At 73.5% G+C, this 55,950-nt stretch carries 52 protein-coding genes (2 of these 52 cut by a window edge); 23 read left to right on the plus strand and 29 right to left on the minus strand.

The features are described from left to right. Window positions 1-183, plus strand: the 3' end of a protein-coding gene (locus K8U61_RS02120; protein ID WP_224121311.1) for a 5-oxoprolinase subunit C family protein. It extends 663 nt beyond the left edge of the window; only the last 183 of its 846 coding nucleotides appear in the window; the start codon falls outside the window, past its left edge; it ends in the stop codon at window positions 181-183. Here the strand turns inward: K8U61_RS02120 and K8U61_RS02125 are convergent. Continuing rightward, window positions 137-1,459, minus strand: coding sequence for a DNA polymerase IV (locus K8U61_RS02125; RefSeq protein WP_224121312.1), 1,323 nt, complete (start codon window positions 1,457-1,459; stop codon window positions 137-139). The two genes, K8U61_RS02120 and K8U61_RS02125, sit on opposite strands and share 47 nt — an antisense overlap. Window positions 1,460-1,585: 126 nt before the next feature. Between K8U61_RS02125 and K8U61_RS02130 the strand changes: the two genes are divergently transcribed. From K8U61_RS02130 to K8U61_RS02140, 3 genes are read left to right on the plus strand one after another with little or no spacing between them, the layout of a single operon-like run. Continuing rightward, complete coding sequence (locus tag K8U61_RS02130) at window positions 1,586-2,560, plus strand: DUF4192 domain-containing protein (RefSeq protein WP_224121313.1); 975 nt, start codon at window positions 1,586-1,588, stop codon at window positions 2,558-2,560. Window positions 2,561-2,569: 9 nt separating this feature from the next. After that, window positions 2,570-3,718 carry a carboxylate-amine ligase gene (locus K8U61_RS02135; protein ID WP_224121314.1) on the plus strand — a complete coding sequence of 383 codons (1,149 nt, stop codon included), beginning with the start codon at window positions 2,570-2,572 and terminating at the stop codon, window positions 3,716-3,718. Beyond that, entirely contained in the window at window positions 3,711-5,174 is a 1,464-nt protein-coding gene (locus tag K8U61_RS02140; protein WP_224121315.1) for a glutamate-cysteine ligase family protein, read from the plus strand. Before K8U61_RS02135 ends, K8U61_RS02140 begins: the two co-directional genes overlap by 8 nt. A gap of 3 nt (window positions 5,175-5,177) precedes the next feature. On the opposite strand, the gene K8U61_RS02145 is transcribed toward K8U61_RS02140, so the two are convergent. Then, window positions 5,178-5,627: a hypothetical protein gene (locus K8U61_RS02145; protein ID WP_224121316.1), complete on the minus strand. Its 450-nt coding sequence runs from the start codon at window positions 5,625-5,627 to the stop codon at window positions 5,178-5,180. 112 nt (window positions 5,628-5,739) lie between these two features. On the opposite strand from K8U61_RS02145, the gene K8U61_RS02150 reads away from it, so the two are divergent. Next, complete coding sequence (locus K8U61_RS02150; protein WP_224121317.1) at window positions 5,740-6,141, plus strand: universal stress protein; 402 nt, start codon at window positions 5,740-5,742, stop codon at window positions 6,139-6,141. Between the two features lie 55 nt (window positions 6,142-6,196). Beyond that, the gene (locus K8U61_RS02155; protein ID WP_224121318.1) at window positions 6,197-7,831 is read left to right on the plus strand and encodes an MFS transporter; all 1,635 of its coding nucleotides are present in this window, start codon (window positions 6,197-6,199) and stop codon (window positions 7,829-7,831) included. Here K8U61_RS02155 and K8U61_RS02160 read toward each other — a convergent pair. The 5 genes from K8U61_RS02160 to K8U61_RS02180 all read right to left on the minus strand — a co-directional run bounded on the left by K8U61_RS02160 (window position 7,782) and on the right by K8U61_RS02180 (window position 12,555). Further along, window positions 7,782-8,720, minus strand: coding sequence for a universal stress protein (locus K8U61_RS02160; RefSeq protein ID WP_224121319.1), 939 nt, complete (start codon window positions 8,718-8,720; stop codon window positions 7,782-7,784). The two genes, K8U61_RS02155 and K8U61_RS02160, sit on opposite strands and share 50 nt — an antisense overlap. A gap of 11 nt (window positions 8,721-8,731) precedes the next feature. Continuing rightward, entirely contained in the window at window positions 8,732-9,625 is an 894-nt protein-coding gene (locus K8U61_RS02165) for a universal stress protein (protein WP_224121320.1), read from the minus strand. Between the two features lie 19 nt (window positions 9,626-9,644). Then, window positions 9,645-10,661, minus strand: a complete 1,017-nt coding sequence (gene adhP / locus K8U61_RS02170) for an alcohol dehydrogenase AdhP (RefSeq protein ID WP_224121321.1) — start codon at window positions 10,659-10,661, stop codon at window positions 9,645-9,647. Beyond that, entirely contained in the window at window positions 10,658-11,431 is a 774-nt protein-coding gene (locus K8U61_RS02175) for a hypothetical protein (protein WP_224121322.1), read from the minus strand. The genes adhP and K8U61_RS02175 overlap by 4 nt, the downstream gene beginning before the upstream one ends. A gap of 113 nt (window positions 11,432-11,544) precedes the next feature. Beyond that, on the minus strand, window positions 11,545-12,555 hold the full coding sequence (locus K8U61_RS02180) for an Acg family FMN-binding oxidoreductase (protein WP_224121323.1): 1,011 nt from the start codon (window positions 12,553-12,555) through the stop codon (window positions 11,545-11,547). Window positions 12,556-12,696: 141 nt separating this feature from the next. On the opposite strand from K8U61_RS02180, the gene K8U61_RS02185 reads away from it, so the two are divergent. Beyond that, window positions 12,697-13,389, plus strand: a complete 693-nt coding sequence (locus K8U61_RS02185; RefSeq protein ID WP_224121324.1) for a response regulator — start codon at window positions 12,697-12,699, stop codon at window positions 13,387-13,389. A 4-nt stretch (window positions 13,390-13,393) separates the two neighbouring features. Here K8U61_RS02185 and K8U61_RS02190 read toward each other — a convergent pair whose 3' ends face one another. Both K8U61_RS02190 and K8U61_RS02195 read right to left on the minus strand, forming a co-directional pair. Then, entirely contained in the window at window positions 13,394-13,954 is a 561-nt protein-coding gene (locus K8U61_RS02190) for a flavodoxin family protein (RefSeq protein ID WP_224121325.1), read from the minus strand. Window positions 13,955-14,030: 76 nt separating this feature from the next. Then, window positions 14,031-14,429, minus strand: coding sequence for a pyridoxamine 5'-phosphate oxidase family protein (locus tag K8U61_RS02195; RefSeq protein WP_224121326.1), 399 nt, complete (start codon window positions 14,427-14,429; stop codon window positions 14,031-14,033). Window positions 14,430-14,589: 160 nt separating this feature from the next. On the opposite strand from K8U61_RS02195, the gene K8U61_RS02200 reads away from it, so the two are divergent. After that, window positions 14,590-15,459, plus strand: coding sequence for a universal stress protein (locus K8U61_RS02200; protein ID WP_224121327.1), 870 nt, complete (start codon window positions 14,590-14,592; stop codon window positions 15,457-15,459). A gap of 4 nt (window positions 15,460-15,463) precedes the next feature. Next, the gene (locus K8U61_RS02205; RefSeq protein WP_224121328.1) at window positions 15,464-16,849 is read left to right on the plus strand and encodes an MBL fold metallo-hydrolase RNA specificity domain-containing protein; all 1,386 of its coding nucleotides are present in this window, start codon (window positions 15,464-15,466) and stop codon (window positions 16,847-16,849) included. 11 nt (window positions 16,850-16,860) lie between these two features. Here the strand turns inward: K8U61_RS02205 and K8U61_RS02210 are convergent, their stop codons facing one another. Both K8U61_RS02210 and K8U61_RS02215 read right to left on the minus strand, forming a co-directional pair. After that, on the minus strand, window positions 16,861-17,457 hold the full coding sequence (locus tag K8U61_RS02210) for a CBS domain-containing protein (RefSeq protein WP_224121329.1): 597 nt from the start codon (window positions 17,455-17,457) through the stop codon (window positions 16,861-16,863). Window positions 17,458-17,503: 46 nt separating this feature from the next. Beyond that, window positions 17,504-17,929, minus strand: a complete 426-nt coding sequence (locus tag K8U61_RS02215) for a pyridoxamine 5'-phosphate oxidase family protein (RefSeq protein ID WP_224121330.1) — start codon at window positions 17,927-17,929, stop codon at window positions 17,504-17,506. A gap of 234 nt (window positions 17,930-18,163) precedes the next feature. Between K8U61_RS02215 and K8U61_RS02220 the strand changes: the two genes are divergently transcribed. Then, window positions 18,164-19,096 carry a universal stress protein gene (locus tag K8U61_RS02220; protein WP_224121331.1) on the plus strand — a complete coding sequence of 311 codons (933 nt, stop codon included), beginning with the start codon at window positions 18,164-18,166 and terminating at the stop codon, window positions 19,094-19,096. Window positions 19,097-19,128: 32 nt separating this feature from the next. Then, a complete protein-coding gene (locus K8U61_RS02225; RefSeq protein WP_224121332.1) occupies window positions 19,129-20,790 on the plus strand; it encodes a sensor histidine kinase in 1,662 nt (553 codons plus the stop codon). Here K8U61_RS02225 and K8U61_RS02230 read toward each other — a convergent pair. Beyond that, entirely contained in the window at window positions 20,787-23,477 is a 2,691-nt protein-coding gene (locus tag K8U61_RS02230; protein ID WP_224121333.1) for a cation-translocating P-type ATPase, read from the minus strand. The two genes, K8U61_RS02225 and K8U61_RS02230, sit on opposite strands and share 4 nt — an antisense overlap. A 131-nt stretch (window positions 23,478-23,608) precedes the next feature. Between K8U61_RS02230 and K8U61_RS02235 the strand changes: the two genes are divergently transcribed. After that, window positions 23,609-24,178 (plus strand): hypothetical protein, encoded by a 570-nt coding sequence (locus tag K8U61_RS02235; RefSeq protein ID WP_224121334.1) that lies wholly within the window; start codon window positions 23,609-23,611, stop codon window positions 24,176-24,178. A 119-nt stretch (window positions 24,179-24,297) separates the two neighbouring features. After that, on the plus strand, window positions 24,298-24,702 hold the full coding sequence (locus K8U61_RS02240; RefSeq protein ID WP_224121335.1) for an Hsp20/alpha crystallin family protein: 405 nt from the start codon (window positions 24,298-24,300) through the stop codon (window positions 24,700-24,702). Between the two features lie 276 nt (window positions 24,703-24,978). On the opposite strand, the gene nusA is transcribed toward K8U61_RS02240, so the two are convergent. Both nusA and rimP read right to left on the minus strand, forming a co-directional pair. Further along, window positions 24,979-25,953, minus strand: coding sequence for a transcription termination factor NusA (nusA, locus tag K8U61_RS02245; RefSeq protein ID WP_224121336.1), 975 nt, complete (start codon window positions 25,951-25,953; stop codon window positions 24,979-24,981). Beyond that, entirely contained in the window at window positions 25,953-26,438 is a 486-nt protein-coding gene (gene rimP, locus K8U61_RS02250) for a ribosome maturation factor RimP (RefSeq protein WP_224121337.1), read from the minus strand. Before rimP ends, nusA begins: the two co-directional genes overlap by 1 nt. Window positions 26,439-26,525: 87 nt before the next feature. On the opposite strand from rimP, the gene K8U61_RS02255 reads away from it, so the two are divergent. Next, a complete protein-coding gene (locus K8U61_RS02255; RefSeq protein ID WP_224121338.1) occupies window positions 26,526-26,945 on the plus strand; it encodes a hypothetical protein in 420 nt (139 codons plus the stop codon). Next, complete coding sequence (locus K8U61_RS02260; protein WP_224121339.1) at window positions 26,942-27,373, plus strand: DUF4439 domain-containing protein; 432 nt, start codon at window positions 26,942-26,944, stop codon at window positions 27,371-27,373. The genes K8U61_RS02255 and K8U61_RS02260 overlap by 4 nt, the downstream gene beginning before the upstream one ends. A 140-nt stretch (window positions 27,374-27,513) precedes the next feature. Here the strand turns inward: K8U61_RS02260 and K8U61_RS02265 are convergent, their stop codons facing one another. The 5 genes from K8U61_RS02265 to K8U61_RS02285 all read right to left on the minus strand — a co-directional run bounded on the left by K8U61_RS02265 (window position 27,514) and on the right by K8U61_RS02285 (window position 31,822). Beyond that, window positions 27,514-28,209, minus strand: a complete 696-nt coding sequence (locus K8U61_RS02265; protein ID WP_224121340.1) for an HAD family hydrolase — start codon at window positions 28,207-28,209, stop codon at window positions 27,514-27,516. Continuing rightward, on the minus strand, window positions 28,206-29,978 hold the full coding sequence (locus K8U61_RS02270; RefSeq protein ID WP_224121341.1) for a proline--tRNA ligase: 1,773 nt from the start codon (window positions 29,976-29,978) through the stop codon (window positions 28,206-28,208). The genes K8U61_RS02265 and K8U61_RS02270 overlap by 4 nt, the downstream gene beginning before the upstream one ends. Before the next feature lie 73 nt (window positions 29,979-30,051). Continuing rightward, window positions 30,052-30,414 carry a DoxX family protein gene (locus K8U61_RS02275; protein WP_224121342.1) on the minus strand — a complete coding sequence of 121 codons (363 nt, stop codon included), beginning with the start codon at window positions 30,412-30,414 and terminating at the stop codon, window positions 30,052-30,054. A gap of 13 nt (window positions 30,415-30,427) precedes the next feature. Further along, window positions 30,428-31,276, minus strand: coding sequence for a GNAT family N-acetyltransferase (locus tag K8U61_RS02280; RefSeq protein WP_224121343.1), 849 nt, complete (start codon window positions 31,274-31,276; stop codon window positions 30,428-30,430). Window positions 31,277-31,339: 63 nt separating this feature from the next. Next, window positions 31,340-31,822, minus strand: coding sequence for an SHOCT domain-containing protein (locus K8U61_RS02285; RefSeq protein WP_224121344.1), 483 nt, complete (start codon window positions 31,820-31,822; stop codon window positions 31,340-31,342). A 67-nt stretch (window positions 31,823-31,889) separates the two neighbouring features. Here K8U61_RS02285 and K8U61_RS02290 point away from each other — a divergent pair, with 67 nt between their 5' ends. After that, a complete protein-coding gene (locus K8U61_RS02290; protein ID WP_224121345.1) occupies window positions 31,890-32,831 on the plus strand; it encodes a hypothetical protein in 942 nt (313 codons plus the stop codon). A gap of 13 nt (window positions 32,832-32,844) precedes the next feature. On the opposite strand, the gene K8U61_RS02295 is transcribed toward K8U61_RS02290, so the two are convergent. The 5 genes from K8U61_RS02295 to K8U61_RS02315 all read right to left on the minus strand — a co-directional run bounded on the left by K8U61_RS02295 (window position 32,845) and on the right by K8U61_RS02315 (window position 38,957). Then, the gene (locus tag K8U61_RS02295; protein ID WP_224121346.1) at window positions 32,845-33,981 is read right to left on the minus strand and encodes an alkaline phosphatase family protein; all 1,137 of its coding nucleotides are present in this window, start codon (window positions 33,979-33,981) and stop codon (window positions 32,845-32,847) included. Continuing rightward, window positions 33,975-35,234 carry an alkaline phosphatase family protein gene (locus tag K8U61_RS02300; protein WP_224121916.1) on the minus strand — a complete coding sequence of 420 codons (1,260 nt, stop codon included), beginning with the start codon at window positions 35,232-35,234 and terminating at the stop codon, window positions 33,975-33,977. The genes K8U61_RS02295 and K8U61_RS02300 overlap by 7 nt, the downstream gene beginning before the upstream one ends. A gap of 92 nt (window positions 35,235-35,326) precedes the next feature. Continuing rightward, window positions 35,327-36,478 carry a flavodoxin-dependent (E)-4-hydroxy-3-methylbut-2-enyl-diphosphate synthase gene (gene ispG / locus K8U61_RS02305; RefSeq protein WP_224121347.1) on the minus strand — a complete coding sequence of 384 codons (1,152 nt, stop codon included), beginning with the start codon at window positions 36,476-36,478 and terminating at the stop codon, window positions 35,327-35,329. 20 nt (window positions 36,479-36,498) lie between these two features. Continuing rightward, window positions 36,499-37,860: a M50 family metallopeptidase gene (locus K8U61_RS02310; protein ID WP_272491941.1), complete on the minus strand. Its 1,362-nt coding sequence runs from the start codon at window positions 37,858-37,860 to the stop codon at window positions 36,499-36,501. Beyond that, complete coding sequence (locus K8U61_RS02315; RefSeq protein WP_224121348.1) at window positions 37,857-38,957, minus strand: 1-deoxy-D-xylulose-5-phosphate reductoisomerase; 1,101 nt, start codon at window positions 38,955-38,957, stop codon at window positions 37,857-37,859. The genes K8U61_RS02310 and K8U61_RS02315 overlap by 4 nt, the downstream gene beginning before the upstream one ends. Before the next feature lie 36 nt (window positions 38,958-38,993). Between K8U61_RS02315 and K8U61_RS02320 the strand changes: the two genes are divergently transcribed. The 3 genes from K8U61_RS02320 (at window position 38,994) to K8U61_RS02330 (ending at window position 45,386) form a co-directional block, all read left to right on the plus strand. Continuing rightward, window positions 38,994-42,188 (plus strand): AAA family ATPase, encoded by a 3,195-nt coding sequence (locus K8U61_RS02320; RefSeq protein WP_224121349.1) that lies wholly within the window; start codon window positions 38,994-38,996, stop codon window positions 42,186-42,188. Window positions 42,189-42,246: 58 nt separating this feature from the next. Continuing rightward, a complete protein-coding gene (gene gabT / locus K8U61_RS02325) occupies window positions 42,247-43,575 on the plus strand; it encodes a 4-aminobutyrate--2-oxoglutarate transaminase (RefSeq protein ID WP_224121350.1) in 1,329 nt (442 codons plus the stop codon). Between the two features lie 128 nt (window positions 43,576-43,703). Beyond that, the gene (locus tag K8U61_RS02330) at window positions 43,704-45,386 is read left to right on the plus strand and encodes a sensor histidine kinase (protein ID WP_224121351.1); all 1,683 of its coding nucleotides are present in this window, start codon (window positions 43,704-43,706) and stop codon (window positions 45,384-45,386) included. Window positions 45,387-45,390: 4 nt separating this feature from the next. Here the strand turns inward: K8U61_RS02330 and K8U61_RS02335 are convergent, their stop codons facing one another. Beyond that, a complete protein-coding gene (locus K8U61_RS02335; RefSeq protein ID WP_224121352.1) occupies window positions 45,391-45,957 on the minus strand; it encodes a TetR/AcrR family transcriptional regulator in 567 nt (188 codons plus the stop codon). An 86-nt stretch (window positions 45,958-46,043) separates the two neighbouring features. Between K8U61_RS02335 and K8U61_RS02340 the strand changes: the two genes are divergently transcribed. Genes K8U61_RS02340 through K8U61_RS02350 form a run of 3 tightly spaced genes read left to right on the plus strand, consistent with a single transcriptional unit; the run spans window position 46,044 to window position 49,267 of the window. After that, window positions 46,044-46,961, plus strand: a complete 918-nt coding sequence (locus tag K8U61_RS02340; RefSeq protein WP_224121353.1) for an SDR family oxidoreductase — start codon at window positions 46,044-46,046, stop codon at window positions 46,959-46,961. Between the two features lie 33 nt (window positions 46,962-46,994). Next, window positions 46,995-48,803: an N-acyl-D-amino-acid deacylase family protein gene (locus tag K8U61_RS02345; protein ID WP_224121354.1), complete on the plus strand. Its 1,809-nt coding sequence runs from the start codon at window positions 46,995-46,997 to the stop codon at window positions 48,801-48,803. Continuing rightward, window positions 48,800-49,267: a nuclear transport factor 2 family protein gene (locus tag K8U61_RS02350; protein WP_224121355.1), complete on the plus strand. Its 468-nt coding sequence runs from the start codon at window positions 48,800-48,802 to the stop codon at window positions 49,265-49,267. The genes K8U61_RS02345 and K8U61_RS02350 overlap by 4 nt, the downstream gene beginning before the upstream one ends. A gap of 106 nt (window positions 49,268-49,373) precedes the next feature. Here K8U61_RS02350 and K8U61_RS02355 read toward each other — a convergent pair whose 3' ends face one another. Together K8U61_RS02355 and K8U61_RS02360 are read right to left on the minus strand one after the other, a co-directional pair. Continuing rightward, window positions 49,374-50,831, minus strand: a complete 1,458-nt coding sequence (locus K8U61_RS02355; RefSeq protein WP_224121356.1) for an amidohydrolase family protein — start codon at window positions 50,829-50,831, stop codon at window positions 49,374-49,376. Window positions 50,832-51,025: 194 nt separating this feature from the next. Further along, window positions 51,026-54,538 (minus strand): ATP-binding cassette domain-containing protein, encoded by a 3,513-nt coding sequence (locus K8U61_RS02360; RefSeq protein ID WP_224121357.1) that lies wholly within the window; start codon window positions 54,536-54,538, stop codon window positions 51,026-51,028. Between the two features lie 94 nt (window positions 54,539-54,632). Between K8U61_RS02360 and K8U61_RS24770 the strand changes: the two genes are divergently transcribed. Then, a complete protein-coding gene (locus K8U61_RS24770; protein ID WP_263426479.1) occupies window positions 54,633-54,755 on the plus strand; it encodes a hypothetical protein in 123 nt (40 codons plus the stop codon). 113 nt (window positions 54,756-54,868) lie between these two features. Here the strand turns inward: K8U61_RS24770 and K8U61_RS02365 are convergent, their stop codons facing one another. Then, a complete protein-coding gene (locus K8U61_RS02365) occupies window positions 54,869-55,690 on the minus strand; it encodes an ABC transporter permease (protein WP_224121358.1) in 822 nt (273 codons plus the stop codon). Next, window positions 55,690-55,950, minus strand: the 3' portion of a protein-coding gene (locus K8U61_RS02370) for an ABC transporter permease (protein WP_224121359.1). The gene runs 582 nt beyond the window's last position; the window shows 261 of its 843 coding nt (coding positions 583-843); its start codon lies beyond the right edge, outside the window; it ends in the stop codon at window positions 55,690-55,692. The genes K8U61_RS02365 and K8U61_RS02370 overlap by 1 nt, the downstream gene beginning before the upstream one ends.

Here is a 55,950-nt window from a genome sequence, read left to right on the forward strand (position 1 = left end):
CAGGTGCCGCCCGACGGCCGGCCGGTGGTCTTCCTCGCCGACCACCCGCCGACCGGCGGCTACCCGGTGATCGGCGTCGTCGACGAGGACGACCTCTGGCAGTGCGCGCAGGTGCGGCCGGGGGAGCGGGTGCGCTTCACCCGCCGGCAGCCGGATCCGGCTCGGGCGGCCGCCAGGCGCTGAGCGCCGGGTCGTCCTCGGCGTACGACCGGACCGGGCCGGCCGGCGTCTGCGCGGTCTCGAAGCGGACGGTCACCACGCCGCGGCCGGAGCCCCAGACCCAGCCGCGACCCATCTCCTCGTGCTCCACGTCCATGCCCGGCGCCCAGGTGCGCCGCGAGTGGTGCGGGACGACGATCTCGGGCAGCTCCTCCTCGGCCTCGGCGGTCTCGCCGAAGAGGTCCTCCTGCACCCAGTCGGCCAGGCCGGAGACGCCGACGCCGAGGAGGCGTACGCCGCCCGACGTGTCGAGGTCGGCCAGGAGCGTGCGGGCCATCCGGGCGATCGTCGTGCGGCTGTCGGTGGGCGAGGGGAGGGTCGAGGAGCGGCTCAGCGTGGTGAAGTCGTGCAGCCGCACCTTGATCGTGACGGTGCGGCCGGACAGGCCGTTCTTGCCGAGCCGGGTCGCGACCTCGCCGGCCTGCCGGGTGAGCAGCCCCTCCATGAGGGTGCGGTCGGTGAGGTCGGTGTCGTAGGTGCCCTCGACGCTGACCGACTTGGTCTCGCGCTCGGGCTCGACGGCGCGGTCGTCCTGGGCGCGGGCGAGGTGGAAGAGCCAGGTGCCGTGGGCGTTCCCGAGCAGCCGGACCATCTCGTCCTCCGTCACGGTCTCGAGCTCCTCGACCGTGTGGATGCCGACCCGGCGGAGCCGCTCGGTCGTGGCGGGGCCGACGCCCGGGATCACGGTGACGTTCATCGGCCGGAGCAGGTCCCGCTCGGTGCCGGGCGCGACCACGACGAGACCGTCGGGCTTGTCGAGGTCGCTGGCGATCTTGGCGATGAACTTCGAGCTGCCGACCCCCACCGACGCCGTCAGCCCGTCGGTCACCTCGACGACCCGGCGGCGCAGGTCCTGCGCGAAGGCCGTCACCGTCGGGACGGCGAGATCCGGCAGGTCCGCCTGCCGCAGGTCGACGAACGCCTCGTCGAGCGAGAGCGGCTCGACCAGCGGCGAGACCGATCGCAGCAGCCCCATCACCCGTTCGCTGGTCTCCCGGTAGGCGTGGAAGCGGCCGGAGAGGAAGGCGGCGTGCGGGCACCGGGACCGCGCCTCGCGCGTCGACATCGCCGAGCGGACGCCGTAGCGGCGGGCCTCGTACGACGCGGTCGACACCACGCCGCGGCCGCCGACGCCGCCGACCACCACGGGCTTGCCGCGCAGCGAGGGCTTGTCGCGCTGCTCGACCGCCGCGAAGAACGCGTCGAGGTCGAGATGCAGCACCGAGGCCTCCGTCCGCACGGGCGCAACCTACCTCCCGGCGCCGACGGCCCACCTTCCCTCCACAGCGACGCTCCGATCGGGGTCGTGCACAGGGGGTGTGGGAGAGGGGCCGCGGCTGTCCGCCGCCCCGGCGAACCTCGACCCATGACCGCTCCCTCCGCACACCCCAGCCCGCTGACCCTGGTCGCCCACGACCCCGTCGACCTGTTCGCCCTCGTCCCCGTGGTGCTCGGCTTCGAGCCCACCGAGTCGCTGGTGCTGCTCACCTTCGGCGCCACGCACCCCTTCCACGCGCGCATCGACCTGCCGACCGTGCCCGACCGCACGCTCGACGCCGAGGTCGTCGACGCGCTGCTCGAGCCCGCGCTCCGACATCGGGTGGCGCGAGTGGTGCTCGTCGGCTACTCCGCCGACCGGCGGCGCGCCGGTCGGGTGGTCGGCGCGGCCCGGCGGGCCTTCGCCCGCGCCGGCGTCGACGTGCTCGCCGGTCTCTGCGCCGACGGGCGGAGGTGGTGGCCGGTGCCGGCCCCGGCGGGCTTTCCCGGCCACGGGGCGCCGTACGACCTGGGCGGGCACCGGTTCGCCGCCGAGGCCGTCCTCGACGGGCGGGTCGTGCACGGCTCGCGGGAGGAGCTGCGCGCGACCCTGGCCGCCGACCCGGTCCGGGTGGGCCGGGTCGTCGCCGCGCTGGCCGGGCTCGGGGGCGACCCACCGGTCCCGTCCGTCGACGAGGCGTGGGTGCGGGAGCTGCTCCGGACCCACCTCGCCGGGGCCGAGCCGCCCGGCGACGAGGCCGTCGCGCGGCTGCTGCGCGGCCTCCTCGACATCCCGGTCCGCGACGCGGCGTGGGCGGAGATCCGCCGGGCCGAGGTGCGTGAGCACCTCGCGTTCTGGACCGACCTGGTGCGCCGCGCGCCGGACCCGCTGGTCCCCGCCCCCGCCTCGCTGCTCGCCTTCGCGGCCTGGCAGGCGGGCCACGGGGCGCTGGCCTGGTGCGCGGTCGAGCGCGCCCAGGAGGCCGACCCCGACTACCACCTGGCCGACCTGGTCGCCCAGGTCCTCGAGCAGGCCATCCCACCGGACGCGTGGGAGGGCATGGGCGGGACGGAGGAGGGGTAGTGCTCCGCCATGGCGCGGACGGTGGGCGTGGAGGAGGAGCTGCTCCTGCTCGACCCCGACTCACGGCAGGTGGCCGCCGCGGCCCCGGCGGTGCTCAAGGAGTTCCACGAGCACGGCCACGGCCGCCGGCCGCCCCACGCGGCGACCGACGAGATCGACCACGAGCTCTTCCGGCACCAGCTCGAGACCCGCACCGACCCGGCCTCCGACCTCGGAGCGGTCCTCGACCAGGTGCTGGCGGCCCGTCGCACCGCCGGCGAGGCGGCGCGGGCCGTGGGCCTCCGGGTGGGCGCCGCCGGGACCGTGCCGCTCGGCGGCAGTGAGCCGGTCCTCACGACGGACGACCGCTACCGCGACATGCTCGACACCTACGGCCAGGTGGCCGGGGCCATGGGCACCTGCGGGATGCACGTCCACACCGAGGTCGGCTCCGACGAGGAGGGCGTCGCGGTCATCGACGCGATCGCACCGTGGCTGCCCGTCCTCGTCGCGCTGAGCGCCAACTCGCCCTTCGCCGACGGCGTCGACACCGGCTACGCCTCGTGGCGGGCCCAGGTGTGGTCGAGATGGCCCAGCGCCGGGCCGACCGCGCAGTTCGGGTCCGTGGCGGGCTATCGCGCGGTCGCCCGCACGCTCCTCGAGACCGGCGCGGCCCGCGACCCGGGGATGCTCTACTTCGACGCCCGGCTCTCCGAGAGCCAGCCGACCGTCGAGGTCCGGGTGTGCGACGTCTGCACCGATCCGGCGATCGTCGTCGGCATCGTCGCGCTCGTCCGCGGTCTGGTGGAGACGACCGCAGGGGAGTGGCGCTCGGGCGGCCGGCCGGCCCAGGTCCGCGTGGAGACGCTCCGCGCCGCGCACTGGCGGGCGTCCCGGCACGGGATGTCCGACGCGCTCGTGCACCCGGAGACGGAGCGGCTGGCGCCGGCCCGCGAGGTGCTGGCGGCGCTGGTCGACCGTGTCCGGGCGGCCGTCGACGCCGCCGGCGACGCGGAGGTCGTCGACGCGGTGCTCGAGCGCCCGGTCGCGGGCAACGGAGCGGCCCGGCAGCGGTCGGCGTACGAACGGACGGGAGAGGTGGCGGGTGTCGTGGACGATCTCATCGCTCGGACCGAGGGCAGCTGGGCCCCCGGTGCCCTAGGGTCAGCCCATGGGTGAGGAGGTCGAGGCCCAGGAGTTCTCCCGGGCCGACCGCACGCGGCACCGGGAGAAGGTGCGCCGCAACCTCGACGTGTTCGCGCGGATGCTGCGCGAGGCGCGCTTCGACACCGACGACCCGATGACCGGCCTCGAGGTCGAGCTCAACCTCGTCGACGACGCCGGCGACCCGGCGCTGAAGAACGCCGAGGTGCTCGAGGAGATCGCCGACCCCGACTTCCAGACCGAGCTCGGTCAGTTCAACATCGAGATCAACGTGCCGCCGGCGCGGCTGCGCGAGGGCGGGCTGACCACCTTCGAGGACAGCCTGCGACGCAGCCTCAACGACGCCGAGGCCAAGGCCGCCAAGGTCGGCGCCCACATGGTGATGATCGGGATCCTCCCGACCCTCGCCGAGGGGCACATGGGCCTCGACTCGCTCAGCGCCAACCCGCGCTACAAGCTGCTCAGCGAGCAGATCCTCAACGCCCGCGGCGAGGACATCACGATCGCGATCGACGGCGCCGAGCGGCTGCGCGCGACCGCCGACTCGATCGTCCCGGAGGCGGCGTGCACGAGCACGCAGTTCCACGTGCAGACCTCGCCCGACCAGTTCGCCGCCTACTGGAACGCCTCCCAGGCGATCGCGGCGATCCAGGTGGCGGTGGCCGCCAATGCGCCGTACCTCCTCGGCAAGGAGCTGTGGCGGGAGACCCGGATCCCGCTCTTCGAGCAGGCGACCGACACCCGCAGCGAGGAGCTGAAGGCGCAGGGCGTGCGGCCGCGCGTGTGGTTCGGGGAGCGGTGGATCACCTCGGTCTTCGACCTCTTCGAGGAGAACGTCCGCTACTTCCCGGCGCTGCTGCCCGTCACCGACGACGAGGAGCCCCTGGAGGTGCTCGAGGCGGGTGGCACCCCCCACCTGCCCGAGCTCCGGCTGCACAACGGCACCATCTACCGCTGGAACCGCCCGGTCTACGACATCGCCGGCGGGGTGCCGCACCTGCGCGTCGAGAACCGCCTCCTCGCCGCCGGCCCGACGGTCGCCGACACGATGGCCAACGCCGCCTTCTACTTCGGCCTGGTGCGCGCGCTGGCGGACAGCGAGCGGCCGCTGTGGTCGCAGATGTCCTTCAGCGCGGCGGAGGAGAACTTCCACGTGGCCGCCCGGCAGGGCATCGAGGCCCAGGTCTACTGGCCCGGCGTCGGTCAGGTCCGGGCGACCGAGCTGGTGCTGCGCCGGCTGCTGCCGATGGCCCGGGAGGGCCTGGCGTCGTGGGGCGCCGACAGCGCCGAGATCGACCGGCTGATGGGCATCATCGAGCAGCGCTGCCTGCTCGGCACCAACGGCGCGGAGTGGTTCGTCGGCCGGATGGCCGAGCGGGCCGGGGACGACCGCTTCGACGCCCTGCGCGCCACGCTCCTGGACTACCGCGAGCGGATGCACACGAACGACCCGGTCCACACCTGGGAGTGAGGCTCAGCGCTCTCCGCTCCGGTCGCGCAGGCGGGTCCAGGTGCGGCCCACCCCGCTGCGCGGGTCGAGCCAGCCCTGCCGGGTCACCACGACGAGGGTGAGCCGCACCCCGGCCTCCGCGGCCGCCGTCCGGGCACCCGACACCCAGGCGGCGTCGACGTCCTGGACGGAGAGGTCGCCCGGCCGGGTCAGCCACACCATCGGCACCCGCCGGTCGCGACGCAGCGCCCGGGCGAGCATCGCCGCCACGACGTCCGCCCGCAGCGCGTGGTCGTAGCCGCCCTCCGGACCGCAGGCCAGCACCTCCGTGACGCCGCCCGGTCGGCCGACGTGCAGCCGCGGCGCGAAGGCACGCCGGCGCTCCGCGGCCCGGTGGTCGAGGACCGCGCGGCGCAGCAGGCCGTGCAGCGCCGGGGCGACCGGAGCCTGGATGCCTTCGGTGGAAGCGGGCATGGGCCCAGCCTTCCCGTCCGGACCGATGTCCGCGCTGCTCCTCCACAGGCTGCGGCCCACCGCCCGATGGGCTACGGTGCGGGAACCAACAGGCCAGCAGGGGAGAGACTCGATGGGGACCGTCGTGGTGGGGTACGTGTCCAAGCCGGAGGGCGAGGCCGCGCTGCGGACCGCCGTCGACGAGGCGAAGCTGCGCGGGTCCGACCTCGTGGTCGTGAGCTCGCACCGCGGCGGCTCGGAGTTCGACGCCGAGACCGCGACCCAGGCCGACCGCGAGCTGGCCGACGTACGCCGCCTGCTCGACGAGTCCGGCGTGACCTACGAGGTCCGCCAGCTCGTGCGCGGATTCGAGCCCGCCGAGGACCTGATCAGCATCGCCGAGGCGAGTGGAGCCGAGCTGATCGTGATCGGCCTGCGCCGCCGCTCGCCGGTCGGCAAGCTCATCCTCGGCAGCAACGCCCAGCGCATCCTCCTCGACGCCCACTGCCCGGTGCTGGCCGTCAAGGCCGACTGAGCCCACCCGGCGCCGGGTGAGTCGGCGCCACCCCGGCCGCCCCGATGCTGAGGGGATGACGACCCCGACCGAGCGGGCCGGAGCGGCCTCCGGTCTGGTGCTGCTGACGCTCGCCTCGGGCCAGTTCCTGATGACCCTGGACAGCTCGGTCATGAACGTCTCGATCGCCCAGGTCGCGGCGGACGTCGGGACGACCGTCACCGGCGTCCAGACCGCCATCACGCTCTACACGCTCGTGATGGCCACGATGATGATCACCGGCGGGAAGATCGGCACGATGATCGGGCGCCGCCGCGCGTTCGCGATCGGCTGCGTGATCTACGGGCTGGGCTCGCTGACCACCGCGCTGGCGCCCGACCTCGGGATCCTGATCCTCGGCTGGTCGGTGCTCGAGGGGCTCGGTGCGGCCCTCATCATGCCGGCGATCGTGGCGCTCGTCGCGGCCAACTTCGAGGCGGCGCAGCGACCGCGCGCCTACGGCCTGGTCGCCTCGGCGGGTGCGGTCGCCGTCGCGGCGGGACCGCTGATCGGCGGCGCGGTGACGACGTACTGGACCTGGCGCCTGGTCTTCGCCGGCGAGGTCGTCGTGGTGGTCGGCATCCTCCTGCTGACCCGCCGCATCCACGACGCCGGGCCGAGCGGCCGGGTGCGTCTCGACGGGGTCGGTGTCCTGCTGTCCGCCCTCGGGCTGGGGCTGTCCGTGTATGGCGTGCTCCGGTCCGGCGACTGGGGCTGGGTGCAGGCCAAGCCCGGCGCACCCGACCTGTGGGGCGTCTCGGCGACGCTGTGGTCGGTGGTGGCGGGACTGGTCGTGCTGCGCGGGTTCGTCTGGTGGGAGGGACGGGTGGCCTCGCGAGGAGGGGAGCCGCTGGTCGACCTCGGCCTGCTCGGCAACGCGCGCCTGGTGGGTGGCCTGACGCTCTTCCTCTTCCAGTTCCTGCTCCAGGCCGGCCTCTTCTTCACCATCCCGCTCTACCTCTCGGTCGCGCTGGGGCTCAGCGCGCTCGACACCGGGGTCCGGCTGCTGCCCCTGTCGGTGACGCTCCTCGCCGCAGCGGTCGGTATCCCGCGGCTGTGGCCGACGGCGTCGCCCCGGCGCGTGGTCGGCACCGGGCTGGTGGCGCTCCTCGCCGGCATCCTCTCCCTGATCGCGGCCCTCGAGGTCGGCGCGGGGCCCGAGATCGTCACGGCCCCGCTCCTGCTGGCGGGACTCGGCGTCGGTGCGCTCTCCTCCCAGCTCGGAGCGGTGACCGTGTCCGCGGTGCCCGACGAGCGCAGCGGCGAGGTCGGCGGGCTGCAGAACACCTCCACCAACCTCGGCGCCTCACTCGGTACGGCGCTCGCCGGCTCGGTGCTCATCGGCGCGCTCACCGCCAGCTTCCTGCACGGCGTCGCCGACAACCCGGCGGTGCCCGACGAGGTCTACGCCTCGGCGGAGACCGAGCTCGCCGGCGGCATCCCGTTCCTCTCCGACACCGACCTCCGCTCGGCGCTGGCCGAGGCGGGCCTGCCGGCCGAGCAGGTCGACGCGGTCGTCGAGGAGAACGAGTCGGCGCGGCTCGACGGGCTGCGCATCAGCCTCGCCGTGCTGGCGCTGATCGCGTGCCTCGCGATCTTCCTGACCCGGCTGCTGCCGACGGTCAGCCCCGGGCAGCCTCCGTCGCCCACAGCGGGTCGATCGGGTCGGTGACCAGCACGGGGCACCGCGAGAACCGCAGCACGGTGCGCACCACGGACCCCAGGTGGTGGCTGACCCGGCGACCGGTCCAGTGCCGGCCGAGGACCAGGAGGTCGCTGCGTCGGGACTCGGCCACCAGCTGGTCGGCCGGCCGTCCGTGCCGGACCTCGACATGGACCGGCACGTCCTCGAACTCGTCCGTGACGGCCTTCAGCGACTGCCCGATCTCCCGGGCCAGACCCTGGGAGTGCTCGGCCATCCGCGTCCCCTGGAAGACGACGTCGTCGTAGTTGTCGCTGAAGGACCAGGCGTGCAGGACGCGGAGCGAGGCGCCGCGGGCCCGGGCCTGCTCGAGGGCACAGCGCACCAGGTGCGCGGCCGCCCCCGCGTCGTCGACCCCCACGGTCACCACGCCGAGCTCGTCGTCCCGCTCGTCCTCGGCGCCGAGGTCGTGCCGGTGCTCCGGCACCGACACGACGGGACCGTGCGCGCGGGCCGCCACGGACCGGGTGACCGAGTAGGTCGGCAGGTGCAGCCCGCGGCCCGGTCCCGGCTGCAGGACGAGCGTGGACCCGACGGCGGTCTCCTCCACCAGCGCCGAGGACGCGTGGCCGACGACCACCGACGTGCTGACCGGCACGCCCGGGTCCCGTCGGGTGACCTGCGCCGCGACCGTGTCGAGCAGCTCGCGCGCCGCCCGGTGGACCGGCTCGTGGCGGGTCCGCTCGGTGGAGCCGGTGGGGTCGACGAGCATCGGGTCGACCAGCATCGGATGGACGACGTGGACGAGCCGGATCGGCGCGCGGGTACGACGCGCCTCGGCGACGGCGTACTCGACCGCGGCGGCTCCGTCGTCCGGGCCGGCGACTCCGACGACGATCTCAGGGTGGACGGCGTTCATGGCGACCTCCTCTATCGGTCCGGTGTGGCGTCTGCAGGGTTCCGCCGGACCCGCGGCCCGGGCAGGGCCGTTCGTCCTCGCGCGGTCGGGACCTCCGTGTCGCCCTTGAGCGGTGGTGTCAGGAGGACCGGGCAGTGGCTCTCGTGGATGGCGGTGCGCGCGGTGCGACCCAGGTGGCACCGCCCGTCGGGGGAGGGCGGGTTGCGGCCGAGGACCAGCAGCTGACCACCCCGAGCGGCCCGGAGGACGACGTCGGTCGCGGGACCGCGTTGCACGTCGACGACCACGGGCAGGCCCGGCGCGAGCGCCTCCAGCTGCTCGCGCAGCCGGGCCGCGAGCTGGGCGGTCCAGAGCCGCCCCAGCGTGCGGTCCTCCACCGGGCCGAGCGGACCACGGAGGTCCCAGGCGTGCACGAGGTGGAGGGGCGCCTCGTGGATCCGGGCCTGCTCCAGGCCGATCAGCAGCTCGGCCGCGGCGTCGAAGGCGTGGTCGACGGCGACCACGACGGGCCCGGCCTCGTCCGGCCGAGGAGCCCACGTCGGCGGCACGCACGCGACGGTCGGGAACCCGCGGTCGTCGACCTCGCCCGCCGAGAGGGCCTGCATCAGGTGCAGCATGCTCGTGCGATGGACCACGACCAGGGCTGCGTCGGCGCAGGTCGCCAGCATCGCTCCCAGGTCCGCGGTCGGGGTGACGAGCGTGTCGACCGGGACTCCCGGGCCGGCCAGCAGCTCGGCGACGCCGGCCGACCGGTCCACGAGACCTCCGTGCGCCAGGTCGGCCGGCCCGACGACCCGGAGCGGCCGGCCGGTCAGGAGCGCCTCACGGGCCGCGAAGTGCAGCGCGCTGTCGATGCCGTCGTGGGGGACCACGACGTCGACGGGGGCGAAGGACGACTCGGACACGGCGCACTCCGGGAGGCGGTCAGAGCTGGAAGACGATCCGCGCGGTCGCCCGGCCCGACAGGACGTCCTCGATGGCGTCGTTGACCTCGTCCAGCTTGCGGGTCTCGGCGACCACCCGCGTCCGGCCGCGGGCATGGAGGTCGAAGACCTCGGCGAGGTCCTGCCGGGTGCCGACGATGGAGCCGATCACCGAGATGCCCTTCAGCACCGTGGGGAAGATCGGCAGGCTCATCGGTCCGTCGGTCTCGGGCGGCAGGCCCACGCACACCAGCCGGCCGCCCGGCCGGAGGGCCGCGAACGCCTGCTCGAAGACGGACGGCAGCACGGCGAGCACGATCGCCACGTCGGCGCCTCCGAGCTCCTCGATCGCCGCCACCGGATCGGTCTCCCGAGCGTTGACCACGTGGTCGGCGCCCAGCTCCAGGGCCAGCTCGAGCTTGTCGACCTCGACGTCCACGGCGATCACGGTGCCGCCGACCAGGCGTGCGTACTGGACGGCCAGGTGGCCGAGGCCGCCGATCCCGAAGACCGCCACGCGCTCGCTCGGCCGGATGTGCGCGACCTTGACGGCCTTGTACGTCGTGACGCCCGCGCAGGTCAGCGGCGCCGCGTCGTGCGGGCTGACGCCGTCCGGGACCGGCATTGCGAAGTCGGCGTCGGCGACGACGTACTCCGCGAACCCCCCGTCGACCGAGTAGCCGGTCCGCTGCTGGTCGGGGCACAGGGTCTCCCAGCCGCTCACGCAGTAGTCGCACCGGCCGCAGGCGTGACCGAGCCACGGGACGGCGACCCGGTCGCCGAGGTCGCGGTGGGTGACCCCCGCTCCGAGCGCCTCGACGATCCCGACGCCCTCGTGCCCGGGGACGAACGGCGGCGTGGGCTTGACCGGCCAGTCACCGTGGGCGGCGTGGATGTCGGTGTGGCACAGGCCGCTCGCCTCGATCCGCACCAGGACCTGACCAGGACCCGGCTCGGGGACGCGACGCTCCTCGATGACCAGGGGCTCGGTGAAGCTGGTGACGACTGCTGCCTTCATGACTGCTCCTCGGGTAGTGGTGCGTTGGTGGTGGACCGGGCGACGGCGAACCACAGCCCGGTGCCGGCCGCGCCGATCACGACCAGGCCGGAGACGATGAGGACGGCGCCGACGGTGCTGAGGACCGGCATCCTGGCCGCGATCGTGACCTCGGCGCGCACGGGAGAACTGCCGTCGGCGTTCATCACCACGAGCGTCCAGTCACCGGTGTCGGCGTCCCACCGCATCGTCTGGGTGCCCCGACCGCTCGACGAGGCCACCCAGAAGGTCTGGCCCTCCGGCGGCCCGGGCGAGACCGTTCCCGGCACGAAGTCGGCGTACCGGTCGTCGCCGTCCCACGGGTCGTGCATGGTCGTGCACGGGACTCCGGTCAGGTAGCGGTCGACGTCGGCGGTGCGCGCGAGGCCGACGAAGACCTCGGCCCCGGCGCTCCCCTGGACGGTGACCACGACCCGCCCGACCATCCGGTCCATCCGCTGCGGCATCCCCGGCATCATCGCGCCGTGCATGCGGACCGCCTCGGAGCGGACGGCTGCGCCGTCGCTCGACCAGGTGGCCGGCGTGGTGGAGTAGTAGCCGTCGGAGCCACGCAGTGCCGTCGACACCAGCGCCACCCCGGTCCCGGTCAGCAGCAGGCCGCTGCCGACCAGGAGGAAGACCGACGCGGCGACGGTCGCGACCACTCGCGCGACGGTCCAGTCGCGCGTGGGCCGCGAGGGTCCGGGGCTCTGGCCGCCGTTCGGCGCGGGACGGGTCGGCGTGTGGGTCATGGTCCTCAGCCCTTCGGGTCGCGGACCTCCTCGGCCCGCACCTCCAGCGTCACCAGCTGGACGCCGACGCCCCAGGGGAGAAGGTCACCGGCGACGGGGACACGGTCCCGGGCTCACGTCCTCAGGAGGTCCTCGAGCGGGCGACGCGGCGTCCGGGGGAGCGCGCTGCGGGAGATCTCCTGCCACCCGATCCGGACGACGAGGGCGGGGTAGCCGGCCGCCCCGACCACTCCGTGCAGCACCTCGCGGGTCTCGGCCACCTCGACGATCTCGCTGAGCGGGACCAGCGACAGGTCGTGCGCCATCGCGTCGGCCCACAGCCGGCACAGCACGTCGCCCGCCGCCAGCCAGGCGGCGGGGGTCTCCTCCGCGGTGACGATCACGACGATGCCGTCGGCGCGCGGCGCGAGGGTCCACTCGCCCGCCTCGCCGTCCTCTCCGCCGAACCTCGACGGCCAGCCCGCGTCGAGACCGTCTGCCGCAGGCGGTACGGCGTTGCCGCGGGGGACGCCGTCGTCGGACGCGCGGTGCGTCCACCGACCCAGCTCGGCGGCGAAGCGCGGGTCGCTGCGCTCGGTCGCCATCGCCCGGCTCATCAGCAGCTCGACGCGCACCCGGGCCGCCGCGTTCGGCAACGGCACCGCGGACGCGCCACCGGCCGCGGCGCCGGTCGTGAGTCCCTGCAGGAGCGACGAGGGGATCGGCCAACCGATGAAGCGGCGCCGGTCGGTGGCGCGGGCGGCGAGGAGCTCCGCGTGGGCGGTCGCCTCGCGGGTGACCGCCGCGGGCCGCGCCGCGGCCGGGAGCCGGATGCTCGCCAGGAGGTCGGGGTCGGACCGGTTCGGCCGCATCACCGGCTCGGCGGGCCGGCCGGCCGCTGCCGCGGCGGCCAGGGCGTAGTGGAGCGCGGCGCCGCAGCTGATCGTGAGGAGGCGGCCGTCGGGGTCGGCGACGGGGAGCTGACGGGCGCGGTCGGCGTACAGGTCGAGCGTCCCGTCGCCGATCCGCCAGGCCCACGGCTGGGTGTTGTGCACGCTGGGCGCGCGCCGGGCGAACTCGACGATGCGGCGCCCGAGCGCTGCCCGCGGACCGTGGGGGCCGCGGCTCCTCGTGGGCGCGTCCATCTGGGCCTCCCGATCCGGGTGCGTGGTGCGGTGGGGCCGAGCATGCGACCCCGCGTGGTCCGCGCACAGGGACGAAGGTCCCGGGTCGTCAGTGGCCATCGACTGCAGCGGCGGGGCGCGGGTCGGCCCTAGCGTCGGAGCATGTGGGAGCAGGAGCAAGCAGCCGAGGAGCGGGACCCGATCACCGTCTTCCTGCTCGACGACCACGAGCTCGTCCGGCGCGGCATCCGCGACCTTCTCGAGGGTGAGCCGGACATCCGGGTCGTCGGCGAGTCCGGCCTGGCCCGGGAGGCCGCCAGCCGCATCCCGGCCCTGCACCCCGACGTCGCGATCCTCGACGGTCGCCTGCCGGACGGGTCCGGCATCGACGTGTGCCGCCAGGTCCGCTCGGTCGACCCGGGGATCGCCGCGCTCATCCTGACGTCGTACGACGAGGACGAGGCGCTCTTCGCCGCGATCATGGCCGGGGCCTCCGGCTACGTGCTCAAGCAGGTGAAGGGACCGGACCTCGTGGAGACGGTGCGGCGGGTCGCGGCCGGACAGTCGATGCTCGACCCCGCCGTCACCGCCCAGGTGCTGGCGCGGCTGCGGGAGGGCCCTCCCGAGGACCCGGTCACCAAGCACCTGACGCCGAAGGAGCACCAGATCCTGGACCTCGTGGGCGAGGGGCTCACCAACAGGCAGATCGCCGAGCGCCTCGGGCTCGCGGAGAAGACGGTCAAGAACTACGTGTCGACGATGCTCGGCAAGCTCGGCGTCGAGAGCCGGACCCAGGCGGCGATCATCGCGACCCGCCACCACCCGGGGAGTCACGGGAGCCACGGGCGGCACTGACCGGTCAGCCGGCGGCCGCCGACGGAGCGACGGTCCGCGCCAGGCTGCGCCCCCACTCGTGCGCCCGCTCGAGCTCGCCGGGGGCGAGCGGACCCTGGGTGTCCTCGACGATGAAGGGCGCCGGCCGCACGGCGGGTCGGTAGCCCCGGTGTGCGAGGAGGCGCGTCGCCCGCGTCGCCGCCGACTTCGGAAGGCGGCGGACCTTGCTCATCCGGGTGTCGAAGGCCGCGAACGGGCGGCGGTCGGCGCGGGACCGCTGCGGCAGGTCGCCGATCCACTCGCGGAGGCCGAACGCCTCGGCGTCGGGGCGGCCGCCCTGCGCCACCGCGTCGCGACGGGTCGAGGGCCGGCTCAGCGAGAAGGCGTGTGTCGGCGCGCCCACGACGAGGAGGTCGTACGACGCCGGATCGGTGCCCCGCGCCGCGGCCACGTCGAGGGCCGTGACGGTGAAGCCGCTCTCGGCCAGGCCGTCGGCGACCGCCCGGGCGACCTGCTCGGTGCAGCCGAACATCGACTCGTGGACCACCAGTGCCCGTGGGCGTCCGGGTGACGTGGTCTCGCTCATGACCCACCTCCGGGAGATCTGTCGGTGCTCCCACGATCGACCGCCGGCGTACCGGACGCTCGGGCCGCGGGACCTCTCAGCCGAGGGACTTTGTCCCACCGTCGCCCGGTGACAGCCGCCGTCCGCTCACCTCGCCGATGGTCACGACCACCTCCGCGGGCCGTGGCCCCGGCGGCCAGGGAACGGGGGAGTCCGGTCCGGCGGGGTCGAAGTGCACCGCGGCGACGCCGTGGGCGAGCACCGACCAGCCGGCGCGGCGGACGACGTCGACGTGGTCGACCTGGACGGCCACCCGCTCCGCGTCGACCCGCGCGACCATCTCGGAGTCGGCGGTGGTCCGGATCCACACCCGACCGTCGTGCACCGCGATGTTGACCGGCACCACGACCGGGCCGCGCGGCGTGCACCAGGCGATCCGGCCCACCTCGGCGCTTGTCAGTGCCTCCAGGCACTCCTCGCGCGACAGCTCGTCCACGACCGCTCCTCTCCGTCGTGCCCACGCTCTCGGGCGGGCGCGTCCGGGCACAGGTACCTCGGCCCCGGATCCGGGGGCCGAAGGTCTCTGAACCGGCGCCGCGGGGAGGGCGAGCCTGGAGGCACACCGTGCGCCGCACGGTCGAGCGGAGGTGGACGTCATGAGCGCGAACGAGTACGGGGTCCTCGTGGCCGTCGGGGCGGACGGGATCGGTGACGGTGCCCTCGACCTGGCCGCCGCCGAGGCGGTACGACGCGAGACCGGCGTCGAGCTGGTGCACGTCGTGCACTCGCTGGTGGTGGTCCCGTCGGAGCCGGGCCAGCTGGAGGCGGTCGACCGGGCCCTGACCCGGGTCGGGCGGACGGTGCTCACCGACGCGGCGGAGCGGATGCGGCAGCGCCTCGACGGTCGCTGCCCGGTCTCGTCCCAGCTCCTCACCGGCCGGGTCGCCGCGACGCTCGCGGACCGCGGTTCCCACGGGAGCCTCGTCGTGCTCGAGCGCCGCGACGTGGGTCTGGTCGAGCGGCTGCTGACGATGTCGGTGTCGACCGCCGTGGCCGCGCACGCCCATGCCCCGGTGCTCGTCGTCCCGCACGGTTGGACACCGTCCGCCGACCCCCTGCCGGTGACGGTCGGCGTCGACCACGCCCCGGACGCCGCCGGGCAGGTGCCCGTGGCCGCGGCGTACGCCCGCGCCGTCGGGCGGCCGCTGGTGGTGCTGCACGCGGCCTGGATCGCGGAGCCCTACCAGGACATGGTCTTCATGGACTACACCCGTCGCAGCTGGCTCCACGACGCGGGCGAGCAGATCCGCACGAGCCTGGCGACGTCGGACGTCGACCCGGACCACGACCTCGCCCTGGAGGTCAGGTGGGAGCGCCCGGCCGAGGCCCTGGTCGAGGCGTCGCGCTCGTCGTCGGTGCTGGTCCTGAGCCGTCGGGCCGGCGAGCACGGCACCCGGCTCGGCTCGCTCACCCGCACCGTGCTCCAGCACGCCGCGTGCCCGGTCCTGCTCGTCGACCGGGGCTAGCGCCATGCCGACCTCGCCGTCCCTCACCTTCCTCGGCGCCGCCGGCACCGTCACCGGCAGCCGCTTCCTGGTCGAGTCCGACGCGAGCCGGGTGCTCGTGGACGCGGGTCTCTACCAGGGGCCGTCGGCACTGCGTCGGCGCAACTGGGCGCCGTCGGGACTGCCCGTCGACGACCTCGACGCCGTCGTGGTCAGCCACGCCCACCTCGACCACTGCGGCTACCTGCCGCGGCTGGTCCGCGAGGGCTACCGGGGTCCGATCCTCTGCACGCCCGAGACGGCCGAGTTGGTCGCGATCGTGCTCCGCGACAGCGCCCACCTCCAGGAGGAGGACGCCCGGCTCGCCAACGACGCCGGCTTCTCCAAGCACCGACCGGCGCTGCCGCTCTACGACCTCGCCGACGTCGAGAGCTCACTGCGGCTGCTGAGCCCCGTCGAGCACGGCCAGGAGGTCGAGGTCGGCGCCGACGCCCGCGCGGTGCTCCACCCGGCGGGCCACATCCTCGGGTCGTCGACGGTCGAGCTGGAGGTGGGCGGCGCTCGGGTCGTCCTCAGCGGCGACCTCGGCCGCGACCGCCACCCCCTGCTCCGCCCCCCGGACCCGCCGCCCTCCGCGGGCACGATCGTCGTCGAGTCGACGTACGGCGACCGCCGACACCCGGACGACGCCGGTGACGCGATGGGGTCGGCGATCCGGCGGACCGTCGCCCGCGGCGGCTCCGTGCTGATCCCGGCATTCGCCGTCGACCGGACCGAGCTGGTCCTGCTGGAGCTCCACCGACTCGTTCGCGACGGCCGGGCACCCCGCGTGCCGGTGTTCGTCGACAGCCCGATGGCGCTCGCGACGCTCGAGGTCTACCGGGCTGCGATCGCGAGAGGGTCGGGGCAGCTCCGGCCCGAGGCCCGGGAGCTCGCCGAGGCCGTCGAGGACCTGCAGGTGCGCGGTGTGCGCGACGCCGAGGGCTCGATGCGTCTCAACAACCCCGGGAGCCCGTGCATCATCGTGTCCGCCTCGGGGATGGCGACCGGCGGCCGGGTGATCCACCACCTCGCCCACCAGCTCCCGGACCGGCGCAACTGCGTGGTCCTGACCGGCTACCAGGCGGTCGGCACCCGCGGCCGGCAGCTCCTCGACGGGGCGCGCCAGGTCAAGATCCACGGACGCTACGTCCCCGTGCGGGCGGAGATCGTCGACGATCCGTCGTTCTCGGTGCATGCCGACGCCGACGAGCTGGTCGCCTGGGTCGGCTCGGCGGCGACGCCACCGCAGGCCGTGTACGTCGTCCACGGGGAGGCCACCGCCGCCCAGGCACTGGCCGACCGGATCACCGACGACCTCGATGTCCCGGCCGTGGTGCCCCGGCTCGGCGAGCACGTGCTGCTCGGCTGACCGAGGCCCGGTCAGCCGGGGGCGGTGTCCACGTGGACGACACCCGCCACGGTCTGCGCGACGACGCGAGCCAGGGAGGCCTCGCCGACGTTGGCGGGACCGGTCACCAGCACCACTCCGTCGTCGACCTCGACCAGCCAGTCGGCGCGACCGACGGAGGAGAGCAGCGCGGTCACGTCGGACGCGATCACGGCATCGGTGCGCGCGAGCGCCCGGACGATGTCGCTGCGGCTGACCACCCCGACCAGCCGGTGCCCTCGCTCGACGACGGGCAGGCTCTTCGCGCCCGTCGCGGTCATCAGCTCGACGGCGACCGCGATGTCGTCGTCGGGCGCGACGGTGACGGCGGACCGGGTGTAGACGTCCTCGACGGTCTGCGGTGGCCGGAGGGGGTCGACGGCGATGGCGTGCTCCCGTGCGCGCGGGTCGCGCACGATCGCGTCCTCGATCAGGTCGAGCTCGCTCACGATGCCGCGCAGCCGTCCGCTGCGGTCGACGACGGGCAGGGCGGTGATGCCGTGCTCCGACAGCGTCACCAGCGCCTCCTTGACCGTCGTCCGCAGGGTGGCCGTGAGCGGCTCCGACGTCATCGCCTCTCGCACCAGCATGATGGGACTCCTCTCGCGCGTGCTCGGCCGGCTGCCGGTCACTGACTCAGTGGTCGCCCTGCTCCCCGCGGCCCCGGATCCGACGGCCGGTCACGTCGGTCGGCGCGAGCCGGATGAAGAGGCTGCGCGGACCGGGGGCCCAGACGGGCATCTCGCCGACCGTGTCGGGGACCTCGTGGGCCGGGACGCGCTCGGCGACCCCGGTGACGACGACGCTCCACGCTGCGTGGGTCTCGCGGTCCAGGTGGTCGACCTCGGCGGCCACGCGACCTCCTGCGCACTGCCGCGCCAGGGCGGTGTACGGCTGGGTGCGGAACCACAGCGCGCCGTCGGCGACGGTGTAGTTGACCGGCACCACGGCGACTCCGTCCGGCCCGGACCACGCGATCCGCGCGATCTCCTCGCTCTCGAGCAGCTGCCAGCAGTCGTAGCCGGGGAGCACGGCCGGGAGCTGGGGGTTCGAGGTGTTCATGACGACCTCCTCTGCTGGTGGTCCGGTGGGTCACTCCCACGATCGGACCGCGACGACACCCGCGCCACGGCAGTCGGACCCGAGCCCTCGTGACCTTGGTCAATCGAGGGGTCGATGGGTCGCCCAGCGGTGACCAACGGCCCGGTGGCCGTGACCGACCGGCCCTCCCGGCCGCCCCGGGGGCGTCCGACCGTGGAGGGAGACAACCGGGACAACCGAGACGAGGAGGACGCCATGAACAACCAGCAGAGGGTCGAGCGGCACGGTCGCACCGTCGTCGTCGGCGTCGACGGGTCGACGGGCAACCGCAGCGCACTGCGCTACGCGGCCGAGGAGGCCGCCGGGCTCGGCGGACGGGTGGACGTGGTCCACGTGGTCCCGGACTACCTGCCGATCTCACCCCTGGTGCCGCTCACGCCCGAGGACCTGAGCGAGACCGCGACCGCGATCCTCCGGTCCGCACTGGCCTCGCTCGAGGAGATCGCGCCGGACGCCGAGGCCGAGGGGCACCTGCGTCACGGCACCCGTGCCGTCCAGCTCGCCCAGGCGGCGGAGGAGGCGGCGCTCCTGGTCGTCGGACGGGACGACCGCCCGCTGCTCGAGCGGCTCCTCTCGGGCGACGTCACCGCGGGTGTCTGCGCGCGGGCGTCGGTCCCGGTCGCCCAGGTCCCGGCCGGTTGGGAGCCGACGTCCGGCGGCACCGTCCTGGTGGGCGTCAAGTCGCCCCAGCACGCCGGCGAGCTGCTCGCCGAGGCGTTCGCGGTCGCGCACCGTCGGGGCGCCCGGCTGGTGGTCCTGCACGCCTGGAGACTGCCGAGCGTCTACGACGACATCATCGAGGTCCGGGTGGATCTCGACTCGTGGCAGGAGGAGGCGACGATCGAGATGGAGGCCCTCGTGCGGGACTGGCGCGTCGTCTACCCCGACGTACCGGTGGAGATCCGGGTCGTGCACGACCGGGCGGCGCACGCCCTGGTCGAGCAGTCCCAGGACGCCGACGTGATCGTCCTGGTGAGGCGGGAGCACGGAGTGCCGGCCGCTGCGCACCTGGGCAGCACCGCGCGCACCGTGCTGCGGTCCGCCCGGTGCCCGGTCCGGGTGGTGCCGCCGACCGGGACCCCCGAGGTTCCCGTGCTCCTCGAGTCAGAGGGGCACCTGGTGCGCTAGCGTCGACGGGGGGTGTCCTCACAGGAGGGGCCATGGACGAGTGGCCGGCCGGTGGCTCGGAGCTCAGTGACAACCCGGCCGAGGAGCGGTGGCAGCTGCTGCTCGACGCCGTGGTCGGCATGGCCGACCTCGGTCTCGACGAGCTCCTCTCGCGCATCGTGACGGTCGCCGCGGACCTGGCCGGCGCCCGGTACGTCGCGCTCGGCGTCCTCGGCGACGAGCCCGACCGGCGCCTGCGGAGCCTCGTGACGCACGGCATCTCCGCCGCCGAGCAGGCCCGGATCCCTCGCCCGCCCGACGGGCGAGGCCTCCTGGGTCTGCTCATCGACCATCCCGAGCCGCTCCGCCTGCACGACATCGCCGCGCACCCGACCTCCTCGGGCTTCCCGAGCGGGCATCCGCCGATGCGGTCGTTCCTCGGTGTCCCGATCCGGATCCGGGACAAGGTGTTCGGCACGCTCTACCTCACCGAGAAGGTCGGCGCCGGGGACTTCACGGAAGGGGACGAGCAGATCGTGGTCGCGCTCGCGGCCGCGGCGGGAGTGGCGGTCGAGAACGCCCGGCTCCACGAGGAGGCGGCCCGGCGCGAGCGGTGGCTCGCGGCCGGTGCCGAGCTGACGGCGCTCCTGCTCCGCCCCGAGACCGATGCCACGGCGCTCCAGATCCTCGCCGACCGCGCCCGCGAGCTCGGAGGTGCGGACGTCGCCTGGGTGGCCGCCGGCCCGGACGATGCCCACCTCGCGCTCCAGGTGGTCTCGGGGATGCCGGCGACACCGGAGCGCATGGCAGGCCTGGACCTGAGCCGGTCCCTGGCCAGGAGCGTCGTCCGCAGCGGCATGCCCATCACCGTCGAGGACCTCGCGGCCGACGAGCGGGCGCTGGACGTCGCGGAGAAGCTGGGCTGGGACCCGCTGGGACCGGCTGTCGTGGTGCCGTTGCGCAGCTCGGCGGGCATCGAGGGCGTGGTCGCGCTCGCCTGGCGGCGGGACGCGCAGCGGGTGGACGTGGATCTCGACACGGCCCTGCCGACGATGTTCGCCGAGCAGGCCGCGCTCGCCCTCCACGTGGCCCGCGCCCGTCGCGACCAGGAGCGCCTGCTGCTGCTCGAAGACCGGGACCGGATCGCACGGGACCTTCACGACCTGGTCATCCAGCGCCTGTTCGCGACGGGCCTGACGCTACAGGGGGCCGGGAGACTGCAGGACCCGGACCAGGTGAGGCTGCGTCTGGACCAGGCCGTCGACGACATCGACGCGACGATCCGCGACATCCGCCGGACCATCTTCGCCCTGGGATCGATGGAGGTCTCGACCGACATCCGGTCGGCCGTCGCCGAGGTGGTCGACCGGGCCGCCGGGACCATGAAGTTCCGCCCGGAGCTCCGATTCGAGGGTGCGGTCCACTCGCGGATCTCCGACGCGGTGGCGCCCGATGTCCTGGCCGTGCTCACGGAGGCGCTCTCGAACGCCGCCCGCCATGCCCGACCCTCCTCCTGCCTGGTCGAGCTCAGTGTCGACGACGGCATCCGGCTCCGCGTGGTCGACGACGGGGACGGGATGCCGGAGCGCGTCGCCGAGAGTGGCTTGGCCAACATGCGCCGGCGCGCCGAGCAGCGCGGCGGCAGCCTGACGATCACGTCGACACGCGAGAAGGGCACCGAGCTCGTCTGGTGGGTGCCGGGGGACGGGTCCTAGCCCGCCACCTCTCCGGTCCGCGCCCAACGGGCCCGGCGCGCCCAGCGGTAGCCCTCGTCGACCAGCCACACGACGACGGGGAAGCACCCGAGCAGGGCCAGCTCCGAGCCGTGCAGCGGCCGGGTTCCGAACACCTCCTGCGCGGCGGGCAGGTAGATGGCGACCGCGGTCACCGCGATCTCGAAGGCGATGCCGAGGAGCAGGAAGCGGTTCGTCAACGGCCCGATCGCGAGCAGCGAGACCCGCTCCGTCCGCGCCGCCAGGGCCGTTCCGACCTGGCAGGCGACGATGCCCGCGAAGGTCATCGTGGTCGCCCGGAGGTAGTCGTCGTGCAGCGCGCTTCCGGGTCCGGTGGGATCGCCAGGGCGCCAGCCCGCGCTCATCAGGACGTCCAGGTACCCACCGAGGACGAGCGCGGCCGAGGTGAGTCCGAGGACAGCCCAGGCACGCACCAGCATGGCCCTGGAGATGATCCTCTCCGAGCGCGGCCGCGGCGGTCGGTCCATCAGCCCGGGCTCGGCCGCCTCCCGGCCGAGGGCGAGCGCGGGCAGGGTCTCGGTCCCGAGGTCGATCAGCAGGATCTGCACCACGGTGAGACCGAGGGGCACCGCGCCGCCCGAGAGCGCGAAGACGAGGAAGGGGACGATCTCCGGAACGGCGTGGGCGAAGATGTAGACGATGAACTTGCGGACGTCGTCGTAGACCCGGCGCCCCGCCTCGACCGCCCGGATGATCGTCGCGAAGTCGTCGTCGGTCAGCACCATCGTGGCCGCCTCGCGCGCGACGTCGGTGCCGGCCCGACCCATGGCCACCCCGATGTCCGCCTGGCGGAGCGCCGGCGCGTCGTTCACACCGTCGCCGGTCATCGCGACCACGTGCCCGGCGGCCTGCAGCCGGGCCGCGATCCGGAGCTTGTCCTCCGGCGAGCTGCGGGCGAAGACCAGCTCCGCCTCGCCGCTGAGCAGGTCGTCGAGGTGCTCGTCGTCGAGGTCCTCCAGGTCCGGCCCGGGCACGACGTGCGGACGGTCCGAGCCGCCGATCCCGGCGGACGTCGCGATCGCCGCGGCCGTGCCGCCGCTGTCGCCGGTGATCACGTGGACCGTGATGCCGGCGGCATGCGCCTGCGCGACCGCGTCGGGGACCGCGTCGCGCAGGGGGTCGGTGAGCGCGACGAAGCCGATCAGGTCGAGGTCGTGCTCGAGCTCGGCCCGGTCCGGCACGGTCGCGGCCACCGGGACCTCGCGCCAGGAGCACGCGATGAGGCGCAGGCCACGCCCGGCCAGCTCCTCGAGCCGGGTCGCGAGCCGCTCGCGGTCGGCCGGTCCGAGCGTGCTGGTCGTCCCGTCCGGCGCCATCGCGGACGTCGACCGCGCCAGCACCGCCTCGGGGGCGCCCTTGGTCAGGATCCGTTCGACGCCGTGGGCGTCGACGACCACGACCGACATCAGACGCAGCCGCGGGTCGAAGTGGTACGTCGCCCTCCGGCGCTCGGTCGGCAGGGGGCTGTCGACCAGGCGGGCGGCGGTCTCGAGCAGGGCCAGCTCGGTGGGATCTCCGGTGCCGGCCGCCAGGTCGGCGGACGTGCACGCGTGCAGCACGTGGGCCATCGCCGATCGGACGGCCGGCTCGGGGGACCGCCGGGCGCTGGCGTCCCAGGTGCTGTGCAGGGTCATCCGGTTCTGGGTGAGCGTGCCGGTCTTGTCGGTGCAGATGACGTCGGTCGAGCCGAGCGTCTCGACCGCGCTGAGGCGCTTCACGAGGCCGCCCTGACGAGCGAGGTCCGCCACGCCCGCGGCCAGCGCGAGCGTGATCGTGGGCAGGAGGCCCTCAGGCACGTTCGCGACGAGGAGCCCGATCGCGAAGACCGCGGCGTCGGCCAGGCTCAGCCCGGACATGACCCCGAGGGGGAGGAAGGCGATCCCGACACCGACCGCCACGGCGGCGATCAGCCACGCGACGCGACGTACCTGGAGCTCCAGAGGGCTGGGCTCCTGGGTCGTGCGTCCGCTGAGGCTCGCGATCCGGCCGAGCTCGGTCGACATGCCGGTCGCGACCACGACCGCCCGGCAGTCGCCGCTCGTGCACGTCGTGCCCGAGAGCAGGACGTCGGGCGCGTCGACGACGCGCCGGTGCAGCTCGGTCGCGGAGCCAGCGGCCCGGACGACCGGGACCGACTCGCCGGTCACCGCGGACAGGTCCACCTCGACGGCTCCCTGCAGGATCCTGGCGTCGGCGCAGACCGCGTCCCCCTCCTCGACGACCACGACGTCGCCGGGCACGATCGTCCGGGCCTCGACTGTGCTGGGCCGCCCGGCTCGAACGACGACCGCGTGGGGTGGAAGGTAGGCGCTCAGGGCCGCCACGGCGTGCTCGGCGTGCCGCTCCTGGAGCACGGCCAGGCCGGCGTTGAGCGCGATGACGGCGAGGATCGCGACGCCGAGGACCTCGGCTGAGGTCGCGAGCGCAAGCCCGGCCGCGACCCAGAGCAGGAGCGCGAGCGGGTGGGTGAGCTGTCGACCCACCGACGCGAGGAGTGAGGGCCCCGCCCGGGTCACGAGCTCGTTCGGCCCGTACGTCGAGAGGCGGGCGCGCGCCTGGTCGTCGTCGAGACCGGTGGCGGAGGAGCCGAGCTCCTCGACCACCTCCGGCAGCGGTCGCAGCACGAGGGCCGGTGGGTCGTCCGCCATGGCCTCCACGCTCGCGCTCGCACCCGGCCACAGGGCAGGGCCGGTCGGGCCCCGGACGTGGTGCCTGGGGCCCGGGCCCGGCGGGACCATCGGCCCTGCCGACGGTCGCCGCCGGGGAGCACGGTGGAGGCATGAGGACCTACCGCGCGACCTGGGGCACCATCACGGTCGCCGCGGCGGTCCTCTCGGCCGGTGCCGGAATCATCGAGGTGGGTCCCAGCTCGGTGATCGCCGCCGGCCTGCTGGTCGCCATGATGGGAGCCACGCTCGGGCTCGCCTGGACCGAGACCGACCACCGGTGGCGCCTGGTCGCCCAGTGGGGGCTGTGGGCCGGCGTCGGGGGTGTCCTGCTCGTCGGTCTGCCGCTGGTGCTGGGACCCTGGTCGCTGCCCGCGCTGGTCGCGCTGGCAGGGGGATGCCCGCCCGTGGTGGAGCGGAGCCTGGTGCTCTACCGCGACCGGCACCCGGTCGGCGGCCCCGCCCAGCACCTCGAGCGCGTGGACGACCGTGCCCTCGAACGTCGCTGGCACCAGACGTCGCAGCAGCTGCAGCACCCGTCGACGACGCCGACGGAGACGCTCCGGCTGGTCCAGGAGCGCGCCCGCCTGCTGGACGAGATCGAGCGCCGGGACCCGGCGGAGTTCGCCGCGGCCCTCGTGCGCGCCGGCTGGCGCGGCGCGGACTCGTCGGCGGACCTCTGAGTGGACGGCCGAGCCGAGGGCGTGACCCGGGACCTCGCGATCGCGGGTCGTTCGGCCCTGGGGTGGGACCGCCGGAGCGGGTGGGCTGGCACCAGGACCACGAGGAAGGAGATCACGTCATGAGCACCATGCAGCGCAACGGCCAGTCGCTGGTCGGTGAGCTGATGAGCTGGATGGGCGCGGCCGCCGAGCCGGACATCCGGATCGAGGAGTACGTCGAGGACGACCGACGCGTCGTGCGCGCGGACCTCCCGGGCATCGACCCGAGCCGGGACCTCCAGCTGACCGTGGAGGGAGGAGTGCTCCGACTGCGAGGCGAACGCCGCTCGGAGCACCACGACCAGCACCACACCGAGCTCCGGTACGGCTCCTTCGAGCGCGTCATGACGCTGCCGCCCGGCACCACCGCGCAGGACGTGACCGCGGACTACGCCGACGGCGTCCTCACCGTGCGCACGCCGCTGCAGCCGTCCGTCGAGTCGGCACGCATCCCGATCACGCATCGGGAGCTGCCGGCCGAGTGACCGGCGGGACACCCTGCCGGGGCGTGGGGGGGGGCCCCCCCCCCCGGGGCCGGGGGGGGGGGGGGGGCGGGCGGGGGCGCCCCGGCGGGGGGGGGGGGCCCGCCGCCCGGGGGGGGGGGGGGGGGGGCCCCCCCCCCCCCGGGGCCCCCCCCCCCCCCCCCCCCCGGGTCGCGGGCGCTGCATGAACACCCGGTCCACCGGGGATTTCTGCACCTCGGGACCGTCGCAACGGGCCAGGAGCGCTGGGACTGCCCCCGAGGTGGTCCAGCCGGCGGCTCAGTCGTCCGGCTGCTCGTCCGATCGGATGTCGATCCGCCAGCCGGTGAGGCGGGCGGCGAGGCGGGCGTTCTGGCCCTCCTTGCCGATCGCGAGCGACAGCTGGAAGTCGGGCACGACGACCCGGGCCGACTTGGCCTCGGCGTCGACGACCTCGACCTTGGTGACCTGGGCCGGCGAGAGCGCGTGGGCGACCATGTCGGCCGGGTCGTCGGACCAGTCGACGATGTCGATCTTCTCGCCGTGCAGCTCGGCCATCACGTTGCGGACCCGCTGGCCCATGGGGCCGATGCAGGCGCCCTTGGCGTTGACGCCGGGGACGGTCGACTTCACCGCGATCTTGGTGCGATGACCCGACTCGCGGGCGATCGCGGCGATCTCGACGGTGCCGTCGGCGATCTCGGGGACCTCGAGCGCGAAGAGCTTCTTGACCAGGTTGGGGTGCGATCGGGAGAGGGTGATCTGCGGCCCGCGCATGCCCTTGCGGACCGAGACGACCAGGCACTTGATGCGGGTGCCGTGGTCGTAGCGCTCGCCGGGCACCCGCTCGCCCACCGGCAGCAGCGCCTCGAGCTTGCCGAGGTCGACCATCACGTCGTCGGGGTTGCGACCCTGCTGGATGATCCCCGAGATGATGTCGCCCTCCTTGCCGGAGAACTCACCGAAGCGGATGTCGTCCTCGGCGTCGCGGAGCCGCTGGAGCATGATCTGCTTCGCGGTCGTCGCGGCGATCCGGCCGAAGCCGTCGGGGGTGTCGTCGTACTCCCCCACCTGGTTCCCCTCGTCGTCGAGCTCGGCGGCGAGCACGGTCACGTGACCGGACTTGCGATCGAGGTCGACGCGGGCCTTCTCCTGCGCGCCCGGCGTCTTGTGGTACGCCGTGAGCAGGGCCTGCTCGATCGCCTCCACGAGCACGTCGAAGGAGATCTCCTTCTCCCGCTCGAGCATGCGAAGGATGCTCATGTCGATGTCCATCAGGCCTCCTCGTCCACCGGACGGTTGAACTCCACCTGCACGAGCGCCTTCTTCACCTGGTCGTAGGCGACCGGCCTCCGCTCGCCGTCGACCTCGAGGGTGACCTGCGTGTCGTCGGACTCGCCGATCCGTCCGGTGACGGCGTCGCCGTCGGCGAACGTGACCTTCACCAGGCGCCCGGCGTTGCGGCGCCAGTGGCGCGGCAACGTGAGCGGCCGGTCGACTCCCCGCGACGTGACCTCCAGCGTGTAGGGCTGCTCGCCCATCACGTCGGACGCGTCGAGCACGCGGTTGACCTCACGGGTGGCGTCCGCGACCTCGTCGAGGGTCACGCCGCCGTCCTTGTCCACCGCCACCCGCAGGATCCGGCGCTTGCCGGCAGGGGTGATCTCGACGGCCTCGACATCGAGGCCCAGGGCACGCAGGGGGTCGACGAGCTCTTCCTCGATCCGGTCCCGGGTGGCGTCCTGTCTGGCACTGCTCACGGGTGGGCGACCTCCTTGTGCTGTTGTTGATCGACCACCTTAGCGCCCCGGCGGCCGGTCGCCAGATCGGCGGATAGGGTCGTCGCCGTGCCCGCCCGTCCCCGCCTCGTCAGCCGCCGTACGACGCTCGCCGTCGCCGGGGCTGGTCTGGTCGTGCTGGCGGGCTGCGACGACCGCGACGAGCCCGCCGGCGACCCGACCACGAGCCCGTCAGCGGACCCCGACCAGGCCCTCGTGGACGAGGTCGTCGAGCAGCAGGGTCGTGCCTGGCAGCGGGCCACGAAGGCCGGTGCCGCCGACCTCGCCGCCCTCCACGCGGCGCACCTCGAGGCGCTCGGCGCGCCCACCCCGACCAGCGGCCAGGCGCCCCGGATCCCGGTCCGGCGGGTCGAGCAGCAGCTGCAGAGCGCCCTGGTCGCCGCGTCCCTGACGGCCCGGAGCGGCGACCTCGCCCGCCTCCTCGCCTCGATGTCCGCGGCCGTGAGCCAGCAGCTGGAGGTCCGATGAGCGACGTCGACGCCCTGCAGACGGCGCTGGCCGCCGAGCACGCGGCCGTGTGGGTCTTCGGCGCGCTCGGCGGGCGCACCTCCGCGTCGGCGACACCGGACCTCTTCGGATCCGTCTCCGCGTCGTACGACGACCACCTGGACCGCCGCGACGACCTCAGCGACGCGATCGTCGAGGCCGGCGGGACACCGGTGGCCGCGGAGCCGGCGTACGAGCTCCCCACGCTGGACACGCCGGCCCAGGTCGAGGCGGTGGCGCTGAGGACCGAGCGGTCCTGCGCGACGACCTACGCGTGGCTGACCGGCCGGACGAGCGGCGCCTGGCGCCGCTGGGCGATCGAGGCCCTCAACAGGACAGCGGTCCGCGAACTCGCCTTCCGGGGAACTCCCGAGATGTTCCCCGGAAGTGACGAGTACGCGGACCGCTGAGGCCCTGTGGCCGAAGCGGGACCCCGCCGGGATGTGGGGGGACTGACGGGGTTTCCGCTTCGTGCAAAAGTCTGCAACAGACGCCCCTTGACGCGCGACCGGTTCGATTCCTCACGTTTCTGCATTGCAGAAACGTGCAATCAGGACCAGGCGGAGACGATGCCGGCCACGTCCGCCAACCGGGTCGCGACGGCGTCCGGGGTGCCCTCGGAGTGGCCGCGCTGGGCCTCGGGGATGAGGCTGTGCGGCACGTGGATGGCGCGCAGCCCGGCGTTCTGAGCGCCCCAGACGTCGTCGAAGAGCCGGTCTCCGACATAGACGCAGCGGGCCGGGTCGACGGCGCCGACCGCGTCCATCGCGGCCCGGAAGGCGTGCGCCGAGGGCTTGGTCCACGGGATCTCGCTCGTGTAGACGTCGCCGTCGATGAGCCCGTGGACGCCGTCGCGGCGGAAGAACTCCTCGTGCCACTCCCGCGGCCAGAGCGTGTTGGACAGGACGCCGACCTTGATCCCCGCCGACCGCAGGCGCTCCCAGAGGGGCCCGACGTCGGGGTCGGTCGCGGTGTGCGGCTCCCAGAACTCCCGGTAGTCGCTCAGCAGGTCGGGGTCGTGGTCGAGGCCGGCCTCGGAGAAGAGGTCGGCCACGGTCGCACTCTGCTGGTGGTCGCGGGAGCGGCCCCAGACCGCCTGGTTGGCGTCGAGGAGCCGGACGGCGTGGTCATCGCCCGCGTGGGTCACGGCCCGCGCGAGCGCGGCCGCCTCCGCCTCGAAGTCGACGTCGTGCCAGGGCGTCAGTGTGCCGCCCCAGTCGAAGATGACCGCGTCGACCCCGCTCATGCCTTGACGAGGCGTACGACGTGGTCGACCACGTGGTCCGCGTGCACGTTCTCGCGCTCGCCGGTGGCCCGGTCCTTGACCTCGACCGTGCCGTCGGCGAGGCCCTTGCCGACCACGACGATCGTGGGCACGCCGATCAGCTCGGCGTCCTTGAACTTCACGCCGGGGCTGACCTTGCCGGTGCGGTCGTCGTAGAGGACGGTGACGCCGGCGCGGTCGAGCTCGTGGGCGATCCGCTCCGCGGCGGCGAAGACCGCCTCCTCCTTGCCGGCGGCGACCAGGTGGACGTCGGCGGGCGCGACCTCGCGGGGCCAGCAGAGCCCGACGTCGTCGAGGGTGCCCTCGGCGATCGCGGCCACCGCCCGCGAGGGGCCGATCCCGTAGGAGCCCATCGTGACCGTGACGAGCTTGCCGTTCTCGTCGAGGACCTTGAGGTCGAGCGCCTCGGCGTAGAGCCGGCCGAGCTGGAAGATGTGGCCCATCTCGATGCCGCGCGCGGACTCGAGCACGCCGCCGTCGCCGCGCGGGCAGGGGTCGCCGTCGCGGACCTCGGCCACCTCGATGACGCCGTCGCCGTTGAAGTCACGGCCGGCGACCAGGTCGAGCACGTGGCTGCCGGTGACGTCCGCGCCGGTGACCCAGCGGGTGCCCTCCACGACTCGGGGGTCCAGGAGGTAGCGGACGGCTGCGGGCTTGTTCTCCCCCAGGGCGCCGGGGCCGATGTAACCCTTGGCGAGGGTGGGGCGGGCCGCGAAGTCATCCTCGCCGAAGGGCTCGAAGACGACGCCCTCGCCGAGCGCCGCCTCGAGGCGCTTCGCGTCGACCTCACGGTCGCCGGGCAGGCCGATGGCCAGCGCCTCGGTCTCGCCGTCGGGGTGGCGGAGCGAGAAGACGACGTTCTTGAGCGTGTCTGCGGCGGTCCAGGGCCGGTCGTCGCGCGGGAAGGCCTCGTTGAGGTGGTCGACGAGCGTGTCGATGGTGGGCGTGTCAGGCGTCTGCTCCGCGTGCGCGGCGGGCGCGTCGTCGTACGCCACCGGCGCGATGGGCGGCGAGTGGACCGCCTCGACGTTGGCGGCGTAGTCACAGAGCGTGCAGCGGACGTAGGTGTCCTCCCCGACCGCGGCCTTCGCGAGGAACTCCTCGGACTTCGAGCCGCCCATGGCGCCCGACATCGCCTCGACGATGGCGTAGTCGAAGCCGAGCCGGTCGAAGATCCGGATGTAGGCGTCGCGGTGCTTCTGGTAGCTGGCGTCCAGGCCGGCGTCGTCGACGTCGAACGAGTAGGAGTCCTTCATCACGAACTCCCGGCCGCGCAGGATGCCTGCGCGCGGCCGCGCCTCGTCGCGGTACTTCGTCTGGATCTGGTAGATCGAGAGCGGCAGGTCCTTGTACGACGAGTACAGGTCCTTCACGAGGAGGGTGAACATCTCCTCGTGGGTGGGTGCGAGGAGGTAGTCGCCGCCCTTGCGGTCCTGGAGCCGGAAGAGGAGGTCGCCGTAGTCGGTCCAGCGATTGCTCGCCTCGTAGGGCTCGCGAGGCACCAACGCGGGGAAGTGCACCTCCTGGGCGCCGATCGCGTCCATCTCCTCGCGGATGATGCCCTCGATCTTGCGCAGCACCTTGAGGCCGAGCGGCAGCCAGGTGTAGATGCCGGGCGCGGCCCGGCGGATGTAGCCGGCGCGGACCAGCAGCTTGTGGGACGGGACCTCGGCGTCCGCCGGGTCCTCCCGCAGGGTCCGCACGAACAGGCTCGACATCCGCAAGATCATGCGGAGAAGGCTACTTGCGGGGTCCCCTCGTCAGCGAACCAGTAACCCCCGCGGGGCCGCCGCCCGTCGACGCTCAGCCGCGGGCGGCGCGCAGCGCGGCGCGGATCATCGGCAGCTGGAGGGGCAACCGGCCGAAGGCGACGGCCTTGACGGTGGTGTTCCGGGTCTGGGCGGCGTCGACGGCCATCTTGATGTTGCCCGGGTAGACGCCGAGGAGCAGCAGGACGCTCGCCCAACCGGCCGCGCGGCGGGTCCGCGGGAGCGCCAGCCCCGCGGCACAGGCGAGCTCGGCGACGCCGCTGCCGAGGATGACCTCGCGGTGCGCCGGCACCCAGGACGGCATCAGCGGCTCGTAGACCTCGGGCTTGACCAGGTGGACGGCGCCACTGGCGGCGAAGCCGAGGGCGAGGATCGTGACGCTGCGCGGGAGGGACATGCGCCGACCGTACTCAGTACATGATGGTCGCGAAGCGGGCCGTCTCGCGGAAGCCGACCTTCTGGTAGGCGGCGCGGGCGGGGTGGTTCCACTCGTTGACGTAGAGCGACACGTTCGGCGCGATCTCGCGGCGTACGGCGCGTACGACGGCGGCCATGCCGGCGGTGGCGAGGCCCTGACCGCGATAGTCCGGCGGCACCCAGACCCCCTGGATCTGGGCGGCGTACGGCGTCGCGCAGGCGACCTCGGCCTTGAAGACCAGCCGGCCGGTGCGGTCGAAGCGGGCGAAGGACCAGCCGCGGTTGACCAGCTGCGAGACCCGCGCGCGGTAGAGCTCCGCTCCCCCGCCGGCCTCGGGCGAGACGCCGACCTCCTCGGTGTACATCGCCACGCAGGCGGGGTAGAGCTGGGCCATGTCACCGCTCGTGGTGCGGCGGACCTCCGGGTCGAAGGCGACCTGGGGCTCGCCGGCGATCACCAGGTGCGGCTGGTCCCAGCGCGCCTCGCGGGGGCGGCCCCAGCTGCTCGCGACGCCGTTCCAGAAGACCCGGACCGCCTCCTGGGGGCCGACGATCGTGGACACCGTCCGGCCGCGGGCCAGCGCCCGCTCGGCGAACGCCACCGCGTCGTCGGGACCGGCGTTGACCGGCACCAGGTTGGCGCCGACGTGGCAGGCGGCGACCAGCTGGCCGCCCTCGAACCGACCCCACATCTCCCCGCCCAGCCAGCGCGGCTCGAGGTTGGTCGTGACGGCGCGGTAGTCGACGAACGCGTTGACCACCGGGTCGCGGCGCGCGAGCTCCAGGAACGCGTTGAGGTCGGCGGCGCCGAGGGGCCGGACGCCGTGCCGGGTCGAGAGCACGCCCGATCCTACGATGCCGCGGCCGGTGCCGGGTGGTGCGCTCGACGGAGCCTCACTGCGAGCTCAGGTCTGGTCGAGGATCGCCTGGCGGCGCGCGGCGTACTCGTCCTGGGTGATCAGGTCCTCGTCGAGCAGTCCCTTCAGCTCTCGGAGCCGGGTGGCCACGGTCGGGGTGGCGTCCGGCGGCACCACGGGCGCCGCCGGCGGCGGCGTGCGGAGGTTGGCCGACAGGTAGGTCGCCTCGAGCCCGTTGTCGGTGAGCAGCGTCATCGCGGTGGCCTCGTCGGGATCCATCCCCGACCTCGTCGCCATCCCGCGCGCCATCGACACCTTGTAGACGGTGATCAGCACCCCGACCACCGCGACCAGGACGAAGAGTGCGATGAACCAGCCGGGGATGCCGCCGTCCGCCCCTCCACCGAGGCCGCCGCCGTCGTAGCTGCGATGCCACGAGCCGTCGTAGGTGCACGTCGGCAGGTCCCCCTGCGCGTTGGCCTGGAAGCACCAGTCCGGCGGGTTGTCCCCTCCCCCGAGATGGAACGTCATGGCGGCACCCTACGAGCGGGCGCGGCGGTCTGTGCAACCTTTCGTCATCTCATCGAGTCTGAGAGGCATGCGCATCTCTCTCGGGATCCTGACCCTGGTGACGGCCCTGACCGCCGCCCTCGCCTCCCCGGTCGCCGCGGCGCCGGGCGACCTGCACCCGGCGAGGCTGCCACGCGGCGACGACCCGAAGATCCCGTACGTCGTGGGCTCCACCGTGATCGACGGCAAGGAACGGATCGAGATCGACGGCCACTGGGCGCTGGTGCTCGGTCGCTCGGGTGACGCCCTCGTCGTGCAGACCGACCGCCGGGTGCTGCGGGTGACCGGGGACAGGCAGCGCCGGATCGCCCGGCTGAGCGACGGCGCCCAGGTGCTGCTCTCCGAGGACGGCAGCGACCTGGTCATCGGCCGGATCGCCTCCCGCACCGGCCGCACCACCGTCCGGGTGCTCGACCCCGAGTCCGGCGCGGAGCGGGCCCGGGAGGTCTTCAGCAAGTACGTCGTCCCGCTCGGCGCCCGCGGCGGGCGGGTCGTGATGACCGCCTCCGCACCGACGCGCACGTTCTCGTGGAACCACCGCACCGGCGACGTACGCCGCATCGTCGGCCGCTCGGGCGGCACGGTGAACGTCGGAGCCGACCGGCTCGGCACCCTCACCGGCGACCCCTACAACGGCGGCTGCTACGTCGTGAGCAGCCTGCGGCACCCGCGTCGGGAGCTGTGGCGCTCCTGCGAGGAGGGCGTCATGTCCTTCTCCCCCGACGGCTCCCGGATGGTGACCATGGACATCCTGGCCGACGGTCTCGGCCCCGGGCGGGTGTGGGTGCGCGCCACCGACGGCGGCCGCCTGGTCGCGCGCTACTCGGCGTACTGGTTCAGCAGCGTCCAGTGGGAGACCGACCGGGCGCTGCTCCTCGACACCCACACCCCGAAGCGCTGGGCGACGCTGCGCTGCGTGGCCAAGGACTGCGAGCGGGCCTCCCGGGTCCGCAAGCAGGACGTGACCTGAGTCGCGGCCGCTCTCAGCTCGGCGAGTAGCGGTTGTAGACGTCGAGGCCGAAGGTGTCGACGCCCTCGTCGCGGGCGTAGCCGAGCTTCGGCAGCCCGAAGACCTCCTCGACCGAGCCCAGCAGCGAGTAGTGGTTGTACGGCGTGGTGCTCCACGTCCCGGGTCGGATCCAGCGCGAGACCAGCAGCGCTCCGATCCTCCCGCCGCCGGGCCCGACGATCCCCGGAAGCGGGCTGTTCGCCGAGGTCACCGGGCCGCAGCAGGCGTCGGAGTCCGCCTGCGGGCCGTCGGACTCGTCGGCGGTGACGACGAGCAGTCCGTTGCGCCGGAACGCCGGTGACCTCAGGATCAACGGCACCCACCGCCGCATCCACGAGTCGATGGTCGCCAGCCCGCCCGGCCGGCCGTCGGCGCACGGAGCGTCGTGGCCGTCGTGGCACAGGTCCGGGGTGATGTAGGCGAGGTTGGGGGTGGTCCCCACGTGCCGCAGGTCCCGCTTCAGCCGGGTGAGCGCCACGACGTGCTTCTTGCAGTAGCCGGCGCGGTCGATGATCGAGTGGAAGTACATGAAGGGGTTGTGCCGCACCGCGTAGTTCTTCTTCGCGGTCGCCTTCTGGGTCGGGTCGATCGCTCCGACCTCCGGGTGCTGGCAGGGCTCCTCCATGTCGTCCATGTAGCCCTTCCAGGTCCGACCGGCGTCGCTCAGCTGGCCGGGCAGCGTCGGGACGTCGTCGGGGAAGACGCAGCCGGACCCGACCGCCTGGTTCGGGTCGACGGTCGAGGTGCGCGCGAAGTCGGTGAACACCTGGCAGTCGGCCTGCATCTGCGGGTTGGGACCCTGCCCGGAGACCTGCGCGACGTAGTTGGGCTGGGAGTTGTGCGCCGTCGCGTAGTAGCGGTCGAGCAGCACACCCTTCGCCCGCAGGGTCTTCGCGAGGTACGGCGCCGCCGAGTCGTCGCCCCAGGTCGTGTCGTAGCCCTTGTTCTCGATGTTGATCACGAAGACGTGCTTGATCGGGGGCACGTACGCCGCCGGCCGGCTCGCCGCGGCACGGGCGCCGGCCGGGGCGCCGGCCGGGGCGCTGCTCGCGGGCACCAGGACCAGCCCGCCCAGGGCCAGCACCAGTGCGGCGACCGATCGGACTACCACCGCTCCGGTCTCATCCCGAGGTCGATCGAGAGCCGCTTGAGCTGCGCCCAGTCGGCGGACTTCGACTCGTCCGGCACGCAGGCCGCGGGCGTGATGTCGGGGACGTCGTACGTCGGCGAGGACAGATCCGGTCCGCTGGCGAGGTCGAGGGCCTCGGCCATGTTGCGGGCCGCCTTGTCGCGCGGAGTGAGGTGCTTGAGGCCCCAGCGCCACTCGATCATCTTGAGCACCGAGGTGTGGTCGTAGACGTGGTGGGAGACGTGCCCGCGACGCGCGTACGGCGAGATCATCAGCGCCGGGGTGCGAAAGCCACGCAGGGCGGTCTTCCTCGAGACGTCGGGGGCCTTCTTCGGCTCGACGTGGTCGTAGAAGCCGCCCCACTCGTCGTAGTTGATGACCAGGACCGTGTGCTCCCAGCCCGGTCCGTTCCGCACGGCGTCGTAGACCTGGTTGAGGAAGGACTGGCCGGCGCGGATGTCGGCGAGCGGGTGGTCGTCGTTCGAGAGCCCGCTCTCCTCGTCGAGGAAGCGCGGGTCGACGAAGGACACCGCGGGCAGCGTGCCGGCGGCAGCGTCGACCAGGAACTGCGTGAACGGCTTGGAGATGCCGGCGTACTTGCCGTACCAGAGCGCGGTGAACGGGATGTCGCTGAAGTAGTAGGTGCCCGAGACGCCCTTGGCCGCGAGCCGGTCCCAGATGGTCGGCAGCGAGCAGCGGTCGATGCTGTTGTGGAGCCGGTCGGTCTGGGCCGCGTGCTGGTAGAAGCGGTTGGGGTAGGTCTCCGCCATGACCGCCGAGAAGTAGCGGTCGAAGACCGTCCAGTCGCGGGCGGCACCGGAGTAGAACGACAGGTCGTCGTCGGTGTAGTAGCCGATCGCCATCAGGTCGTTCTCGCCGGACTTCAGGAAGCCGTCGAGCTTCCCGCCGTTGAGCTGGATCCGGCCGCCCTCGTAGGAGTGGTCGGGGTCCTCGAAGCCGCACCCGTCGGTCGCCAGGAGGTGATGGGTCTGGTGTCGTACGCCGCGCCGGTCGACGTAGCTGAGACCGTCCTGCTTGCCGTCGGCGCCCGGCAGCCAGCCGAGGTAGTGGTCGAAGGAGCGGTTCTCCATCATCACGAGCACCACGTGCTCGATGCCGGACCTGCCGGGAGCGGGAAGGGCCGGTGCCGCGGCCGCGGGCCACCAACGGGCGGCGCCCGTCGCGGCGAGCGCTCCGGACACCGACGCGGCGCCGAGGAGCCGCCTGCGCGTCATCGTCACGGTCGAAGTGTGCACCCGCGACCGGTCGCCGTCACCAGGCGCGGGACGGAGTTCGCCGTCCGTTCAGACGACGGTCCGGGACGGGCTCAGGAGACGGTGACCTCGGCGGCGGCGCCGTCGACCGACTCCATGCCCTCCGCGATCCGCATGGCCTCCTCGATGAGGGTCTCCACGATCTGCGACTCCGGCACGGTCTTGATGACCTCGCCCTTGACGAAGATCTGGCCCTTGCCGTTGCCGGACGCGACGCCGAGGTCGGCCTCGCGCGCCTCGCCGGGGCCGTTGACGACGCAGCCCATGACGGCGACGCGGAGCGGCACCTCGAGCCCGTCGAGGCCGGCGGTCACCTGCTCGGCGAGCGTGTAGACGTCGACCTGGGCACGGCCGCAGGAGGGGCACGAGACGATCTCGAGCCGGCGCGGGCGGAGGTTGAGCGACTCCAGGATCTGGAGCCCGACCTTGACCTCCTCGACCGGCGGCGCGGACAGCGAGACCCGGATGGTGTCGCCGATACCCCGCGAGAGCAGAGCACCGAAGGCCGTGGCCGACTTGATGGTGCCCTGGAAGGCCGGGCCGGCCTCGGTCACGCCGAGGTGCAGCGGCCAGTCGCCGCGCTCGGCGAGCAGCTCGTAGGCACGGACCATCACGACCGGGTCGTTGTGCTTGACCGAGATCTTGAAGTCGTGGAAGTCGTGCTCCTCGAAGAGGCTGGCCTCCCACACGGCCGACTCGACCAGCGCCTCCGGCGTGGCCTTGCCGTACTTCTCCAGCAGCCGCTTGTCGAGCGAGCCGGCGTTGACGCCGATCCGGATGGAGGTACCACGGTCCTTGGCCGCCCGGGCGATCTCCTTGACCTGGTCGTCGAACTGCCGGATGTTGCCCGGGTTGACCCGGACCGCGGCGCAGCCGGCGTCGATCGCGGCGAAGACGTACTTGGGCTGGAAGTGGATGTCGGCGATCACCGGGATCTGCGAGTGCTGCGCGATCTCCGGGAGGGCGTCGGCGTCGTCCTGGCTGGGGCACGCGACGCGGACGATGTCGCAGCCCGCCGCGGTCAGCTCGGCGATCTGCTGGAGCGTGGTGTTGACGTCCGAGGTCAGCGTCGTCGTCATCGACTGCACCGAGATCGGGTGGTCGCTGCCCACCCCGACCTTGCCCACCTGGATCTGGCGGGTCTTGCGGCGGGGTGCGAGCACCGGCGGCGGGGCCTCCGGCATGCCCAGGCTGATCTCGGTCATGGGTCGATCCTAGGTCTCGGTCAGGAGGAGAGCTGCACGGGTACGACGAGGTCGCCGACGATGAGCACGACGCCCATGACGAGCAGGCAGGCGGCCACGCAGTAAGCGATCGGGAGCAGCCGCGCGACGTCGACGTACCCGGGGTCGGGCCGGCCACGCAGCCGGGCCCAGCCGCGCCGGATCGCCTCCCACAGGGCGCCCGCGATGTGGCCGCCGTCGAGAGGCAGCAGCGGGACGAAGTTGAACATCCCGATGAAGAAGTTGAAGCCCGCGATCAGCATGAGCAGGAAGACGGCCTTCTCGGCGACCGGGAAGCCCTCCTCCGAGACGGTCTCGCCGGCCAGGCGACCACCGCCGACGATGCTCACCGGGCTGTCCGCGGCGCGGTCCTTGACGCCCACGATCGCCTCCGCGACGCCCCAGACCTTGACCGGGAGGGTGGCCAGCGCGGAGACGGTCTCCTTGGCCATCGTGCCCATCTGGTCGATGGTGTAGATCGGCCCGCCGGTGGTGACGACCTCGTGGGTGGTCGGGGTGACGCCGAGGAAGCCGACCTGGTGGAGGGTCTCGTCGGTGTTGGACTCGGGTCGCGCCTCGACGGTGGTGCTGGTGGTCCCGGTCATCGCCCGGCCGTCGCGCTCGTAGCCGATGACGGCCTGGCCGTCGTCGTTGCCGCGGATCAGGGTCCGCAGCTGGTCCCAGCCGGTGACGGCCGTGCCGTTGAAGCTCGTGATCACGTCACCTGGCCGGAGCCCGGCCTGGGCCGCCGGGCTGACCGGGTCGCTGTCCTTGCAGGTGGTCCGGTTGTCGACGTAGGGGATCACGCACTCCGAGACCTGGTCGAGCACCGGCTGACCGGCGTCCGGCTCGACGGTGCGCTGGCCGTAGAAGGCGAAGACGCCCCAGAAGATGAAGAACGCGATGAGGATGTTCACCGTCGGCCCGCCGGCCATCACGATGACCTTCTTCCACCACGGCATCTTGTAGAAGAGGCGGTCGTTGTCCGCCGGGGTGATGGTCTCCCACTCCGCCGCACGTGCGTCCGAGATGAGCTGGGTGAAGAGGCCGGTGTTGGACTTGCGCACCCGGACGACCTGCTGGCCGTCCTCGTCGGTGGTGACCTCGTCCGCGAGGTCGGTGGCGCCGGGCGGCAGCATCCCGACGATCTTGACGTAGCCGCCGAGCGGGATCGCCTTGACGCCGTACTCCGTCTCGCCGCGCCGCGTCGACCAGACGGTGGGGCCGAAGCCGATGAAGTACTGGGTGACCTTCCCGCCGAACTTCTTCGCCGGGATCATGTGGCCGAGCTCGTGGAGGCCGATCGAGGCCAGGATGGCGAACGCGAAGATCACCACTCCGAGCAGGTAGAGCAGGGCGGTCATCGGGTCCCTTCGATCAGCTGGCGCGCGGTGCGACGTGCCCACGCGTCGGCGTCGAGCACGTCCTCGACGGACAACGACGCCGTCTCCGAGGGTACGTCGTGACGGCTGAGAACCTCCTGAACCGTCGGCACGATCTCGGTGAAGGCCAGCCGGCCCGTGCGGAAGGCCTCCACGCACTCCTCGTTGGCCGCGTTGTAGACGGCGGGAGCGGTCGCGCCGGTCTCCCCCGCCTGCCGCGCCAGCCGGACCGCCGGGAAGGCCTCGTCGTCGAGCGGGAGGAACTCCCAGGTCTCCGGCCGGGTCCAGTCGACGGGCGGCGCGGTGTCGGGCACCCGGTCGGGCCAGGCCAGGCCCAGCGCGATCGGGATCAGCATGGTCGGCGGGCTGGCCTGCACGAGCGTCGAGCCGTCGACGAACTCCACCATCGAGTGGACGACGCTGGTCGGGTGGACGACGACCTCGATCCGGTCGTAGGGGATCCCGAAGAGCAGGTGCGCCTCGATCACCTCGAGGCCCTTGTTGACCAGGGTCGCGGAGTTGATGGTGACGACCGGGCCCATGGCCCAGGTCGGGTGCGCGAGCGCCTCCTCGACGGTCACCCCCGCCAGGTCCGCGCGGCTGCGGCCGCGGAACGGGCCACCGCTCGCCGTGAGCACCAGGCGGCGCACCTCCTCCGGCGTACCGCCACGCAGGCACTGGGCGAGCGCGCTGTGCTCCGAGTCGACCGGGACGATCTGGCCGGGCACGGCGCGCTCGAGGACGAGCGGGCCGCCCATGATCAGCGACTCCTTGTTGGCGAGCGCGAGGGTGGTGCCGGCGTCGAGCGCGGCGAGCGTGGGCCGGAGGCCGACCGCGCCGGTGATGCCGTTGAGCACCACGTCGCAGGGCTGGCCGGCGGCCGCGACCGAGGCGTCCTCGCCCAGCCCGGAGTACGCCGGCGAGAACTCCGCGACCTGCTGGTCGAACAGCTCCGGGTTGCCCCCGCCGGCGGTCAGCCCGACCACCCGGAACCGGTCCGGGTTGGCGCGCACGATGTCGAGGGCCTGGGTGCCGATCGAGCCGGTGCTGCCGAGGATGACGACATCGCGTTGAGTCACTGCTGCATCCTCTCAGGGAGCACTACGATGCGGCGCATGGCCGACTCCGGGGGCGGCGACACCGTGACCTGCCGGCAGTGTCACGGGGAGCTGCCGAGCGACGCCCGGTTCTGCCCCGCCTGCGGCACGCCCGCCGAGGCGTCGGAGCCGCGCGAGGCGCGCAAGACGGTCACGCTCCTCTTCACCGACGTCACGGGCTCGACGGCGCTCGGGGAGCAGCTCGACCCGGAGGCCTACCGGCAGATCATGGGCCGCTACTTCGACCTCGCGCGTGAGGCGGTCGAACGACACGGCGGGACGGTGGAGAAGTTCGTCGGCGACGCGGTGCTGGCGGTCTTCGGGGTCCCTGAGGTGCGCGAGGACGACGCCCTGCGGGCGGTGCGGGCCGCGCACGACCTCGACCACGCGCTCAGCGGGCTCTCCGACGAGCTGGCAGCGACCTCCGGGGTCCGGCTCGAGGTCCGTACCGGCATCAACACCGGCGGTGTGATCGTCGGGTCGGCCCGAGCAGGCGGGTCCTTCGCGACGGGCGACGCGGTCAACACCGCGGCACGCCTGGAACAGGCCGCTCCGCCAGGAGGCATCCTGATCGGGGCCGAGACCCTGGCCCTGGTGCGCGACGCCGTCGAGGTCGAGGCGGTCGACCCGGTCCTGGCGAAGGGCAAGAGCGACCCGGTGGCGGCGTACCGCCTGCTGTCGGTCCTGGCCGAGCGGCCCGGCCGGGCGCGCCGCATGGGAGCCGCGCTGGTCGGCCGCGACCGGGAGACTCGCGTGCTCGACGACGCCCTCGCTCGCACGGTGGAGAGCGGGCGCAGCCACCTGGTCACCGTCCTCGGGGCGCCAGGCATCGGGAAGTCGCGTCTGGTGGCGGACTTCCTCGCCCGGATCGGCGATCGGGCTGGCACGGTGAGCGGTCGCTGCGTGTCCTACGGGCAGGGCATCACCTATTGGCCGCTGGTGCAGGCGCTGCGCCAGGCGCTGCACCTCAGTGGCGACGAGTCCGACGAGCTCACCCGCCACGCGCTCTCCGCACAGATGGCCGACGCCGCCGACGCCGAGCGCGTGGTCGAGCTCCTGCTTCCTCTGCTCGGACGGGGCGGCGACCCCGGCGCCGGGCAGGAGACCGTGTGGGCGGTGCGACGGATGGTGGAGTCGCTCGCGTCGGCGCGCCCGCTGGTCCTGAGCATCGACGACCTCCACTGGGCCGAGCCCACGCTGCTCGACCTGCTCGAGCAGGTGCGTGAGGAGGTGCAGGACCTGCCGGTGCTGCTCGTCTACCAGGCACGCCCGGAGCTGCTCGACGCACACCCCGGCTGGGGCGGCGGATCGCTGAACTCGACGACCTTCGCACTCGAGCCCTTCACCGTCGACCAGACGCGGACGTCGATGGCCGCCCTGCTGGGACGGGCGGTGCCCGAGGAGGTCGCCCGGCAGGTCTCCGTGTGGGCCGGTGGCAACCCGCTCTTCGTGGAGGAGATCGCCACCCATCTCACCGAGACCGGGGTCCTCGTCCGTGAGGGCGAGTCATGGCGACTCACCGGCGATCTCGAGTCCGCTCGCGTCCCGCCGACGGTCTCGGCGTTGCTGTCCGCGCGCATGGACCGGTTGCCGGACGAGGAGCGTGTGCTGCTCGAGCGGGTCTCGGTGGTCGGCCTGGAGCTGACGACCGACGAGGCGCTCGCGCTCGCGCCCGAGGGGTCCGCGCACGACGAGGTGGTCGACGCCCTCACCTCCCTCGGCCGACGCGACCTGCTGCGCCGCGTGCGCGGCCCCGACGGGGACAGCTGGGCGTTCAAGCACGTGATGGTGCGCGACGCGGCGTACGACGCGCTGCCGAAGGCTGCACGCGCCGACCTCCACCTGCGCTTTGCCGCGCGGCTGGAGGGCTCCGGGGCCGTCGCCGGCTCTGAACGTACGGCCTTCGTCGCCCACCACCTCGAGCGGGCGGCCCGGCTGCGACGCGAGCTCAGTCCGCGCGACCCGGACACCGACGAGCTCACGCTCCGCGCCGCTCGATCGCTCGCGACCGCTGCCGAGGAGGCTCGCGACCGCGATGACGTCGGCGTCGCGCGCGCCCTCCTCGAGCAGGCGATCGACCTGCGGCCGCCGACCCCGGCCCGCCGTCGCCTCCAGGGCCGCCTGGCCTACCTGCTGACCCAGACCGGCGAGGTCGCCGCGGCCGGCGACCTGCTGGGAGTGCTCGCTCGCGAGGTGACGACCGACCGGGACGCCACCGAGCTGGAGCGTGCGGTCGTGGAGTGCCAGCGGCAGGCGACCGAGCTCGCTGCCGCGGGGGAACGCGACCCTGGTGACGCCCTCGCGGCAGCGGAGCGTGCAGCGGCACTCGCTCGGGACGCGGGCGACCGGCAGCTGCTGAGCCAGGCGCTGAGCGCAGCCCTCACTGCGTGGGTGATGCGCGGCCGATGGGTGCGCGTCGGCGACGTCTGCGACGAGCTGGTGCAGGTCGGGACGGTCTTCGACCGTCGTTACGCCGCGTGGTTCGCCGGCGGCGTCCTGCTCTACGGCCCGGCGGACATCGCCGAGATCGAGGGCTGGGTGCGCGACACGTGGCCGGCCGACCCGACACCGCGGCATGTGCTCCGCGCACGCGGTCTGCGCGCCCTCATCGCAGCGGGCCAGGGACTCGACGGTGCGATCGACGAGATCACCAGCTGCCTGGACGCCTCCACGGACCTCGATGACGGGCGCACCGTCGAGGATCTGAACTTCCACGCGATGGCCTACGTCATCGGCGGCGCCGATCGGCTCGCCATCACCACCTTCGCTCGGGCGGCGGACGCCTGCCGCGTCCGCGGCGATCGGTCCCACCTCTCGACGATCGCCCTCTGGCAGGCCCTCCTGATGCTCCAGGAGCACGATCCACTCGACGCGATCCGTCCGCTGGTCGATGAGGCAGCCGCGACGACGTCGCCCTACGACACGTTGTCGGTGTCCTGGCTCTCCGCGGCATCGGCGCTGATCGAGGCCCGCGACGGCGGCGACCTGGACCGGTCCGCCCGGCTCGCGACCGAGGCGATCCGGGTCGGCCAGGAGAGCGACCAGGTCTGGCACCGTGCGGACCTCGGCCGGTGGCTCAGCGAGATCTCGCTCCGACGCGGCGAGCTCGCGCAGCGACGCGCCATGCTCGAGGGCTCGCTCGCGATCTACCGCATGAAGGGCCTCTGGGTGCAGCACCGGCGAACAGCGGAGCTCCTGACCCAAGAAATCTGACCAATTCGACACCCGCACCCCCTGTTGAGCACGGATCCGGTCGGATTAGGCTCGACTCATGACCGATTCTGCTGTCACCCAGGAGCGCCGCCTCGTCACCGCGATCCCCGGGCCGGGCTCGCTCGAGCGCCTCGACCGCAAGAAGGCGTACGTCGCCGACGGGGTCGGCACCACCCTCCCCGTCTTCGTGACCCAGGCGGGCGGCGGGATCCTCGTCGACGTCGACGGCAACCACCTGATCGACCTCGGCTCCGGCATCGCCGTGACGACCGTCGGCAACGCCGCGCCGGCGGTCGTGCGCAACGTGCAGGAGCAGGTGCAGGCCTTCACGCACACCTGCTTCATGGTCACGCCGTACGACGGCTACGTCGACGTGTGCGCGGCGCTGGCCGAGCTGACGCCCGGCGACCACGCGAAGAAGAGCGCGCTCTTCAACTCCGGCGCCGAGGCCGTCGAGAACGCCGTCAAGATCGCCCGCGTGGCGACCGGCAAGGACGCGGTCGCGGTCTTCGACCACGCCTACCACGGCCGTACCAACCTCACGATGGCGATGACGGCCAAGAACATGCCCTACAAGAACGGCTTCGGGCCGTTCGCCGGCGAGGTCTACCGCGCCCCGATGTCCTACCCGCTGCGCGACGGCCTCGACGGCCCGTCCGCCGCCGCCCGCGCGATCGACGTCATCGAGAAGCAGGTCGGGGCCGCCAACCTCGCCTGCATCGTGATCGAGCCGATCCAGGGCGAGGGCGGCTTCGTCGTCCCCGCGCCCGGCTTCCTGCCCGCGCTCGCCGCCTGGGCCGAGGACAACGACGTCGTCTTCATCGCCGACGAGATCCAGTCCGGCTTCTGCCGCACCGGCGACTGGTTCGCCAGCGACCACGAGGGCGTCGTCCCCGACCTCGTCACCACCGCCAAGGGCATCGCCGGCGGCCTGCCGCTCGCCGCCGTCACCGGCCGCGCCGACCTCATGGACTCGGTCCACGTCGGTGGCCTCGGCGGCACGTACGGCGGCAACCCGATCGCCTGCGCCGCCGGGCTCGGCGCGATCGAGGAGATGAAGGAGCACGACCTCGCCGCCCGAGCCCGCCACATCGGCGAGCTCATGCACACCCGGCTGGACGCGCTCAAGATCGAGCACCCGGTGATCGCCGAGGTCCGCGGCCGCGGCGCGATGATGGCGATCGAGCTGTGCAAGCCCGGCACGACCGAGCCGGACGCCGCGCGGACCGCCGCGGTCGCGGCCTACTGCCACCAGCAGGGCGTCGTCGTCCTCACCTGCGGGACCTGGGGCAACGTCTTCCGCTTCCTGCCGCCGCTCTCGATCGGCGACGACCTGCTGCGCGAGGCGTTCGACATCGTCTCCGAGGCCTTCACCGCCACCGCCTGACACCTGTCGCGCCCTGGCCCGGGCGAGCGCCCGGGGCAGGCGTGGCGCGGCCCGTCGTCATCTGGTCGCCGTTTCAACAACAAGTCGTCCGGAAATCACTAGGCTTCGCCCGACACGGGAGGAAGACGGTGACGGCAGCGCTCGGGCTCGGTGACTGGCCGGACGGTTCCACCCATCCCGTCCTCGAGCTACTGGTCGACGCGATCGCGGAGATGGGCGGCTTCGCCCGGGTCACGCTGGCGATCGCGGAGGGGACCGCCCTGGTACCGGTGGCGTACGCCGGGCCGCCCGGATCGTCCCCCACTCCCCTGGGCCTGGCGCCCGAGGAGCTCGCGGTCCCCGCCGGGGGCCGGCTGCTGCTCGTCCCCGGCGATGGGGACCTCACCGGCGAGGCCTGGCAGTCCGGCGACCTGCTCATCGGCGTGCTGACCGAGGTCGACCGGGTGATCGGCGTGATCCGCTGCGACGACCCGCACAGCGGGCGCCGACCGGACCCCGCGGTGCGGCGCGTGCTCGAGCGGTGCTTCCACCAGACCGAGCGCACGGTCGCCAACGCCCGCGAGCGCCTGGAGCTCCGCGAGCAGTTCGGGTACGCCGAGGCGGCGCGGCGCCTGGTCCGCTCCGCCCTCGCGCCCGCGCACCCCTCCCTCGAGGCCGTGCTCGAGCACGCCCACCGGCCGCTGGTCGAGGGCTTCCACGCCACGGGGTCCTGGATCGAGGTGCTCGACCCCGCCGCCGTCGCCCGGGGCTACGCGCGGGCCCGCGACAGCGCGGTCGTCCCGCTGCCCGACGACGTGATCGACCTGTGCCACGAGGTCGGCCTGCGGCTCTGGCTCGAGCAGCAGTCCCTCGTGGTCGAGGTCGGCGCCGAACGGCCCGAGGACGACGCGGCCGTGGTCCGGATCCGCGACGAGGTCCGCGGGCTCGGGCTCGGCTCGGTGCTGGCGGTGCCGCTCGGCGCCGGCCCGGAGTACTTCGGCTTCCTGGCGCTGGGCCGCCGCACGACAGACCCGGCGTGGTCGGCGATCGAGCGCTCGTCGGCGGTGCAGATCGGCTACGACCTGGGCGCGGCCCTGCGGACCGCGAGCGCGCTGGAGGGTCAGCGCGCTCTGGTGCGCGAGCTCCAGCAGCTCGACGACTACCGCAGCCAGCTCATCGCGACCCTCTCCCACGAGCTGCGCACACCACTGACCGTCATCGCCGGCAACCTCGAGATGCTCGGGAGCCTCGAGATCGGCGAGATCGGCGCCCGGCACCACCGGGCGATGACCCGGGGTGCGACCCGGATGCAGCGCGTCGTCGACGACCTGCTGCTGCTCGCGACCGTCAGCGACCCGCAGCACCCGGTCGAGGAGGCCGAGGTCGACCTGGCACACCTGGTCCGCGAGGTCGCGGCCCTGGTGGCCACCCCCGTGCACACCGGCGGCCTGGCCCTGGACGTCGACCTGCCGTCGGACCCGCTCGTGGTGACCGGCAGCCCCTCGGAGCTCGACCGCCTGGTCGGCAACCTGCTCAGCAACGCGGTGAAGTACACCGAGCCGGGCGGCACCGTCGCGGTGCGTGCCGTCCACGAGCACCGGCGCGTGGTCCTGACGGTGGCGGACACCGGCATCGGCATCGGGCCCGACGACCTCGAGGGTCTCTTCCGGGCCTTCTACCGGACCTCCAACCCCGACGCCCTCCGGCACCCGGGCACCGGCCTGGGACTGGCGATCGTCGCGACCATCGCCGAGCGGCACGGCGGCACCGTCGCGGTCGCGTCCGAGCTGGGCCGCGGGACGACCTTCACGGTGACCATCCCGGCCCGCTGAGCCGCTAGCCGGCGGTCGCGGCCCGCAGGTCGGCGAACGCCTCGCGCAGCAGGGACCGCAGGTCCTGCGCCCGGGTGTCGGTGACCCAGGTGGCGAAGGCGGTCCGGAAGACCGCGACGCCGGTCTCGGCGATCAGGTCGGCCAGCCGCGGCTCCACCCCGCGCTCGCGCAGGCCGTCGGCGAGGGTGCTGACCCAGGCCGCCATCTTGCCGAGCTCGCGCTCGCGGAGCTCGGCGTGCGCCTCGATCACCGCCTGCCGCCGCGGCGCGTGGTCGCGGCGCTGCTCGTCGAGGAAGGAGGCCGCGCGCACGAGCGCCTCCGCGACCACGTCGTACGGCGCCGCTTCGGCGGGCGCCTCGCGTACGGCGGCCGCCAGCGCCTCCTCGAGGACCGTCCCGCCCCCGAAGAGCACCTCGCGCTTGTCGGCGAAGTGCCGGTAGAAGGTGCGCTCGGTCAGGCCGGCGCGGTCGGCGATCTGGGCGACGGTCGTCTGGTCGTAGCCGTGCTCGGCGAAGAGCTCGAGCGCCGCCTCCTCGAGGCGGCCGCGCGCGTTCGGCTCCCAACGTCCCACGGCTCGATCCTACGTGATGTCAGACCCTGTCATCGGCGTGCTACCGTCATGACAGATCCTGACATCACTACTCGCCGGAGGTTCCCTTGCGCGTCTTCGTCACCGGAGCCTCGGGCTTCGTCGGCTCCGCCGTCGTCCCCGAGCTCCTCTCCCACGACCACCAGGTCGTCGGGCTCGCCCGCTCCGACGCGGCGGCCGCCACGATCACCGACCTCGGCGGGGAGGTGCTCCGCGGCGACGTCACCGACCTCGACGTCCTGCGCGCCGGAGCGACCGACGCCGACGCCGTCGTCCACCTCGCCTTCCGCCACGACCTGATGTTCGGCGGCGACGCCGCCGGCGCCGCCGCGTCCGACCGGGCCGCGATCGAGACCTTCGGCGAGGCGCTCGCCGGCACCGGCAAGGCCCTCACCATCGCGTCCGGCACGGCGATGCTCGCGCCGGGCCGGGTCGCGACCGAGGAGGACGTGCCGCTCGAGACCGGCCACGTCGCCGCCCGTGGCGCCAACTCCGTCCTGACGCTCGCGCTCGCCGACCGCGGCGTCCGCTCGTCCGTGGTCCGCCTGACGCCGACCGTCCACGACGCGGGCGACAACGGCTTCATCCCGACCGTCATCGGGATCGCCCGCCAGCAGGGCGTCTCGGCGTACATCGGTGACGGCACGCAGCGCTGGCCGGCCGTCCACCGGCGCGACGCGGCCCGCCTCTTCCGGCTCGCCATCGAGCAGGCGTCCGCGGGCACGGTGCTCCACGCGGTCGGCGAGGAGGGCGTGCCGCTGCGGGAGGTCGCCGAGCTGATCGGCGAGCGGCTGGAGCTGCCCGTCACCTCGATCACCGCCGAGGAGGCGCCGGCGCACTTCACGTTCCTGGCCGGCTTCCTCGGCAGCGACGTGCCCGCCTCCAGCGCCCGCACCCAGGAGCTGCTCGACTGGCACCCGACCGGCGTCGGGCTGCTCGAGGACATGGCCGCGCACTACTTCGGACAGGCCGGCACTGGTTCTTGACGCGCGTCAACTAGAACGTGTTGCATGCCTCACATGACGTTCGACGCGATCATCAAGAACGGCCGCTGGTTCGACGGCACGGGTGCCGACTCCGCGGTCCGCAACCTGGGCATCAAGGACGGTCGGGTCGCGACCGTCAGCGCGGAGGCACTCGACGAGACCGGCTGTCCCGAGGTCGTCGACGCCTCGGGCCAGTGGGTGATCCCGGGCCTGGTGGACATCCACACCCACTACGACATCGAGGTGCTCGACGGCCCCGGCCTGCCCGAGTCGGTCCGCCACGGCGTGACCACGCTGCTCCTCGGCTCGTGCTCGCTGTCGACCGTCCACGTGGGCGGCGTCGACGCGGGCGACCTCTTCGGGCGGGTCGAGGCGATCCCGCGCCAGCACGTCATCCGCGCCGTCGACGAGCACCGGACCTGGCGCAGCGCGCACGAGTACGTCGCGGCGCTCGAGTCGCTCCCGCTCGGTCCCAACCTCGCGGCGTTCATCGGCCACTCCGACATGCGCACCGCGACCATGGGACTGGACCGGGCGACCCGCAAGGAGGTCCGGCCCTCACGCCGCGAGCAGGCGAAGATGGAGCACCTGCTCGACGAGGCGCTCGACGCCGGCTTCGTCGGCATGTCGGCCCAGCAGCTGCTCTTCGACAAGATCGACGGCGACCTCTGCCGCTCGCGCACGCTGCCCTCGACGTACGCCAAGCGCAAGGAGATGCGCGGCCTGCGCTCGATCCTGCGCCGTCGGCGGCGCGCCCTGCAGGCCGGTCCGGACGCCACCCACCCGGTCTCGACGATCGGCGGCCAGGCGCTCGGCTCGATCGGCTGGTTCGGCCGGCCCGCGCTGCGCACGAGCCTGCTCTCCGCCGCGGACATCAAGGCGATCCCGTTCGTCATCCACCTGATGCGGCCGATCGCGCACGTCGTCAACAAGCTCGGCGCCGACTTCCGCTGGCAGCACCTGCCCGTGCCCTTCGAGGTGTACGCCGACGGCATCGACCTGGTGATCTTCGAGGAGTTCGGCTCCGGCGCGATGGCGCTCCACCTCCAGGAGAAGCTCGCCCGCGACGAGCTGATGCGCGACCCCGACTACCGCAAGGCGTTCCGCAAGGACTACGAGTCGAAGTACGGCCCGCGCGTGTGGCACCGCGACTTCTACGACGCCGAGATCGTCGAGTGCCCCGATGCGTCGGTGGTCGGCAAGTCCTTCGGGCAGGTCGGCGACGAGCTCGGCGGCAAGCACCCGGTCGACGCGTTCCTCGACCTGGTCCTCGAGCACGGCACCGCGATCCGCTGGCGCACCACCATCAGCGGCCACCGCCCGTCGGTGCTCAAGAAGCTCGCGCAGGACCCGGGCATCCAGATCGGCTTCTCCGACGCGGGCGCCCACCTGCGCAACATGTCCTTCTACAACTTCGGGCTGCGGCTGCTCCGGCACGTGCGCGACGCCGAGCGCTCCGGCCAGGCCTTCATGTCGGTCGAGCAGGCCGTGCACCGGCTCACCGGCGAGCTCGCCGACTGGTACCGCATCGACGCCGGCACCCTCCGCGAGGGCGACCGCGCGGACCTCGTGGTCATCGACCCCGCCCACCTCGACGCGACGCTGGAGGACTACCACGAGGCGCCGGTCGAGCAGTTCGGCGGACTCTCGCGGATGGTCAACCGCAACGACGCCGCCGTACCCGCCGTCTTCATCAGCGGCCGGCGCGTCGTCACCGACGGCGAGCCCACTCCCCTGCTCGGCACCGAGCGGGTCGGTCAGTTCCTCAAGGCCGAGCAGGCCGGTGCGCCCGTGACCGCCGCGGCGGCATCGCCGGTGGCCGAGGTCGAGGCCGTCTCGTGACGCGCACTCCCGAGGAGGCCGTCCGCGGCCTCTGGACCACCCTGTCCGCGCGCGACTACGACGGCATCGCCGACTGGGTGACCGACGACTGCCTCTACCTGGACATGCCGCTCGGTCCGTCGCTGTCCGCGCGCGGACCGGCCGACATCGTCAAGCGGCTCCAGGTCGGCTGGGGCGACCTCGCGGCGTACGAGAACCACGACGGGCTGCTCGTCGCCGACGACGCCGGCAACGTGATGTACGAGCACTCCGAGACCTGGACCTTCCGCTCCGGCGAGGTCTTCACCCTCGCCTTCGCGACGGTCCACCGGGTCCGCGACGGCAAGGTCTGCCTCTGGAAGGACTACTGGGACTACGGCGCGATCATGAACAACGCGCCCGCCTCCTGGGTCGAGGCGCTCGCCACCGCCGACACGTCCTGGGTGTACGACGCGACCGAGGATCTCGCTGCGCTGTCGGGCTAGCCGCCGGCCCGGGTGTATGAGTACCCGGTCCACCGGGGACTCCTGCCCCTCGGGGCCGTTGCCACCCCCCAGGGGCAGGGACTGCCCCCGAGGTCAGGCCGCGAGGTCAGGCGGGCGTCGCGCGGATCGGTCGGCCCGGGAACGCCTCGGTGTCGAGCACCCCGTCGCGGATGACGAAGGTGCCGTCGACCAGCAGGTGGCGTACGCCGGACGACGGCCGCACCGCGTCGGTGTAGGTCGCGCGGTCGGTGACGGCGGCCGGGTCGATGACGACGAGGTCGGCGTCGGCGCCGACGGCGAGGTGGCCCTTGCCGTGCACGGCGGGCGTGGCGTCGCGCAGCACCTGGGCGGGCAGGTAGGAGCAGCGCCGGAAGGCCTCGGGCCAGCTCCACCGCATGGTCCGCACGGCGCGCATGAAGGTGCCGGCCGTGCGTGGGTGCGTGGTGCCACCCGCGGGCAGCGGCCAGTCGCGGGAGTCGTGCGAGCCGTCGGGCCAGAAGACCGGCATCGCGTCACTGGCCACGATCGAGTCCGGGAACTCCAGCGACATCCGCAGCAGCGCGGCGTCGGCCGGGTCGTTCTCGTCGAGGAACTCGATGATGCAGGGCGCGCCCGGCGTCTCCGCCCGCAGCTGGAGCAGCCGCTTCTCGTCGGCGATCCGCTCCCCCGTCTCGACCATGACGATGCTCGACGGGCCGATCCCCCAGGCGCCGAGCCGCGCCGGAGCGACGAACGCGGCACCGACCGCGGTGCTGCCCGCGCCGTACGGGTAGGCCTCGACGGTCACCCGCGAGCCCTCGGCGCGCGAGCGCTCGAGGGTGCGCAGGACGCGGTCGACGTGGCGGCGGGAGGTGCTGTTGACGTGGCAGTGGTGCATGGCGGCACCGGTCTCGGCGGCCGCGCGCACCAGCTCCTCCGACCCGTCGATCGGCGTCGTCGGGTCGGCCTCGACCAGCTCGCGGACGTGCGTGTACGTCGGCACGGCCGCACTGGCGGCGAGCCGGGCGACCGCGAGGTACTCCTCCGGGTCCAGCCGGGGCGCGTAGCCCATGAGGATCCCGACGCCCAGGGCGCCGTCGCCGATCTCCTGCTCGATGAGGGCGACGCTCTCGGCGAGCTCACGGGCGCTGGACGAGCGCTGCCACCCGGGGTTGCCGAGCACGCCGAGGGCGCCGGCGAGGCTCGCGTCGGGCTCGATCCCCAGCAGCACCTGCGCCCGCGCCGAGCCCCAGGACGCGGAGAAGCCGTAGTGGAGCGGCCGGCCGTCGCGCGCGGCCTCGGCGTACCCGCGGGCCACCGGCATCAGCCCGGACTCGAGGTCGAGCGCGGTCGTCACGCCGTCGAAGGCCTGGAGCCGCTGGCCGGCGATCGAGTGCACGTGGCTGTGCAGGTCGATGAAGCCCGGGCCCACGACCATCCCGCTGACGTCGACCCGGGTGGCGTCGGGCGCGTCGATCGCCCCGACCTCGACGACCTTCCCGTCCCGCACGAGGACGTCCTGGACCGCTTCGGTGCCGGCGGCAGGGTCGACGACCGTGCCACCGGACAGCAGGAGAGAGCTCACCCGTCCAACCTAGACACCACACCTCCCCGCCACCTGGGTGGATCGGACGGATCAGGCTGTCCCGGGTCGTCCGACCGCACCACCCTCCCGGCCGGCGTGGACGACGAAACTCATGCCGGGACGACGAAGCTTCATCGTCCCAGCATGAGTTTCATCGGCCGGCCGATGAAACTCCCCGGAGGGCGTGCCTCGACTCAGCCCGCCAGGTGGCCCCAGTCGGACGCCAGCTCGGCCCAGGGACCGGTCGCCGCGACCCGGCCCTCGACCAGCACGACGACCCGGTCGGCCTGGACCAGGGCGGCGCGCTTGGAGGTCGCGCCGACCACGGTGGCGCCCCGGGACCGCAGCGCCGACCAGAGCTCGACCTCGGTGGCGGCGTCGAGGGCCGAGGAGACGTCGTCGGCGAGCAGCAGCTCGGCGTCGCAGGCGAGACCGCGCGCGAGGGCGAGGCGCTGCACCTGGCCGCCGGAGAGCCGGACGCCGCGGTGGCCGACGAGCGCGTCGGGGCCGCCGGCCTCCTCGACGTCGGGCAGCATCCGGGCGGTCTCGAGCGCCGGCAGCACCTGCCGGTCGAGGTGGTCGAGCCGGACGTTGTCCGTGAAGGTGCCGGACAGCACCCGCGGGACCTGCGCGACGTGGGCGACGCGGCCGGGCCGGAGGGTGACCTCGGGGTCGGTGACGGGCTCGTCGTTCCACCGGATGTCACCGGTGCTGGAGACGAGCCCGGCCAGCGCGGAGAGCAGGCTGGACTTGCCCGAGCCGACCTGGCCGAGCAGCAGCACCAGCTCCTGCGCGTCGACGGTGAGGTCGACGTCGCTGACCCCGATGGTGCCGTCGTCGTGGACCGCGGTCAGGCCGCGCAGCTCGAGGCGGCGCAGCGGCTCCCGGTCGCCGGCCGTGGGCGCCGGCGTAGTGCCCTGCACCAGGTCGACGCCGGCCGGCAGGTGCATGAGGTCGCCGCCGCCGGCGAGCCGGCTGGTGGTCTGCATCCAGGCGCGGGTGCCGGGCGCCTCGGTGATCACCGAGCCCGCGACCCGGCCGAACCAGTCGAAGCCGGCGACCGCGTTGGCCACCAGCAGCGCGGTCGCGAGACCCCAGCCGCCGCCGACCATCACGGCCCAGGCGGCGACGACGCCGCACTGGACCATCACGATCGGGACGCCGTCGAGGAGCGCCTGGACCCGGTGCTCGCGCACGGCGGCGTCGACGCGTCCGGCGTCGACGGTACGCAGGTGGGCGTGGACGCTCGGCGTGGACGCGGCGAGCTTGACGGTGCGCACCGAGTCGAGCGCGCTGACCAGCGAGCGGCCGAAGCGGGCCCGCGCGGCGGCCGAGGCGGCCGCGGACCGGCCCGCCACCGTGCGGCCGAGCGACGAGGCCAGCGCACTGGCGAGCATGACAGCGAGGAGCACGCCGCCGGCGAGCAGGCTCCGGGCGACCACCGCGGTCACGACGGCGATCGCGAGGCCGTTGAAGAAGTCGACCCAGCGGTCGGAGTAGCGGGCGAGCCGGTCGGCGTCCATGGTGCGGGCGACGACCTCGCCGGGCGGGGTGCGACGGAGGCGGCGCTGCGCGGTCTGCCCGATGAGGACGGAGGTGCGCACGCGCAGCATCACCGCGATCCACCAGCGCGGGTAGAGCCGGATCGCCCAGGCGAGCAGCAGCGGCGAGATCACCAGCGTGACCACGGTGGCGACCGTGAGGAGCACCGGCGTCTCGCCGCGCTGGAGCGCGACCACCAGGTGGCCCCACACCCAGCCCGTGAGGGCACCGAACGCGCCGGTGAGCGCCGAGGCCAGGAAGACGAAGATGCTCACCACGCCCCATCGGGGCTCGATCAGCAGCGCGGACGTCGTGGCGCGCACCAGGCCGGGGACCGGCCGGAGCTGCGGCGCCGGCGGCGGGGTGCCGGTCCGGCGGGCGGTGCCGACCCGGGCGGCGGAGCTCTCCTGGGCCGTGACCCGGTCCTCCTCGGCGGAGGCGTCGAGCAGCGAGCGGAAGGCGCCGGGCTCGGACGCCAGTCGGGCCCGCGGGCCGCGCTGGACGACTCGGCCGTTGTCGAGGACCGCGACCTGGGCGGCGCGCTCGGTGGTCGAGAGCCGGTGGGCGACGAGCAGACCGGTGCGCCCGGACAGGAGCCGGTCGGCCGCGCGGACGACGTTGGCCTCGGTCACCGGGTCCATCCGGGCGGTCGCCTCGTCGAGGACGACGACGCGGACGTCGCGGACCAGCAGCCGGGCGAAGGCGACCAGCTGCTCCTCCCCCGCGGACAGGGTGGTGCCGCCGGGTCCGAGGAGCGTGTCGAGACCGTCGCCGAGACCGGCGACCCAGTCCGCGAGGCCGAGCTCGGTCACCGCTGCCTCGACCTGGTCGCGGGGCCGGTCCTCGAAGAGGGTGATGTTCTCCGCCAGGGTGCCGGCCAGGATCTCGGTGCGCTGGGTGACGACGCCGACGGCGGAGCGGAGCGCGTCGAGGTCGAGGTCGAGGACGTCGACGCCGCCGAGCACGACCGAGCCGCGCTCCGGCTCGACCGCACGGGAGAGCAGCGAGGCCAGCGTCGACTTGCCGGAGCCGGTGCGCCCGACGAGCGCGCAGGTGGTGCCCGCGGGCACGTGGAGGTCGACGTGCTGGAGGGCGAAGCGGCCCTCGGCGTAGGCGAAGTGGAGGTCGCGGAACTGCAGGTCGAGGCTGCCGTCGGGCAGCGCGGCGCCACCCCGCTGCTCGCGCGGCGCACCGAGCAGCGACCGCAGCCGCAGCACCGCGCCGAAGCCCTCCTGGAGGTCGGGCAGGTGGCGGGCGAGCTGGTCGACCTGGCCCACGAACATCGTGGTCACCAGGAAGAGCGTCACCAGCGAGGCCGTGCCGAGGTGGCCGCCGACCACGAGCGCCACGCCGAGCAGCGCGACGCCGGCCAGGACGGCGTGCAGCAGGGTGCCGGTGCGCCGGGTCACCCGGGCCTCGACCGAGAGCACGGAGTCGAAGAGCGTGTGGCAGCGGGCAGCGAGCTCGGCGCAGCGGCGCAGCACGTGGGCCTGCCCGAGGCTCGCCCGCAGGTCGTCGCGGCCGGCGACGCCCTCCTCGAGGGCGGCGGCGTGGTCGGTCCACGCGGCCTCCTCGAGCACCTTGCGCTCGGAGATCTGCGGCAGCAGCGGTCGTACGACGAGGATGGCCGCGAGACCGGTGAGCGGGAAGAGCACGAACGCCGGCCACCACGTCAGGCCGGCCACGATCCACAGCGGACCGGACGCGAGGACGGTGCGGATCGCCATCCACGCGCTCTGCCGCAGCAGCGTGCCGACCTCGTGGGTGTCGTCGTCGACCCGGTCGAGCACCTCCCCCACCGCCTGCTCGGTCAGCGCCGCGAGGGGCTGGTGGAGCGCGGCGTCGAGCAGGTCGGCGCGCAGCCGCCCCTCGGCCCGGTCGACCATCCCGGCCCACAGGGTGCGGGCGAGCGTGTCGAGGACGGCCGCGCCGACGACGCACAGGGCGAGGACCCGGACGAGGCCGGTGCTGGCGTCCTCGGCCAGCTTGCCGGCCACCATCGTGCCGAGCGAGGTGCCGACCGCGGCGATGGCGCAGGCGACCAGCGCCACGGTGGCCACCGGGCCGCGCAGCCGGCGCCAGTCGACGCTGTGGTCGACGTCGGGCCGACCGCTCGGAGGGGTGGACCCGACGTGACGGGTGGCGGCGAGCTCGGTCGTGGACATCGCCTCGACGCTACGACGGCGGACCGACATCCGTCGCGCGAGTTTCCGGCCCTCGCAGCGTTTGCCGGAGGTCCGGATCGGAGACAGCGGAGCCATGATGCTCGCGGCGGTCGCGCCCCACGACCATGACTGGCGCCTCCAGGCCGTCTGGCACGAGGAAGGCGTCTCGACCGAGGAGTTCGGGTGCGCCGGCTGCGGCGCCGTGGACTTCCGCTGACGACGATCACCCGCACGGTGTAACGCCGCGGCCGGGTCGCGACATGAGGTGGATGCCGGCGGCCTCATCCATCGTTCCCCCGACGCGGGGCCGCCGGCACCCTCCACTCCGCGCTACGGGATGTTGATCGCCTCCGCCTGCGAGCCGGAGAGTCGCTGCGCGAGGTAGATCGGTACGGCGGAGAGCACGACCAGCACCGCCGCGACCACGTTGACGACCGGCGCCTGGTTGGGTCGGAAGAGGTTGTTGAGGATCCACAGCGGCAGCGTCTGGTCGTGCGGGCTGGCGGTGAACGTGGTCACCACGATCTCGTCGAACGACAGCCCGAAGGACAGCAGCGCCCCGGCCAGCAGCGCCGAGCGCAGCATCGGGAAGGTCACCAGTCGGTACGTCGTCCAGCGGCCGGCGCCGAGGTCCATCGAGGCCTGCTCGAAGCTGGTGCCGAGCCGCTGGAAGCGGGCCTGCACGTTGTTGAAGACCGTGACGATGCAGAAGGTCGCGTGCGCGATGATCACGGTCCACAGGCTCAGGCCGATCCCGAGGATCGTGCTGAACTCGTTCTGGAAGGCCAGGCCCGTGACGATGCCGGGCAGCGCGATCGGCAGGATGATCAGCAGCGACACGACGTTGCGGCCGAAGAAGCGGGTGCGCCGCAGCGCCATCGCCGCCAGCGTCCCGAGGAGCAGCGCGACGACCGTGGCGGCGCACGCGACCTTGACGCTGGTCCACAGCGCGTCGCGAGCACCCTGGCTCTCCCACGCGACCTTCCACCAGTGCAGCGTCAGTCCGGGCGGCGGCCAGCCGAAGGTGTTGTCGGTGTTGAAGGAGTTGAGCAGCACCAGCAGCAGCGGGACGTAGATGAAGACGAGCACCACGGCCGTGAAGGCACCCAGCGTGCCGCGGAGCCCCCGGGACAGGGTCTTGGTCTGGGCCATCAGAGGTCCTCCAGTGCGCCGACCCGGCGGGCCAGGGCGAGGTAGACGACCATCACCACGATCGGGACCGTGGCGACCGCCGCCGCGAAGGGCAGGTTGTTGGCCGCACCCTGGTTGTCGTAGACGACGTTGCCGAGCAGCTGGCTGGTGCCACCGACGATCTGGACGGTGATGTAGTCGCCGAGGGACAGCGAGAACGTGAAGATCGAGCCGGCGACGAGCGCCGGGAAGGCCATCGGGAGCACCACCCGGCGGATGGT

The organism is Nocardioides mangrovi (genome assembly GCF_020073815.1).
Classification (GTDB): Bacteria; Actinomycetota; Actinomycetes; order Propionibacteriales; family Nocardioidaceae; genus Nocardioides; species Nocardioides mangrovi.

What these genes read in the sequence shown, in the direction of transcription:
- K8U61_RS02130 (WP_224121313.1), top strand. Translation starts at nt 1,586, where the DNA reads ATGACCGCTCCCTCCGCACACCCCAGCCCGCTGACCCTGGTCGCCCAC.
- K8U61_RS02135 (WP_224121314.1), top strand. Translation starts at nt 2,570, where the DNA reads ATGGCGCGGACGGTGGGCGTGGAGGAGGAGCTGCTCCTGCTCGACCCC.
- K8U61_RS02140 (WP_224121315.1), top strand. Translation starts at nt 3,711, where the DNA reads ATGGGTGAGGAGGTCGAGGCCCAGGAGTTCTCCCGGGCCGACCGCACG.
- K8U61_RS02145 (WP_224121316.1), bottom strand. Translation starts at nt 5,627, where the DNA reads ATGCCCGCTTCCACCGAAGGCATCCAGGCTCCGGTCGCCCCGGCGCTG.
- K8U61_RS02150 (WP_224121317.1), top strand. Translation starts at nt 5,740, where the DNA reads ATGGGGACCGTCGTGGTGGGGTACGTGTCCAAGCCGGAGGGCGAGGCC.
- K8U61_RS02155 (WP_224121318.1), top strand. Translation starts at nt 6,197, where the DNA reads ATGACGACCCCGACCGAGCGGGCCGGAGCGGCCTCCGGTCTGGTGCTG.
- K8U61_RS02160 (WP_224121319.1), bottom strand. Translation starts at nt 8,720, where the DNA reads ATGAACGCCGTCCACCCTGAGATCGTCGTCGGAGTCGCCGGCCCGGAC.
- adhP (WP_224121321.1), bottom strand. Translation starts at nt 10,661, where the DNA reads ATGAAGGCAGCAGTCGTCACCAGCTTCACCGAGCCCCTGGTCATCGAG.
- K8U61_RS02175 (WP_224121322.1), bottom strand. Translation starts at nt 11,431, where the DNA reads ATGACCCACACGCCGACCCGTCCCGCGCCGAACGGCGGCCAGAGCCCC.
- K8U61_RS02180 (WP_224121323.1), bottom strand. Translation starts at nt 12,555, where the DNA reads ATGGACGCGCCCACGAGGAGCCGCGGCCCCCACGGTCCGCGGGCAGCG.
- K8U61_RS02185 (WP_224121324.1), top strand. Translation starts at nt 12,697, where the DNA reads ATGTGGGAGCAGGAGCAAGCAGCCGAGGAGCGGGACCCGATCACCGTC.
- K8U61_RS02190 (WP_224121325.1), bottom strand. Translation starts at nt 13,954, where the DNA reads ATGAGCGAGACCACGTCACCCGGACGCCCACGGGCACTGGTGGTCCAC.
- K8U61_RS02200 (WP_224121327.1), top strand. Translation starts at nt 14,590, where the DNA reads ATGAGCGCGAACGAGTACGGGGTCCTCGTGGCCGTCGGGGCGGACGGG.
- K8U61_RS02205 (WP_224121328.1), top strand. Translation starts at nt 15,464, where the DNA reads ATGCCGACCTCGCCGTCCCTCACCTTCCTCGGCGCCGCCGGCACCGTC.
- K8U61_RS02210 (WP_224121329.1), bottom strand. Translation starts at nt 17,457, where the DNA reads ATGCTGGTGCGAGAGGCGATGACGTCGGAGCCGCTCACGGCCACCCTG.
- K8U61_RS02215 (WP_224121330.1), bottom strand. Translation starts at nt 17,929, where the DNA reads ATGAACACCTCGAACCCCCAGCTCCCGGCCGTGCTCCCCGGCTACGAC.
- K8U61_RS02220 (WP_224121331.1), top strand. Translation starts at nt 18,164, where the DNA reads ATGAACAACCAGCAGAGGGTCGAGCGGCACGGTCGCACCGTCGTCGTC.
- K8U61_RS02225 (WP_224121332.1), top strand. Translation starts at nt 19,129, where the DNA reads ATGGACGAGTGGCCGGCCGGTGGCTCGGAGCTCAGTGACAACCCGGCC.
- K8U61_RS02230 (WP_224121333.1), bottom strand. Translation starts at nt 23,477, where the DNA reads ATGGCGGACGACCCACCGGCCCTCGTGCTGCGACCGCTGCCGGAGGTG.
- K8U61_RS02235 (WP_224121334.1), top strand. Translation starts at nt 23,609, where the DNA reads ATGAGGACCTACCGCGCGACCTGGGGCACCATCACGGTCGCCGCGGCG.
- K8U61_RS02240 (WP_224121335.1), top strand. Translation starts at nt 24,298, where the DNA reads ATGAGCACCATGCAGCGCAACGGCCAGTCGCTGGTCGGTGAGCTGATG.
- nusA (WP_224121336.1), bottom strand. Translation starts at nt 25,953, where the DNA reads ATGGACATCGACATGAGCATCCTTCGCATGCTCGAGCGGGAGAAGGAG.
- K8U61_RS02260 (WP_224121339.1), top strand. Translation starts at nt 26,942, where the DNA reads ATGAGCGACGTCGACGCCCTGCAGACGGCGCTGGCCGCCGAGCACGCG.
- K8U61_RS02265 (WP_224121340.1), bottom strand. Translation starts at nt 28,209, where the DNA reads ATGAGCGGGGTCGACGCGGTCATCTTCGACTGGGGCGGCACACTGACG.
- K8U61_RS02270 (WP_224121341.1), bottom strand. Translation starts at nt 29,978, where the DNA reads ATGATCTTGCGGATGTCGAGCCTGTTCGTGCGGACCCTGCGGGAGGAC.
- K8U61_RS02275 (WP_224121342.1), bottom strand. Translation starts at nt 30,414, where the DNA reads ATGTCCCTCCCGCGCAGCGTCACGATCCTCGCCCTCGGCTTCGCCGCC.
- K8U61_RS02285 (WP_224121344.1), bottom strand. Translation starts at nt 31,822, where the DNA reads ATGACGTTCCATCTCGGGGGAGGGGACAACCCGCCGGACTGGTGCTTC.
- K8U61_RS02290 (WP_224121345.1), top strand. Translation starts at nt 31,890, where the DNA reads ATGCGCATCTCTCTCGGGATCCTGACCCTGGTGACGGCCCTGACCGCC.
- K8U61_RS02300 (WP_224121916.1), bottom strand. Translation starts at nt 35,234, where the DNA reads ATGACGCGCAGGCGGCTCCTCGGCGCCGCGTCGGTGTCCGGAGCGCTC.
- ispG (WP_224121347.1), bottom strand. Translation starts at nt 36,478, where the DNA reads ATGACCGAGATCAGCCTGGGCATGCCGGAGGCCCCGCCGCCGGTGCTC.
- K8U61_RS02310 (WP_272491941.1), bottom strand. Translation starts at nt 37,860, where the DNA reads ATGACCGCCCTGCTCTACCTGCTCGGAGTGGTGATCTTCGCGTTCGCC.
- K8U61_RS02320 (WP_224121349.1), top strand. Translation starts at nt 38,994, where the DNA reads ATGGCCGACTCCGGGGGCGGCGACACCGTGACCTGCCGGCAGTGTCAC.
- gabT (WP_224121350.1), top strand. Translation starts at nt 42,247, where the DNA reads ATGACCGATTCTGCTGTCACCCAGGAGCGCCGCCTCGTCACCGCGATC.
- K8U61_RS02345 (WP_224121354.1), top strand. Translation starts at nt 46,995, where the DNA reads ATGACGTTCGACGCGATCATCAAGAACGGCCGCTGGTTCGACGGCACG.
- K8U61_RS02360 (WP_224121357.1), bottom strand. Translation starts at nt 54,538, where the DNA reads ATGTCCACGACCGAGCTCGCCGCCACCCGTCACGTCGGGTCCACCCCT.
- K8U61_RS24770 (WP_263426479.1), top strand. Translation starts at nt 54,633, where the DNA reads ATGATGCTCGCGGCGGTCGCGCCCCACGACCATGACTGGCGCCTCCAG.
- K8U61_RS02365 (WP_224121358.1), bottom strand. Translation starts at nt 55,690, where the DNA reads ATGGCCCAGACCAAGACCCTGTCCCGGGGGCTCCGCGGCACGCTGGGT.